The sequence below is a fragment of the Allobosea sp. GW822-FHT03F07 genome, from assembly GCF_058801345.1.
In genome coordinates, this window is record NZ_JBXAND010000002.1 from 508,937 (window position 1) to 566,305 (window position 57,369).

General features: G+C 67.3%; 49 protein-coding genes (2 of these 49 only partly in view). 33 read left to right on the forward strand and 16 right to left on the reverse strand.

Going from position 1 to position 57,369, the window contains the following annotated elements:
* From AC1RMY_RS11005 to AC1RMY_RS11055, 11 genes are all read left to right on the forward strand, one after another.
* On the forward strand, positions 1–694 hold the 3' portion of the coding sequence (locus AC1RMY_RS11005) for an amidase (protein ID WP_492864294.1). Its footprint begins 728 nt before the window's first position; only the last 694 of its 1,422 coding nucleotides appear in the window; its start codon lies beyond the left edge, outside the window; it ends in the stop codon at positions 692–694.
* Positions 695–766: 72 nt separating this feature from the next.
* Positions 767–1,798, forward strand: coding sequence for an LLM class flavin-dependent oxidoreductase (locus AC1RMY_RS11010; protein WP_492864296.1), 1,032 nt, complete (start codon positions 767–769; stop codon positions 1,796–1,798).
* Positions 1,799–1,944: 146 nt separating this feature from the next.
* Positions 1,945–2,745 carry an IclR family transcriptional regulator gene (locus AC1RMY_RS11015; RefSeq protein ID WP_492864298.1) on the forward strand — a complete coding sequence of 267 codons (801 nt, stop codon included), beginning with the start codon at positions 1,945–1,947 and terminating at the stop codon, positions 2,743–2,745.
* On the forward strand, positions 2,742–4,805 hold the full coding sequence (locus AC1RMY_RS11020) for a hydantoinase/oxoprolinase family protein (RefSeq protein WP_492864300.1): 2,064 nt from the start codon (positions 2,742–2,744) through the stop codon (positions 4,803–4,805). The genes AC1RMY_RS11015 and AC1RMY_RS11020 overlap by 4 nt, the downstream gene beginning before the upstream one ends.
* Positions 4,806–4,811: 6 nt before the next feature.
* Entirely contained in the window at positions 4,812–6,398 is a 1,587-nt protein-coding gene (locus tag AC1RMY_RS11025; protein ID WP_492864302.1) for a hydantoinase B/oxoprolinase family protein, read from the forward strand.
* Positions 6,399–6,488: 90 nt separating this feature from the next.
* Positions 6,489–7,628, forward strand: coding sequence for an ABC transporter substrate-binding protein (locus AC1RMY_RS11030; protein WP_492864304.1), 1,140 nt, complete (start codon positions 6,489–6,491; stop codon positions 7,626–7,628).
* Complete coding sequence (locus AC1RMY_RS11035) at positions 7,625–8,386, forward strand: ABC transporter ATP-binding protein (protein ID WP_492864306.1); 762 nt, start codon at positions 7,625–7,627, stop codon at positions 8,384–8,386. Before AC1RMY_RS11030 ends, AC1RMY_RS11035 begins: the two co-directional genes overlap by 4 nt.
* Positions 8,355–9,320: a branched-chain amino acid ABC transporter permease gene (locus AC1RMY_RS11040; RefSeq protein WP_492864308.1), complete on the forward strand. Its 966-nt coding sequence runs from the start codon at positions 8,355–8,357 to the stop codon at positions 9,318–9,320. Before AC1RMY_RS11035 ends, AC1RMY_RS11040 begins: the two co-directional genes overlap by 32 nt.
* The gene (locus AC1RMY_RS11045) at positions 9,317–10,120 is read left to right on the forward strand and encodes an ABC transporter ATP-binding protein (RefSeq protein WP_492864310.1); all 804 of its coding nucleotides are present in this window, start codon (positions 9,317–9,319) and stop codon (positions 10,118–10,120) included. Before AC1RMY_RS11040 ends, AC1RMY_RS11045 begins: the two co-directional genes overlap by 4 nt.
* Entirely contained in the window at positions 10,113–10,991 is an 879-nt protein-coding gene (locus AC1RMY_RS11050; protein WP_492864312.1) for a branched-chain amino acid ABC transporter permease, read from the forward strand. Before AC1RMY_RS11045 ends, AC1RMY_RS11050 begins: the two co-directional genes overlap by 8 nt.
* Before the next feature lie 37 nt (positions 10,992–11,028).
* The gene (locus tag AC1RMY_RS11055) at positions 11,029–11,361 is read left to right on the forward strand and encodes a cupin domain-containing protein (protein WP_492864314.1); all 333 of its coding nucleotides are present in this window, start codon (positions 11,029–11,031) and stop codon (positions 11,359–11,361) included.
* Between the two features lie 10 nt (positions 11,362–11,371).
* Here the strand turns inward: AC1RMY_RS11055 and AC1RMY_RS11060 are convergent, their stop codons facing one another.
* On the reverse strand, positions 11,372–12,358 hold the full coding sequence (locus AC1RMY_RS11060) for a GlxA family transcriptional regulator (RefSeq protein WP_492864316.1): 987 nt from the start codon (positions 12,356–12,358) through the stop codon (positions 11,372–11,374).
* Between the two features lie 122 nt (positions 12,359–12,480).
* Here AC1RMY_RS11060 and AC1RMY_RS11065 point away from each other — a divergent pair, with 122 nt between their 5' ends.
* From AC1RMY_RS11065 to AC1RMY_RS11125, 13 genes are all read left to right on the forward strand, one after another.
* The gene (locus tag AC1RMY_RS11065) at positions 12,481–13,311 is read left to right on the forward strand and encodes an alpha/beta fold hydrolase (protein ID WP_492864318.1); all 831 of its coding nucleotides are present in this window, start codon (positions 12,481–12,483) and stop codon (positions 13,309–13,311) included.
* 167 nt (positions 13,312–13,478) lie between these two features.
* Positions 13,479–14,354 carry a polysaccharide deacetylase family protein gene (locus AC1RMY_RS11070; protein ID WP_492864320.1) on the forward strand — a complete coding sequence of 292 codons (876 nt, stop codon included), beginning with the start codon at positions 13,479–13,481 and terminating at the stop codon, positions 14,352–14,354.
* Between the two features lie 40 nt (positions 14,355–14,394).
* Entirely contained in the window at positions 14,395–15,789 is a 1,395-nt protein-coding gene (locus tag AC1RMY_RS11075; protein WP_492864322.1) for an amidohydrolase family protein, read from the forward strand.
* Between the two features lie 110 nt (positions 15,790–15,899).
* Entirely contained in the window at positions 15,900–16,793 is an 894-nt protein-coding gene (locus AC1RMY_RS11080; protein WP_492864324.1) for a LysR family transcriptional regulator, read from the forward strand.
* A 139-nt stretch (positions 16,794–16,932) separates the two neighbouring features.
* Positions 16,933–18,510 carry an ABC transporter substrate-binding protein gene (locus AC1RMY_RS11085; protein WP_492864326.1) on the forward strand — a complete coding sequence of 526 codons (1,578 nt, stop codon included), beginning with the start codon at positions 16,933–16,935 and terminating at the stop codon, positions 18,508–18,510.
* Between the two features lie 49 nt (positions 18,511–18,559).
* Positions 18,560–19,519 (forward strand): agmatinase, encoded by a 960-nt coding sequence (locus tag AC1RMY_RS11090; protein WP_492864328.1) that lies wholly within the window; start codon positions 18,560–18,562, stop codon positions 19,517–19,519.
* A complete protein-coding gene (locus tag AC1RMY_RS11095) occupies positions 19,516–20,850 on the forward strand; it encodes a Zn-dependent hydrolase (RefSeq protein ID WP_492864329.1) in 1,335 nt (444 codons plus the stop codon). Before AC1RMY_RS11090 ends, AC1RMY_RS11095 begins: the two co-directional genes overlap by 4 nt.
* Positions 20,851–21,091: 241 nt before the next feature.
* Positions 21,092–22,327, forward strand: coding sequence for a RidA family protein (locus tag AC1RMY_RS11100; RefSeq protein ID WP_492864331.1), 1,236 nt, complete (start codon positions 21,092–21,094; stop codon positions 22,325–22,327).
* Complete coding sequence (locus tag AC1RMY_RS11105; protein WP_492864332.1) at positions 22,324–22,995, forward strand: DUF1028 domain-containing protein; 672 nt, start codon at positions 22,324–22,326, stop codon at positions 22,993–22,995. The genes AC1RMY_RS11100 and AC1RMY_RS11105 overlap by 4 nt, the downstream gene beginning before the upstream one ends.
* A 26-nt stretch (positions 22,996–23,021) precedes the next feature.
* A complete protein-coding gene (locus AC1RMY_RS11110) occupies positions 23,022–24,524 on the forward strand; it encodes an ABC transporter substrate-binding protein (RefSeq protein ID WP_492864333.1) in 1,503 nt (500 codons plus the stop codon).
* 147 nt (positions 24,525–24,671) lie between these two features.
* Positions 24,672–25,628 carry an ABC transporter permease gene (locus tag AC1RMY_RS11115; protein ID WP_492864335.1) on the forward strand — a complete coding sequence of 319 codons (957 nt, stop codon included), beginning with the start codon at positions 24,672–24,674 and terminating at the stop codon, positions 25,626–25,628.
* Complete coding sequence (locus AC1RMY_RS11120; RefSeq protein WP_492864337.1) at positions 25,618–26,496, forward strand: ABC transporter permease; 879 nt, start codon at positions 25,618–25,620, stop codon at positions 26,494–26,496. The genes AC1RMY_RS11115 and AC1RMY_RS11120 overlap by 11 nt, the downstream gene beginning before the upstream one ends.
* Positions 26,497–26,499: 3 nt before the next feature.
* Positions 26,500–28,377, forward strand: a complete 1,878-nt coding sequence (locus tag AC1RMY_RS11125) for a dipeptide ABC transporter ATP-binding protein (RefSeq protein WP_492864339.1) — start codon at positions 26,500–26,502, stop codon at positions 28,375–28,377.
* 243 nt (positions 28,378–28,620) lie between these two features.
* Here AC1RMY_RS11125 and AC1RMY_RS11130 read toward each other — a convergent pair whose 3' ends face one another.
* Entirely contained in the window at positions 28,621–29,397 is a 777-nt protein-coding gene (locus tag AC1RMY_RS11130; RefSeq protein WP_492864341.1) for an SDR family oxidoreductase, read from the reverse strand.
* Between the two features lie 26 nt (positions 29,398–29,423).
* Entirely contained in the window at positions 29,424–30,170 is a 747-nt protein-coding gene (locus AC1RMY_RS11135; protein WP_492864342.1) for a GntR family transcriptional regulator, read from the reverse strand.
* A gap of 107 nt (positions 30,171–30,277) precedes the next feature.
* Between AC1RMY_RS11135 and AC1RMY_RS11140 the strand changes: the two genes are divergently transcribed.
* The 5 genes from AC1RMY_RS11140 (at position 30,278) to kce (ending at position 37,248) form a co-directional block, all read left to right on the forward strand.
* Positions 30,278–31,540, forward strand: coding sequence for an ABC transporter substrate-binding protein (locus AC1RMY_RS11140; RefSeq protein WP_492864344.1), 1,263 nt, complete (start codon positions 30,278–30,280; stop codon positions 31,538–31,540).
* Between the two features lie 207 nt (positions 31,541–31,747).
* On the forward strand, positions 31,748–32,623 hold the full coding sequence (locus tag AC1RMY_RS11145) for a branched-chain amino acid ABC transporter permease (RefSeq protein WP_492864346.1): 876 nt from the start codon (positions 31,748–31,750) through the stop codon (positions 32,621–32,623).
* 7 nt (positions 32,624–32,630) lie between these two features.
* A complete protein-coding gene (locus AC1RMY_RS11150) occupies positions 32,631–35,159 on the forward strand; it encodes a branched-chain amino acid ABC transporter ATP-binding protein/permease (RefSeq protein ID WP_492864348.1) in 2,529 nt (842 codons plus the stop codon).
* 170 nt (positions 35,160–35,329) lie between these two features.
* Positions 35,330–36,268 (forward strand): 3-hydroxyacyl-CoA dehydrogenase, encoded by a 939-nt coding sequence (locus tag AC1RMY_RS11155; protein WP_492864350.1) that lies wholly within the window; start codon positions 35,330–35,332, stop codon positions 36,266–36,268.
* Between the two features lie 47 nt (positions 36,269–36,315).
* Positions 36,316–37,248, forward strand: a complete 933-nt coding sequence (gene kce / locus AC1RMY_RS11160) for a 3,5-dioxohexanoate:acetyl-CoA acetone transferase (protein ID WP_492864352.1) — start codon at positions 36,316–36,318, stop codon at positions 37,246–37,248.
* 16 nt (positions 37,249–37,264) lie between these two features.
* On the opposite strand, the gene AC1RMY_RS11165 is transcribed toward kce, so the two are convergent.
* The 8 genes from AC1RMY_RS11165 to AC1RMY_RS11200 form a co-directional block, all read right to left on the reverse strand.
* The gene (locus AC1RMY_RS11165; RefSeq protein WP_492864354.1) at positions 37,265–38,875 is read right to left on the reverse strand and encodes a GMC family oxidoreductase; all 1,611 of its coding nucleotides are present in this window, start codon (positions 38,873–38,875) and stop codon (positions 37,265–37,267) included.
* The gene (locus tag AC1RMY_RS11170) at positions 38,872–41,049 is read right to left on the reverse strand and encodes an alpha-ketoacid dehydrogenase subunit alpha/beta (RefSeq protein ID WP_492864356.1); all 2,178 of its coding nucleotides are present in this window, start codon (positions 41,047–41,049) and stop codon (positions 38,872–38,874) included. The genes AC1RMY_RS11165 and AC1RMY_RS11170 overlap by 4 nt, the downstream gene beginning before the upstream one ends.
* A 24-nt stretch (positions 41,050–41,073) precedes the next feature.
* Positions 41,074–41,850 (reverse strand): SDR family NAD(P)-dependent oxidoreductase, encoded by a 777-nt coding sequence (locus AC1RMY_RS11175; RefSeq protein WP_492864357.1) that lies wholly within the window; start codon positions 41,848–41,850, stop codon positions 41,074–41,076.
* Positions 41,847–42,644 (reverse strand): shikimate dehydrogenase family protein, encoded by a 798-nt coding sequence (locus AC1RMY_RS11180; protein ID WP_492864358.1) that lies wholly within the window; start codon positions 42,642–42,644, stop codon positions 41,847–41,849. The genes AC1RMY_RS11175 and AC1RMY_RS11180 overlap by 4 nt, the downstream gene beginning before the upstream one ends.
* Before the next feature lie 5 nt (positions 42,645–42,649).
* A complete protein-coding gene (locus tag AC1RMY_RS11185; RefSeq protein WP_492864359.1) occupies positions 42,650–43,354 on the reverse strand; it encodes an ABC transporter ATP-binding protein in 705 nt (234 codons plus the stop codon).
* Positions 43,338–45,167: a branched-chain amino acid ABC transporter ATP-binding protein/permease gene (locus AC1RMY_RS11190; RefSeq protein ID WP_492864360.1), complete on the reverse strand. Its 1,830-nt coding sequence runs from the start codon at positions 45,165–45,167 to the stop codon at positions 43,338–43,340. The genes AC1RMY_RS11185 and AC1RMY_RS11190 overlap by 17 nt, the downstream gene beginning before the upstream one ends.
* Positions 45,168–45,171: 4 nt before the next feature.
* Positions 45,172–46,044 (reverse strand): branched-chain amino acid ABC transporter permease, encoded by an 873-nt coding sequence (locus AC1RMY_RS11195; RefSeq protein ID WP_492864362.1) that lies wholly within the window; start codon positions 46,042–46,044, stop codon positions 45,172–45,174.
* 230 nt (positions 46,045–46,274) lie between these two features.
* Positions 46,275–47,483: an ABC transporter substrate-binding protein gene (locus tag AC1RMY_RS11200; RefSeq protein WP_492864364.1), complete on the reverse strand. Its 1,209-nt coding sequence runs from the start codon at positions 47,481–47,483 to the stop codon at positions 46,275–46,277.
* Positions 47,484–47,750: 267 nt separating this feature from the next.
* Between AC1RMY_RS11200 and AC1RMY_RS11205 the strand changes: the two genes are divergently transcribed.
* From AC1RMY_RS11205 to AC1RMY_RS11220, 4 genes are read left to right on the forward strand one after another with little or no spacing between them, the layout of a single operon-like run.
* Complete coding sequence (locus tag AC1RMY_RS11205; RefSeq protein WP_492864366.1) at positions 47,751–48,752, forward strand: NAD(P)H-quinone oxidoreductase; 1,002 nt, start codon at positions 47,751–47,753, stop codon at positions 48,750–48,752.
* The gene (locus AC1RMY_RS11210) at positions 48,749–49,519 is read left to right on the forward strand and encodes an SDR family oxidoreductase (protein WP_492864367.1); all 771 of its coding nucleotides are present in this window, start codon (positions 48,749–48,751) and stop codon (positions 49,517–49,519) included. The genes AC1RMY_RS11205 and AC1RMY_RS11210 overlap by 4 nt, the downstream gene beginning before the upstream one ends.
* A 9-nt stretch (positions 49,520–49,528) precedes the next feature.
* Positions 49,529–50,266: an SDR family NAD(P)-dependent oxidoreductase gene (locus tag AC1RMY_RS11215; RefSeq protein ID WP_492864369.1), complete on the forward strand. Its 738-nt coding sequence runs from the start codon at positions 49,529–49,531 to the stop codon at positions 50,264–50,266.
* A 17-nt stretch (positions 50,267–50,283) separates the two neighbouring features.
* Positions 50,284–51,021 carry a FadR/GntR family transcriptional regulator gene (locus AC1RMY_RS11220; protein ID WP_492864371.1) on the forward strand — a complete coding sequence of 246 codons (738 nt, stop codon included), beginning with the start codon at positions 50,284–50,286 and terminating at the stop codon, positions 51,019–51,021.
* Between the two features lie 13 nt (positions 51,022–51,034).
* On the opposite strand, the gene AC1RMY_RS11225 is transcribed toward AC1RMY_RS11220, so the two are convergent.
* The 5 genes in view from AC1RMY_RS11225 to AC1RMY_RS11245 are tightly spaced (at most 22 nt apart) and all read right to left on the reverse strand, a layout consistent with a single transcriptional unit that may run on beyond the window.
* Positions 51,035–52,117 carry a hypothetical protein gene (locus AC1RMY_RS11225; protein ID WP_492864373.1) on the reverse strand — a complete coding sequence of 361 codons (1,083 nt, stop codon included), beginning with the start codon at positions 52,115–52,117 and terminating at the stop codon, positions 51,035–51,037.
* Position 52,118: 1 nt separating this feature from the next.
* Positions 52,119–53,648: an AMP-binding protein gene (locus tag AC1RMY_RS11230; protein WP_492864374.1), complete on the reverse strand. Its 1,530-nt coding sequence runs from the start codon at positions 53,646–53,648 to the stop codon at positions 52,119–52,121.
* Between the two features lie 22 nt (positions 53,649–53,670).
* Complete coding sequence (locus AC1RMY_RS11235) at positions 53,671–55,434, reverse strand: ABC transporter permease subunit (RefSeq protein ID WP_492864376.1); 1,764 nt, start codon at positions 55,432–55,434, stop codon at positions 53,671–53,673.
* Positions 55,431–56,525 carry an ABC transporter ATP-binding protein gene (locus AC1RMY_RS11240; protein ID WP_492864378.1) on the reverse strand — a complete coding sequence of 365 codons (1,095 nt, stop codon included), beginning with the start codon at positions 56,523–56,525 and terminating at the stop codon, positions 55,431–55,433. Before AC1RMY_RS11240 ends, AC1RMY_RS11235 begins: the two co-directional genes overlap by 4 nt.
* Positions 56,526–56,530: 5 nt before the next feature.
* Positions 56,531–57,369, reverse strand: partial view of an ABC transporter substrate-binding protein gene (locus tag AC1RMY_RS11245; protein ID WP_492864380.1) — the 3' portion only. 217 nt of this gene lie beyond the right edge of the window; 839 of the gene's 1,056 nt are visible here — the last part of the coding sequence; its start codon lies off the right edge, out of view — the gene reads right to left on this strand; it ends in the stop codon at positions 56,531–56,533.

Here is a 57,369-nt window from a genome sequence, read left to right on the forward strand (position 1 = left end):
GATCCTGATCGAGGCAGAGGCCACTCGCAGGCAGCAGGCCATGCGGATAGCATTCAGTCCGAAATGGGGGCTGGATGCCCCCGTCGCCCCGGAGGTCTCCACCTGCATCGCGAGCGTTGTAGAGCGGCTGCGCAACACCGGCTTAGATGTCATCACGCGCGACCCCGTCTGGCCGGCCGGCGCCGCCGAGACGGGCCTCGCACCGCTTCAGCAGGCAGGCCTTGCGTCGCTTTATGGCGAGGCCTGGCAGGAGAAGCCAGTGCGGATCGACCCCGATCTAGGCGCCCAGATCTCGGCAGGGCTCGGTTATCGCGGCACGGATGTCACCGACGCCCTGCTGCTCTCGGAGCGCGTCGCCGTCGCGGCGTCCGGCTTCTTCGCCTCGGGCGATGTCGATGCGCTGATCGGCCCGACAACGCCCTGCACCGCCTGGCCGGTGGAGAAACTCGGGCCCGACAGCATCGACGGCGTCGCGGTCGGCCCGCGTGGCCACGCCGTATTCACGCCGCTGTTCAACCATTCGCGCCAGCCGGCGATCTCGATCCCCTGCGGCGTCGACAGCGCGGGCCTGCCCATCGGCCTGCAGATCGTGATGCCGCGACTGAAGGACCGCAGCCTGCTGGTGCTGGCCGCGCAGATCGAGGCGGTGCTCGGCACGCCCGCCGCGCTGCCTGCATCGTCATCAATCGCATAAGCATTCGGCAGAACCATTCACCGCCGGGGCGGCGATCGCCCCGGTGCAGCCCTTTCGTCATCAGGAATTGCCATGTCTGACGCTCTGGAACTCGGCCTCGACACTTTCGGCGACGTCACCTCGGGAGCCGACGGGGCGCTGCTGCCGCATGCGCAGGTGATCCGCAACCTGATCGAGGAGGCGATCCTCGCCGACAGCCTCGGCATCGACTTCATCGGCGTCGGAGAACATCACCGGGCCGATTTCGCGATCTCGACGCCGGAAACGGTGCTCGCAGCCATCGCCGCCAGGACGAGCCGCATTCGGCTGGGATCGGCCGTGACGGTGCTGAGCTCCGACGATCCGATCCGGGTGTTTCAACGCTTCTCGACGGTGGATGCCATCTCGAACGGGCGCGCCGAGGTCATTCTCGGACGCGGCTCCTTCACCGAATCCTTTCCGCTCTTCGGCTACGATCTCAGCCAGTACGAAACGCTGTTCGCCGAGAAACTCGACCTCTTCGCTGCGCTGATCGGCCAGAAGGCGGTGACCTGGCAGGGAACGATCCGTCCTGCCCTGAAGAATCAGGCCGTGTTTCCGCCGATCGAGCGAGGGGCCTTGCGGACATGGATCGGCGTCGGCGGTAGCCCGGAATCTGTCGTCCGCGCAGCGCGCTATGGTTTGCCCTTGATGCTCGCGATCATCGGTGGCGATCCGGCCCGCTTTGCTCCTTATGCCGATCTCTATCGCCGCGCCTTCGCTCAACTCGGCGAACCCGTCCTGCCGATCGGCGTGCATTCGCCGGGCTTCGTCGGCGAGACGGATGGGCAGGCGCGCGACGCCTTCTTCACGGACTACAAGCGCATGCGCGACCGCATCGGCTCGGAGCGCGGCTGGCCGCCGATGGGCCGCGACGAGTTCGAACGCGAGGTCGAGCAGGGCTCGCTCTATGTCGGCTCGCCGGAGACGGTCGCGCGCAAGATCGCGACGACCATCCGGACGCTCGGGCTTTCGCGCTTCCAGATGAAGTACAGCGCTGGCCCGCTGTCGCATGAGAAGATGCTCGCAAGCATCGCGCTCTACGGGGAAAAGGTCGTCCCGTTGGTGCGCGACATGCTCGCCTGACGGCGCGAAAACCACTTCCGACATTCGTCACCGCTTCCGCTCCCCGCCGCCCAATAAGGTGGTTGACGACGCATGTCTTTCTGCTAGCGTATCAAATAGCAAAATGATGTTTCATTATATGAAATGAAACACAGAGGAACGCCAGAGTGACGGAACCGGATTCAGCTTCGGGGAAATCTGCGCCTGCCGGCACCAGCACGCTCGACCTTGCGCTTCGCGCCGTCGAGTATCTCGTGCAGCAGAGCCGCCCGACCGCGCTCGCGCAGATCGCCGAAGCGCTGTCGTCGTCGAAAGCGACGATCTACCGGCATCTGGTGACGCTGCAGCGGCATGGCTTCGTCCGGCAGGAGCCGGAGACCGGCCGCTACGAGGCCGGTATCAAACTGATGGTGCTGGGCGAGGCGCTGCGGCAGCGCTTCGACATCGTCAGCGCAGCGCGCGAGGATCTGATGACGCTGCGCGATCGCACCGGCCAGGCCGTCACGGTCTGCGCCGCGATCGACGCCGAGCTGATCGTGCTCGAGCTGATCCAGGGCCGCACGCTCATCGAATTCGCGACGCGGCCCGGCACCCGGCTCGCGTTCCACGCCAGCGCGCATGGCAAGATCTGGCTCGCCTTCGGCTCGCAGGAGCGCACCGCGGCCATCGCCAATGGTCCGCTCCAGGCCTGGACACCGGCGACGATCGTCACGCGTGACGCCCTGCTCGCCGATCTCGACCTGGTGCGCGAACGCGGCTGGGCCACGGCGCCCGACGAGGTCATCACCGGCGTCAACACCCTCGCCGCCCCGGTCTTCGACCACCGCCAGACGCTCGTCGGCTCGATCGCCATCGTCGGCGCCACCCAATTCATTCCCCCCGTCCCCGATCCCGAACAGATCCGCGAGGTCGTCGGCACCGCCGCACGCATCTCGCGCGGCTTGACCTGGAAAGACGAAAGAGCATGACCTATTCGCTGGCCGTCGATATCGGCGGCACCTTCACTGACATCGTCCTGCGCGATTCCCGCGGGGGCCTGAGTGTCGACAAGACGCTCACCACCCATCACGACCTGCTCGAAGGCTTCTTCCGCGGCGTCGGTTCCGTCATGGGCAAGGCCGGCATCGCGGCGAGCGCAATCGACGGTGTCGTCGTCCACGCGACGACGGTCGTCACCAATGCGCTGATCGAGCGCAAGGGGCTGCCGACCGCGCTCGTCGTCACCGAAGGCTTCAGCGACGTGCTCTCGATCCGCAACGAGCACCGCTACGACATGTACGACCCGCAGATCGAATTTCCCGAGCCGCTGGTGACGCGCGATCTCACCTTCGGCCTGAAGGAGCGCGTTCTGGCGGACGGCACGGTCGCACTCGCGCCGACGCCTCAGGACATCGCCAAGCTCGCGGCCGACATCCGGGCGAGCGGCGCGCGCGCCGTGGCGATCTGCTTCCTCAACAGTTTCGCCAATCCCGAGAACGAGGCGGCGGTCGCAGCCGCGCTCTCCCGCGAGCTCAACGACGTCTTCATCTGCACCTCGGCCGAGGTCGCCCCACAGATCCGCGAGTATCAGCGCGCCTCGACGGCGACGGTGAACGCCTATGCGATGCCGATCTCGCAGCCCTATCTGAAGCGTCTGAGCGACCGGCTGCGCACGGAAGGCTTCGCCAACACCCCGCTGATCATGCTGTCTTCGGGCGGCGTCGTCGGCGCCGAGACGGCGGGCAAGAACCCGGTCCGCATGATCGAGAGCGGGCCCGCGGCCGGCGCGCTCGCTGCCTGCCACTATGCGGAACTGCTCGGCATCGACCGGCTGATGTCCTTCGACATGGGCGGCACCACCGCCAAGGCCTGCCTGATCGAGGACCGCACGCCGCTGATCACCGGCCTGTTCGAGGTCGACCGGCGCTATCGCTTCCGCGAGGGCAGCGGCCTGCCCGTCACCGTGCCCTCGATCGACCTGATCGAGATCGGCGCCGGCGGCGGCAGCATCGCCCATGTCGACGATCTCGGTCTGCTCAAGGTCGGCCCCGAAAGCGCCGGCTCCAATCCGGGACCGGCCTGCTACGGCCGCGGCGGCCAGAACGCGACCGTCACCGACGCCGACCTCGTGCTCGGCCTGATCGATGCCGAGAACTTCCTCGGTGGCGACATGTCGCTCGACAAGGCGGCCTGCGACGGCGCCATGGCGCGGCTCGGCGAAGCGCTGGGCCTGAGCCCAGTGCAGGCGGCGCGCGGCATCTATCGCATCGTCACGGAGGCGATGGCCTCGGCGGCACGCACCCACGCCACCGATCGCGGCGTCGATTATCGCGGCCTGCCGCTCTTCGCCTTCGGCGGCGCCGGTCCTTTGCATGCCTGCGGCGTCGCCGAGCTCTTGCAGAGCACCAGCGTGATCGTGCCGCCGCAGTCGAGCGTGCTCTCGGCGTTCGGCACGCTGGTCACCCCGGTCCGGCTCGACCTCGTCCGCAGCGACCTGACACGGGTCGACCAGCTCGACTGGGCGCGCGTTGACCGCGTGATCGGTGATCTCGAGAGCGAGGGCCTTACGGCGCTCGGCGAATCCGGCTGTGCGGCCGCCGACGTCACCATCCTCGTCGGCGCCGACATGCGCTATGTCGGCCAGCAGCACGAGGTCACGATCATCTTCGAGACCGACCCGCGCCAGAGCCGCGATGCCGCCGTGCTGACAGCGCAGTTCGAGGCGGCCTATCGTACCCTCTACGGCGTCAATCCCTCGCATGTGCCGATCGAACTCGTGACCTGGCGCGTCGTAGCGCGCGGACCGCTGCCGCATTTCGACGGCCAGGCCAGGAAGCAGATCGCAGCCGGCGCACCGAAGCGCCACCGCCCGGTTCATGCCTGGGAGGACAGCCAATCAGTGCCCGTCTACGAGCGCTCGTCGCTCGCCACCGGCCAGACCATCTCCGGCCCCGCCATCATCGAGGAGCGCGAGACCACGACCGCGCTGCCCCCCGGCTGGAGCGCGAGGATCGACGCGCTCGGCTGCATCGTCGCCACGAAAGGCTGAAACCCCATGGCAAAATCACTCGCGATGGCAAATCCGCAATCGATGGATGGCGTCGAACTCGAAATCCTCTGGTCGAACCTGATCGGCATCGTCAACGAGCGCGCCAAGGCGCTGCAGCGCATCGCCTTCAGCCCGATCGTCCGCGAGGCCGGCGATCTCGCCTGCGCGCTCTTCGACCAGCGCGGGCGCATGGTGGCGCAGGCCAATACCGGCACACCCGGCCACATCAATTCGCTCGCCATCGCCGGCAGCCATCTGGTGCGGATGTTCAAGGACCGCTGCGCACCGGGCGACGTGCTGATCACCAACGATCCCTGGCTCTCGGCCGGGCACTTCTTCGACATCACCGTGCTGACGCCGATCTTCGATGGCGAGAAGCTGATCGCCTATATCGGCTCGACTATCCACCACACCGATATCGGCGGCTACGGCATCGGCGCGGGCGCCCGCGACGTGCATGAGGAAGGCCTCTGGATCCCGCCGCTCAAACTCTACGAGCGCGGCACGCCGAGCGAGATGCTGCACGACATCATCCGCCACAATGTCCGCACGCCCGACGCCGTCTTCGGCGACCTCTCTGCGCAGGTTTCATCCGGGGAGGCTGCGGCCGAGCATCTGGTCGCGCTGTGCGAGCGCTACGGCATCGACGATATCGAGACCCTGTCTGACGAGATCATCGGCCGCTCCGAGGAGGCGACGCGAAACGCCATCCGCAAGCTGAAGCCCGGCACCTATCACGGCGAGGCCATCTTCGACGTGCCCGGCGGCGAGATCATCACGCTGAAGACGGCGGTGACCGTCGATGCCGAGAACGGCTCGATCATCGTCGATTTCGACGGCTCCTCGCCGCAGACGACGACCGGCATCAACGTGGTGCTGAACTACACCCACGCCTATTCCACCTTCGCGATCCGCTCCTGCCTCAACCCGGACCTGCCCAACAACACCGGCTCGCTGGCGCCGATCGAGGTGCGCGCGCCGAAGGGTTCGATCATCAACTGCGCCTATCCGGCGCCGGTGAACGCCCGCCATGTCGTCGGCATGTATGTGCCGATGCCGATCCTGAAGGCCCTGCACCAGGTCATGCCCGAGCGCGTGCTGGCCGAAGGGTCGGGTGCGGTTTGGACGATCCAGATCCAGGGCCGCAAGCCCAGCGGCGAGGCCTTCACCTCGTCGATGTTCAACTATTCCGGCGGCATGGGCGCACGCGCCGGCAAGCCCGGCCCGAGCGCGACCTGCTATCCGACCGGCGTCGCGGCGGTGCCGATCGAGATCCTGGAAGCGGCGATGCCGATCGTCTTCGACCGCAAGGAACTGCGCACCGGCTCCGGCGGCAAGGGCCGGATGCGGGGCGGCGACGGCCAGATCATCCAGTTCCATATGCGCACCGACCATGCCTGGCTTCTCAACGCCGTGCCGAGCCGGCTCGAGCGCGGCCCCGACGGCATCGATGGCGGCCTGTCGGGAGCGCCCGGCCGTTTCCTGGTCAACGGCAAGTCCGTCAGCGAGGCCAAGAAGCTGACCATGCAGGCCGGAGACGTCGTGCTGCTGGAGACACCTGGCGGCGGGGGCTACGGCAAGCCGGCAGCCTGACGCAAAACCAAAGCTTTCTCGCAAAACCAACAAGGCGGAGCCCCGAACCGGGGCGACCGACCGCACCAGAGGAAACCGGGAGGACGGAGAATGAAGCAGAGCCTTTTTGCGGCCGGGATGGCCGCGAGCGTCGCGCTGGCCAGCGCCGCGCCCCTGAGCGCGCAAGAGCCCTACAAGATCGGCGTCTCGGCCGGCCTGACCGGCTACGCCGCGACCGTCGACCGCGCCTGGCGTGACGGCGTCGAGCTGGCCGCGGCGGCCGTGAATGCCAAGGGCGGCGTGATGGGCCGCAAGATCCAGGTCATCGTCGAGGACAACCGCTCGGAGCCGCAGGAAGCGGTCACCGTCTACCGGAAGATGCTAAGTTCGGACAAGGTCGACGTCTTCGTCAGCGGCTGCGTCTCGGCCGGCAATTTCGCCGCGGCGGGCCTGCTGCTGCGCGCCAAGGTGCCGATGATGCTGTGCTCGATCCTGCCACAGCAGGCCGAGCATCTGCCCTGGGCCTTCACCACTTTGCCGCCCGCCGGATTCGAGGTCGACAAGCGGCTGGAATACCTCAAGGAAAAGACGCAGGTCCGCAAGATCGCGGTTCTGCATGACCCGACCCCTTACGCTAATCTCCAGAAGGGCGTGGCCGAGCGCAACGCCGCGAAATACGGCCTGGAGGTCGTCTCGGTCGACCAGTACAAGCAGGACGATGCCGATCTCAGCGTCCAGATCAGCAAGGCGCGCTCGGCCGGCGCCGGCGCGATCCTCAAGATCGGGCTCGGCGGCACGACGCTGACCGCCGCCAAGAACATCAAGCAGCTCGGCGCCGACATGCTGCTGCTGACCAGCCTCGAGGATCTCGCCGTCTTCGGCCCGGTCGCCGAGGTTCTGGGCGACAAGTTCTTCTTCGTCGCCTCGCCGTCGCAGGTCTATGAGGCGCTGCCGGAGGGCGAACTGAAGACCGGGATCAAGGTGTTCCTCGATCCATGGCGCGAGAAGTTTAGGGATCGCGATCCGAACTGGGCCTCGCGCGGCTGGGACGGCGTCATGCTCACCGTTGCGGCGATCGAGAAGGCCAAGTCCTTCGAGGGCGAAAAGGTTCGCGCCGCCTATGAGGAACTGACCGGTTTCCAGGGCACGACCGGCGTCTACAATTTCCGGCCGGACCTGCACCAGGGCATCACCCGCAACCCCTTCGTGCTTGCGACCATCGAAGGCGGCAAGGTCAAGGTGGTGCAATGAGCGTCGCCGTCGCGGCCAAGACCGAAGTGAGCCTCGCGCCGCCGGGTTCCGCTCCGCCCATCTTGGCCGCGACCGGCCTCTCGGCGCAATACGGCCACATCCATGCGCTTCATGGGGTCGATCTGCGCATCGGCGAGGGCGAACTCGTCGCGGTGCTGGGCCCCAACGGGGCCGGCAAGTCGACCCTGCTACGCGCTATCATGGGGCTGTCGGCGAATAGCGGCGAGGTCCGTTTCCGGGGCGAGGTGCTGCCCCGCCACGATACGGTCGCCGTCGCCTCGCGCGGTATCGTGCTGGTGCCGGAAGGGCGCGGCCTGTTCGCGCCGATGAGCGTCGCCGACAATCTCGAACTCGGCGCCTATCGCCTGCTCGACAAGGCCGAATTCAACCGCAGGCGCGAGCGTGTGCTGACACTTTTCCCGCGCCTGAAGGAGCGGCTCGGCCAGCTCGCCGGCTCGATGTCCGGCGGCGAGCAGCAGATGCTGGCGATCGGCCGCGCGCTGATGGCGGGACCGAAGCTGCTCCTGCTGGACGAGCCCTCGCTCGGCCTCGCGCCGCGCGTCACCGGAGAAATCCTGGAGACGCTCGGCCTCCTCAACCGCGAAGGCCTGGCGATCGTGCTGGTCGAGCAGAAGGCGCCGCTGGCGCTCGAACTCGCCAACCGCGTCTACCTGCTTTCACTCGGGCGCATCGTCGCCGAACTCGATCCGCGTGACATCACATCCCATGACGATCTCGCCCGCCATTACTTCGCCTGAACGGCGCCCGCTCCGGCTCGTCGGCCTGCTGCCCTGGCTCTTCGCCGTGGCGGTGGTCGGCTACGCCATGGTCGTCGGCGGCTATGCGGCCACTGTGGTCTCCTTCGCGCTGATCTATGCGGTCTTCGTGACGGGGCTGAACCTGTTCATGGGCTTCGCCGCGCAGGTCTCCTTCGGCCAGAACGCCTTCGCTGCGATCGGAGGCTATCTGTCCGCCGTGCTGACGGCCACTCATGGCTGGAGCCCCCTGCCCGCCATGGTCGTCGGCATCGCCGCCGCCGTGCTGGCAGCCGCCATCATCGGCTTTCCGGCGCTCCGCCTTAAGGGCCACTATCTCGCCATGGGCACGCTTGCGATCGGGCTGATCACCTATGAGATCACCGTCGAATGGCAGTCGGTGACGCAAGGCTATATGGGCATCTCCGGCATCCCGCCCTTCGGCATCGGGCCTTACGAAATCACATCGGACCGGGGGCAACTCATCCTGCTCTCGCTCGTCGTCGCGGCCAGCGCGCTTGCCGCCGCCCGCATTCGCCGCTCGCGCTTCGGCCGCGCGCTCTCGGCCGTCGCCGGCAGTGAGGAGGCTGCGACCGCGCTCGGCATCGACGTCTCCAGATACAAGCTCGCGGCCTTCCTGCTCTCGGCCGGATTTGCGGCGCTCGCCGGCTCGCTCTTCGTCCATGTCGTCGGCTTCGTCAGCCCGGAGGTCTTCGGGCTGCACATGGTCATCGTCACCTTCACCATGCTCTATGTCGGCGGCATCGGCACGGTCGCCGGCCCCGTCGTCGGTGCGCTGATCATCAGCCTGCTGCCGGAGACCTTCCGCGCCTTCAAGGACTATCAGGACCTCGCCTATGGCGCGGCGCTGATCCTGCTGCTGATCTATGCGCCGCGCGGCCTCGCCAGCCTGTTCTCGCCGCGAGGCCGCTCATGACCAGGCTCAAACTGGAAGGCGTGACGCGCCGCTTCGGCGGGCTGGTCGCGGTCGACGACGTCTCCTTCGAGGTGCCGGCCGAGGGCGTCACCGCTGTCATCGGCCCCAACGGCGCCGGCAAGACCACGCTGTTCAACCTGATCTCGGGCTCCCTGCCGCCGAGCGCAGGGCGGATCCTGTTCGAGGGCCAGGACATCACCGGTCGCCCGCCCGCCAGGATCGCGGCGGCGGGGCTGGTCCGGACTTTCCAACTCGTGAAGCTGTTCGAGGATCTGAGCGTGCTCGACAACGTCAAGGTCGGCTGCCACCTGCGGGGCAAGGCCGGGCTTTTCGCGGCGTTGCTGCGCCCGGCCTCCGCCCGGCGCGAGGAAGCCGCCGTCGATGCCCGTGCCCGCGAACTCCTTGCCTTTGCGGGGCTCGCGGCCTTCGCCGACGAACCGGCCTCGGGCCTGCCCTATGGCCGCCAGCGCATGCTGGAACTCGCCCGCGCGCTCGCGGCCGGGCCCAAGCTCATCCTGCTCGATGAGCCGGCGGCGGGTCTCAACACCGAGGAGTCGGCGGCGCTCGCGCGCATCGTCCGCCGCATAGCCGACGAGGGCACCAGCGTGCTCCTGATCGAGCACGACATGACGCTGGTGATGAACACGGCCGACCGCGTCGTCGTGGTCGATTTCGGCCGCAAGATCGCGCAGGGCACGCCGGACGAGGTGCGTTCTGACCCAGCCGTGATCGCTGCCTATCTCGGCACCGGCAAGCCATCGGCAGATGCTCCCGCCAATGAGGAGGCGGCCCATGGCTGACTGGTCCTATATTCCGCAGGTCCTGGTCAGCGGGCTCGGCATCGGCTGCGTCTACGGGCTGATCGGCATCGGCTTCTGCGTGATCTACAACGCCAGCGGCATCGTGAACTTCGCCCAGGGCGCGTTCGTGATGCTCGGCGGCATGATCACCCATGTCCTGTTCGCCCGTAACGGCGTGCCGCTGCCGGTCGCGGCGCTGATCGCCGTCGCGGCAGTCGCGGTCCTCGGCGTCGCGATCGAGCGGGTCGTCGTCCGGCCGCTGTGGAACCGCAAGGCGACGATGTTCGTCATGATCCTGGCGACGCTCGCCGCCCAGATCGTGATCGAGCGCCTGACGCTGATCGGCGTCGGCGACCAGCCCAAGACCCTGCCCGTCTTCACCGACCGGCCGCCATTGATGATCGGCTCCGTCGCGATCGGCTACCAGCTCATCTGGATCGTCGGCGGCTCGCTGGCGATCGTCGGGCTGCTGGCCGCCTTCTTCAGCCTGACCAAGACCGGCAAGGCGATGCGCGCCTGCTCGATCAACCGCGAGGCCGCCGCCCTCCAGGGCATCCCGGTCTCGCGCATGCTGGCGCTGGCCTTTGCTTTGAGTGCGGCGCTGGGTGCGATCGCCGGCATCCTGATCACGCCCACCCAGTACACCGCCTTCAATGTCGGCGTGCCCTTCGCGATCAGCGGCTTTATCGCGGCGATCGTCGGCGGCTTCGGCCGGCCCTTCGGCGCCTTTCTCGGCGGCCTGTTGCTGGGCCTGCTGCAAGCGCTCGCCATCGTCGGCTTCGGGGCGGGGCTGAAGAACGTCGCGGCACTGTCGGTGCTGCTGCTGTTCCTGTTCATCCGGCCGTCCGGAATCCTCGGCGCGGCCAAATGACTGCGGCCGGACGGCTGCGCCTCAATCGGAGACCCTCATGGATATTCACAAGATCGACTGGAGCCAGATCCCGTGGACGCCGGTGCGTCCGGGTGTCGACCGCAAGGGTTTCTCGGGCAATGGAGCGACGGTTGCGCTGCACCGGCTGATGCCCGGCCACGAGCCCCGGCCGCACAGCCACCCCCATGAACAGATCGCCTACATCATGAGTGGAACGATCCGCTTCTTCATCGGCGGCGAGGAGCATCTGATCGGACCCGGCGGGCTCGTCCTGATCCCATCGAATGTCGAACACTGGGGCGAGGTCGTCGGCGACGAGCCGGTGATGAATCTCGACGTCTTTACCCCCAGCCGGCCGGAATACTCCTGAGCATCTCTGCTCAGGCGGCGACGCCAAAGCGACTGCGATAATCCGCCGGCGACAGCCCGGTGATGCGCTGGAACAGCTTGCGGAAGGCTGCAGCATCGCCATAGCCGACCTCCCAGGCGATCTGCGCGACCGGGCGCTTGCTCAGTTCGAGCGCCTCGCGCGCCTTCGCGATACGGATCTGCTGGGCGTATTCGGTCGGGCGCAAGGTCGTCGCCTTGCGGAAGCGGCGCAGGAAGGTGCGTTCCTCCAGCCCGGCCCGCTTCGCCAGCGCCGGCACGGCATGATCCCTGGCGCCCGTCGCCTGGAGCCAGTGCTGCACCTTCAGGATCGCGGCATCGCCATGGTCGAGCCGCGGCACGAAACTGCTATAGGGCTGCTGCCGACGTCCAGGCGGATCGACCAGCAGGAAGCGCGCCGTCGCCAGCATGACGCTCGGCCCCAGCAACCGCTCGACCAGCGTCAACCCGAGATCCGCCCAAGCGAGGATCCCGCCTGCGGTGATGATGTCGCCGTCGTCGATCACCATGCGGTCCGTCTCGACGCGGATGTTCGGGAAGCGCGCGGCCAGCGCGTCGGCGAAGGCCCAGTGCGTTGTGGCGGGGCGACCTTCGAGCAGCCCGGTCTCGCCGAGCACGAAGGCCCCGGCGCAGACCGAGCAGAGCGTCGCCCCGGCCGCATGGCGCGTTGCCAGCCAGGATGCGAAACCGTCCATCGGCTGCATCTTGCCGGGCATGACGAGACTCGGCGGTGCGATCAGATGGCTCGGATCGTGCGGGTGGCCCGGATGGCTGTCATAGGAGCATTCGACGCCCGCGTCGTCGCCACTGCCCTCTCGCCAATGGCTGACCCGGATCACCGGCGCAGCGGGTCCGCCACGCACGACGCTCATCTCGCCGGCGATCCGGAACAGGTCGGTCAGGCCATGGACGGCGGCGAGCTGCACATCCGGATACAGGATGATGCCAATCTCGGCGACGATGTTCGACCTTGTCGTCATCTTGTCAGTTTTGCCGCTGCACATTGTCGGTTCCGCCAAGCGGCAGCATGCAGCCTCAAGCCTATAACGTCCATATCGAAGGGCGACACTCCTGCCGCCCGGGAAGCCGAAGGGAACCGACGATGAGCACGATCACCACCAGGGACGGCACCGAGATCTTCTACAAGGACTGGGGTTCCAAGACCGCGCAGCCGATCGTGTTCCATCATGGCTGGCCGCTGAGCGCCGACGACTGGGACAACCAGATGCTCTATTTCCTCGACAAGGGCTTCCGGGTGATCGCGCATGACCGGCGCGGCCATGGCCGCTCGTCCCAGACCGCGACCGGCAACGAGATGGACACCTACGCTGCCGATGTCGCCGAGCTGGCCGCCGCGCTCGATCTCAGGAACGCCATCCATATCGGCCACTCCACAGGCGGTGGCGAAGTCGCGCACTATGTCGCCCGCGCCGAGAAGGGCCGCGTCGCCAAGGCCGTGCTGATCGGCGCCGTGCCGCCGATCATGGTCAAGTCGGAGAAGAACCCCGGCGGGTTGCCGATCGAGGTATTCGACGGCTTCCGCAAGGCACTGCTCGACAACCGGGCCCAGTTCTATGTCGATGTTCCGGCCGGCCCCTTCTACGGCTATAACCGCGAAGGCGCGAAGGCAGACCAGGGCGTGATCTGGAACTGGTGGCGGCAGGGCATGATGGGCGGCGCCAAGGCGCATTACGATTGCATCAAGGCCTTCTCGGAGACCGACTTCACCGAGGATCTGAAGGCGATCGACGTGCCCGTGCTGGTGATGCACGGTACCGACGACCAGATCGTGCCGATCGCCGACTCGGCGCTGCTGGCGATCAAGCTTCTGAAGAACGGCACGCTGAAGACCTATGAGGGCCTGCCCCACGGCCTTTGCACCACGCATCCCGAGATCGTGAACCCGGACCTGCTCGCCTTCATCAAGGCGTGACGGCGAGCGCCCTGCGGTCTCGCCAGCCTCTATAAACGGGGCGAATAGACCGGCCGAATAAATGATAGCGCGGCAGCGGCCGGCCACCTCGTGGCCGGCCGCTTGTTTGCTATCGTCCGTGTCGCGGGCGGGCAGCCGCCTCCTCCGCTCCGAAACGAGATGAAGCCATGACGACTGTCTTTCCGCTGCGGACCGCCAACCTCGCCGATCCGGCGCCCGACTATTCCTGGCCGGCCGGCAAGCGCTGCGCGCTCTTCCCCGCCTTCGACGTCGACGGCGAAACCGCCTGGCTGCAGCATGACGCCGCCAATACCGACCGGCTGGTGACGCTCTCCTTCGGCGGCTACGAGGAGCGCGTCGGCGTGCCGAAGATCCTCGAATATCTGCGGTCGGTCGAGATCAAGGCAACCTTTTTCATCCCCGGCTGGATCGTCGACGTGCATCCGAAGATGTGCGAGGCGATCGTCCGCGACGGCCACGAGATCGGCCATCACGGCTACCTCCACAACCGTCCCGAGCCTGCGAACTTCGCCGGCGACAAGGAGGAGTTCGAGAAGGGCATGGACTCCCTGAAGCGCGTGCTCGGCGTCGTGCCCGTGGGCTATCGCGCCGCCGGCGGCGAGAACTATGACGAACTGCTGACCTATCTGCGCGAGCGCGGCATCCTGTACTCCTCGTCCTTCCGCGACGACATCCGGCCCTATCGCCACCGGCAGCGCGACGGCTCGGCCGGCGTGGTCGAACTGCCGGTCAACGCCTCCTTCGACGACTGGCTTTACGGGCTGTCGCAACGCTTCAGCCCACGCCCGATGTTCCCGAAGGAGCATGTCCTCTCGATCTGGAACGGCGAACTCGACCAGACCCGCGAATGGGGCGGGCTGGTCAGCATGGTGATGCACCCGCAGGTCTCGGGACGCCCCATGCGCTTCGGCATCATGCGCGACTTCTTCGCCCGGGCGCGCGGCTTCGGCGATGTCTGGATCGCGACCGGCCGCGAGATCGCCGAGCATTTCGTCGCCCAGGAGAAAGCCGCCGGTCTCTGAGACGGCGCGCTACCCTCGAGCATCACGGATTGAACGCCTCATGAACCTGCTGATCACCGGCGCCACCATCGTCACCTGCGATGACGAGCGCAGCATCCTCGAAGGCGAGGCCATCGCCATCACCGGCAACCGGATCGCCGCCATCGGCGACGCCGCGACGCTGGAGCGGGATCATCCCGGCCATGAGCGCATCGACGGGCGCGGACTCGCAGTCCTGCCCGGCTTCATCAACGCGCATACCCATACCGTGCTAACGGCGCTGCGCGGCACGGTCGAGGACTGGGACGGCGAGATCATCTATCGCTACATGTCGCCGATCTCTTACACGATGAGCGACCATGAGCGGGCGGTGATGGCCGCGCTCGGCTGCCTGGAGGGAATCCGCAGCGGCACCACGACGCTGGTCGATCCCTTCCGCCACGTTCCGTCCTATGCCGGCGCCATGGCCGATACCGGCGTGCGGCTCTGGCTGTCGGAGAGCTGCGCCGACATCGACACGCGCAAGATCCGCTTCGGCGAATACGGCATCGACGAAGCTTTCGGCGGCCTCTTCCTCGATCGGACGCAGGAGCTGATCGAGACCTGGCACGGCGCGCGCAACGGCCGGGTCAACTGCCAGGTCGCAGCGCATGCGCCGGACAACTGCTCGCCGGCGATGCTGGGCAAGATCATGGAGCTTGCCCGCAAGCACGATCTGACCCGTACCTGCCATCTCGCGCAGAGCACGGGCGAGATCGCCGCGGTGAAGGCCGCGCACGGGCTGACCCCTGCCGGCTATCTCGACCGCGAGGGTTTCCTTGGGCCGGACCTCACCTGCGCACACTGGACCTTCTGCACGCGCGACGACATCGCGCTCCTGGCCGAGCGCGGCGTCAACATGGCGCATAATCCGGCCCCCTCCTCGCGCAAGGGGCCGCATCGCGTCCTCATCGGCCCGATCCGTGATGCCGGCGTCAACATCGCGCTCGGCACCGACAACATGACCGAGGACATGTTCCAGGCGATGAAGATCGGCATGATCGTGCATCGCGCCGGCTTCGGCCGCGAGCAGGAAGGCGGGCTCGATCCGCAGCCGCAGACCGTGCTCGACATGGCGACGCGCAACGGTGCGCGGACGCTCGGCGCCCTCGGTGAGATCGGCTCGATCGAAGTCGGCAAGAAGGCCGACATCACCCTGCTCGACCTGAACCAGCCGGCGATGCGCCCAATCATCCGGCTGACCTCCAACATCGTAAACTACGCCCATCCGGGCCTCGTCCATTCCGTCATCGTCGACGGCGAATTCGTGATGCGCGACCGTAAGGTGCTGACCATCGACGAGCCGGCACTGCTCGCCGAGGCGCAGGCAGTGACCGAGCGGGTCTGGCGCCGAATGGTCGAGGCCAATGCCGACATCGCGCCGCCAAAGGGCGAGATCCCGTTCCTCGACGCCTGAGCGACGACGCAGCGCGGCAGCGCATGGCGACTGCGCTTGCAGGACGCCTCCGATTGGCACATGATTTGCTCGCGAAATAGGGTCGAGCCAACCCTATTCAGAGCAAGAATATGAACCTGCGCCAGATCGAGCTGCTGAGAGCGGTGGTCCGCTGCGAGACGACGGTGCGTGCGGCCCACGAGCTGGGCCTGTCGCAGCCCGCCGTCAGCAACGCGATCAAGCATCTGGAGAGCCAGATCGGCTTCCCCCTGTTCGAGCGGGTCAACAACCGGCTGTTCCCGACAGCGGAGGCGCGCGAGTTGTGCCTCGACTCCGATCCGATCTTCAACATGCACGCCGCCTTCGAGGCGAAAGTGCAGGATCTCAAGGAGAACCGCACCGGGCATGTCCGCATCATCGCGACACCGCCGCTCGGCTACAGCGTGATCCCGATCGCGCTGCGGAATTTCCTCGCCAAGCGCCCGAACACGCGGGTCTCCTTCGATATCCGCCGCTTCGAGAACGTCATCGAAAGCGTCGACAACGGCTTGGCCGAACTCGGCTTCGTGCTCGGCCTGAACGACTATCGAGGGCTGGAGGGCGAATCCTTCTTTTCCGAACGCATGGTCTGCGTGATGCGGCCGGATCATCCACTGGCAGCCAGGGAAACGATCACGCCCGACGATCTGCGATCGGCCTCCTTCATCGCACTGGAGCGCGGCACCAAGATGGGCACGATCGTGCGGCAGGCCTTCGCCGAGGTCGGCGTGCCGTTCCGCTCGGCGGTGGAGGTGCGCTACTGCAACACCGCTTGCATCCTCGCCGAGACCGGCGTCGGGGTGGCGGTGGTCGATCCGCTATCGCCGCTCTCGGGCAAGAATCTCGCAGTCAGGCAGTTCGAGCCGGCCTCGCCGGTCTCGGCATCCGTTGTGCGTTCGCGCAAGCGGCCGCTCTCGCGCGCGGCCGAGGCCTTCCTTCGCGAGGTACGGGTGGTGGCCGGCGAGACGGTGCCGCGCCTGTCCTGACGGCGCGAGTATTCGCGCGGCGAATGCCACCCCCGAATTCTTCATAAGCGGGTCCATTGCCTTGCGCCCCGAGCCCGGACCAGTGTCTCGGCCATCGAAAACTGACGACGCGGCCGGTTTGCGCCGCCGGGGCCCGTCCATGCTGAATCGCCGCCATCTGCTCGCCGGAACCGCTGCCACGCTGATGTCGCGTCCCGCGCTGGTGCGCGCCGCTCCAGCTTCGACGCTGCGGTTCGTGCCGGTGATCGACCTCGCCTTCCCCGACCCGATCTACGCTACCGCCCAGGTCTCGCGCACCCATGGCTTCATGGTGTTCGACACGCTCTACGGCATGAACACCAAGCTCGAGATCTCGCCGCAGATGGTCGAGGGCCATACGATCGAGAACGACGGCAAGCTCTGGAACCTGACGCTGCGCAACGGCCTGCTCTGGCATGACGGTGAGAAGGTCACGGCACGCGACTGCGTCGCCAGCATCCGGCGCTGGGCCAAGCGCGATGCCGCCGGCGACGCTCTGATGCAGGCGACCGACGAGCTCTCCGCGCCCGACGACAGGACGATTCGCTTCCGCCTGAAGGCGCCCTTCCCTTACCTGCCCTATGCGCTCGGCAAGGTCTCGGCGCCGGTCTGCTTCATGATGCCGGAGCGGCTCGCCAATACCGACCCGTTCAAGGTGATCCCCGAGGTGATCGGCTCGGGGCCGTTCCGCTTCAAGGCGGATGAGCGCGTACCGGGCGCCCGCAACGTCTATGAGCGCTTCGACCGCTACAAGCCGCGTGAGAGCGGCGTCACCGACTGGACCTCCGGCCCCAAGGTCGTGAATTTCGACCGCGTCGAATGGACGACGATGCCCGACGCCGCGACCGGCACCTCGGCCGTGCAGGCGGGCGAGCAGGACTGGCAGGAGGCGATGCCGCACGACCTGCTGCCGCTCGTCGCCCGCAACAAGTCGGTCAAGACGGCGGTGCTCGATCCGCTCGGCTTCACTTGCCAGATGCGCGTGAACCACCTGCTGCCGCCCTTCAACAATCCGGCGATCCGCCGCGCCATGCTCGGCGCGATCGACCAGGAAGCCTTCATGATCGCGGTGGCCGGCGACGATCCGGCCTATCGCCACAGCCCGCTCGGCTATTTCACGCCCGGCACCCCGATGGGCAGCGAGGTCGGCCTCGATGTCTTCCGCGGCCCGCGCGACTACGACAAAGTCAAGCGCGAGCTGAAGGCCGCGGGCTATGCCGGCGAGAAGGTCGTCCTGCTCGTGCCGGCGGATTCGCTCGCTCAGAAGCCGCTCGGCGACATCGCAGCCGATGTGATGAAGCAGGCCGGCATGAACGTCGAATACACCGCGCTGGATTTCGGCTCCGTGCTGAAGCGCCGGACCAACAGGGGCACGGCCGACCAGGGCGGCTGGAACGCCTTCGTCGGCAACTGGCAGGGCATCGACTGGCTCAACCCGCTGGTGCATTCGACGCTGCGCGGGGACGGCGCTTTCCCCGGCTGGGTGCAGAGCCCGAAGATCGAGGCGCTGCGGACGCAATGGCTGGCGACAGGCGACCTCGCCGCCCAGCAGCGCATATGCGCCGAAATCCAGGCGACCGCCTTCGAGGAGGTGCCCTACTACCCGATCGGCCAGTACAAGCAGCCGACGCTGTTCCGCAGCGACCTCTCGGGCATGATGAGCGGCACGCCCGTGTTCTGGAACCTGAAGCGCGGCTGAAGCCGCACCAGCGCAAACGACAACAAGAGAATAGCGAGGAACGCTCCTCATGATGCTGACGACCGCTCCGAAGACCGGCCACGCAACCTTCCTCTATTCGGAACTTGCGACCGATCTCGACACTTTGCAGGCCGACATCGCCTTTCTCGGCATTCCCTATGGCGATGCCTACAGCTTCACCGAGATCGTCAACGACCAGACCAACATGCCGGCAGCGATGCGCCGCGCCACGGACCGGATCGTGCGCTCGATCGAGCGCTATGATTTCGACCTCGGCGGGCCGCTCTACGACAACCGGCCGATCCGGACGGTGGATTGCGGCGACATCATCGGTGATTTCCGCGATCTATCGGGCCACTACGTCAAGGCGGAAGCCGCGATCCGCAAGATCAAGGCGGCCGGCGCGATGCCGATCGTGCTCGGCGGCGACCATGGGGTGCCGATCCCCGTGCTGCGTGCGCTCGATGGCGACGGGCCGATCACGCTGATCCAGGTCGACCAGCATCTCGACTGGCGCCAGGATGTGAACGGCGTGACGACCGGCTATTCGAGCCCGATCCGCCGTGCTTCCGAGATGGCCCATATCGGGGAGATCTTCCAGATCGGGCTGCATGCGACCGGCAGCGCCCGGACCGAGGAGGTGGAGGCGGCGCTGGCCTATGGCGCGCATCTGGTGCCGTCCTACGAGGTGCATGAGCGCGGCATGCAGGCGGTGCTCGATCGCATCCCGAACGGCGGGCGCTACTATCTGACGATCGATCTCGACGGCATCGATCCCGCGATCGCGCCCGGCGTCGCCGGCCCCTGCCCCGGCGGCCTGACCTTCCCGCAGGTCCGCACGCTGATCCACGGGCTCGTCGGCAAGGGCCGCGTCGTCGGCATGGACGTGGTCGAGATCACGCCGCGCAGCGACGTCAACCAGATCACCTGCATCACAGCCGGACGCTTCATCGTCAACATGATCGGCGCCGCAGTGCGGGCCGGCTATTTCGACAGGCGCGCGTCATGAGCGCGCCCGCCCTTCAGGCACGGGACGCCGGCCCGATCACTCCGGAAGCGATCCGTGCCGCCGTCGCAGCCCAGCGCGGCATGGTCGAACGGCTCTTCGCGACGCTCGCCGCCGGCAGCCAGGGCCATCCCGGCATCATGCGCGACACTTATGGCGCGGGCGAAAATTTCGGCCATGAGGTGATGGTTCGGGAGGCCAAAGCCGCGGGGCTCTCCGTCAGCACGGACGCCGCCGCCAACACCTATGCGACCTGGCGCGGCAGGGACGCGAAGGCACCCGCGATCCTGATGGGCTCGCATCTCGACAGCGTGCCCCATGGCGGCAATTTCGACGGGGCGGCCGGCGTCATCGCAGGGCTCGCGACGATCGCGGCCCTGCGCGAACTCGGCCTGCGGCCGGAACGGGACGTCACGGTCATGGGCGTACGGGCCGAGGAGAGCGTCTGGTTCCAGGTCTCCTATATCGGCAGCCGCTCCGCGCTCGGTACGCTCCCCGAGGGCGCGCTGGAGGCGAAGCGCATCGATACCGGGCGCAGCCTCGCCGACCACATGCGCGATTGCGGCGGCGCCCCCGACGCGATCCGCCGGGGCGAGCGCTCGCTCGATCCCAAACAGATCAGGGCCTTCCTGGAGGTTCATATCGAGCAGGCGCCGAGCCTGTTCGAGGCCGGCTACCCGATCGCGATCTGCACCGGCATTCCCGGCAATTTCCGCTATCCGAACGCCCGCATCATCGGGCGGCACGATCACGTCGGCACGCCGCGCCGCTTCCGCCGCGACGCCGCGATGGCGGGCATGGAACTCGCCCATGCGCTCGACGAGATCTGGGCCGCGCACGAGGCCGAAGGGACGCAGATCGCCGTGACCTTCGGCCGCTTCCACACCAATGCCGAGATGCACGGCATGACCACCGTGCCGGGCGATTTCCATTTCAGCCTCGACGTGCGCGCCTATGACGAAGCGGTGCTGGCCGGGATCGAAGCGCAGATGCACGAGGCGATCCGCCGGATCGAGGCGGAGCGACGGGTGACTTTCGAGCTCGGTCAGCGCGCCTCGGCGGCGGTCGGTCCGGTCGATACCGGAATCCGCAGCTCGCTGACCAAAGGAGCCGAGAGCCTTGGGATTGCCTCGATGCCGCTCGGCAGCCCGGCCTCGCATGATTCAGCCGCCTTCGCGGCGGCGGGCGTGCCCGTCGCGATGATCTTCGTGCGCAACGAACATGGCAGCCACAACCCGAAGGAGGCGATGGAGATCGACGACTTCATGGATTCGGCGACCGTGTTGGCACTTTGGGTCGCGGAAAACGCCGGCCGCGAGGCTCTAGCCGGCTGAATTCGGCCGACATGCCTTTCATCGCGAGACAGCGGCTCGCAGGCCTATAAGTCGACTGAATAATGGCGGCCGGATTTTAATTCGATCACCGGCCGGTTTCTGGCCTAGCCTTTCGATCGTGTCGTCGATGCCCCTGATCGCGCCCGGCCTTTGCGGTCGCGACAGGTGCCGTTCTTGCATCGCGGATACGGCCTGAAGCGCCTCCTCGCCCGACGTCCGAGGCGCGACCTGCGGAGACCCAATGAAACGCCTTGCCATCGCCTCTTCCGCCCTCCCAGGCATCGCCGACAAGCCGATCGCGGGCGCCGTGCGCGCCGGAGAGCGCGTCTTCCTCAGCGGCGCGAGCGCGTTGAAATCCGATGGCAGCATCGCCGGGATCGGCGACGCCGCCGCCCAGACCCATGCCGCGCTCGACCAGCTCGAAGCCGCGCTGAAGGCCGCCGGCGGTTCGCTCGCCAGCCTGACCAAGCTGACCACCTGCATCGTCGACCGCGGCTATCGCGCCGAGGTCTATGCGGTCATCGCGCAGCGGCTGCCAGAGGTTCGCGCCGTCAGCACCGGGCTCGTCGTGGCGGGGCTCGCTCTGCCTGAACTGATCGTCCAGATCGATGCCGAGGCCGCGATCCCCGGAAGCCCACCCCGCCATACCCGCCCCTACACCTTCGAAAGCTGGCATGGGCAAGGCTTTCCCTGGCAGGGCGCCATGGTGCTCGCCACCGACGACGAGTTCTTCCTGCGCGGGCAGACCGGCGCGGGGCTCGACCATAGCGGCATCAAGGCCAAGGGGCGCGGGGTGGCGGACGCTGCGGCGCAAGCCGATCTCGGCATGGCCAATCTGAAGACATTGCTCGAGGAAGCCGGCGCCTCAGTCGAGGATATCTGCAAGATCACGGTCTACATCTGCGACCGCGCCTATCGCCCGGCAGTCTATCCGATGATCGGCAAGCATCTCGCCGGGGTCCGCCCGGTCTCGACCGGCATCGTCACCACCGGCTTCGCGCGTCCCGACATCCTGTTCGAGATCGATGTGACGGTCGTGCGCAAGCAGGATGGCAAGTCGCATCAGCGCCTGCGCACCTATCACTCCAACGCCGCCCGCTACGGCACGGAACAGCAGCCGCTCGACTGCGAGTTCAGCATGATCGTGGTCTCGGGTGACCGGGTCACGCTGCGCGGCCAGACCGGCATGGGCCTCGACGAGGTGCTCTACGGCGCCGGCGACGCCAAAGCGCAAGCCGAGAAGGCGATGGAGAACGTGGCGACCCTCCTGTCGGAAGCCGGAGCGACGCTGGCCGACGTCGTTAAGGCGACGGTCTACGTCACCGACCGCGCCTTTCTCAGCGAAGTCAACGCCGTCGTCAGGGAGCGCCTCGGCGACAACGCCTGCGCCTACACAAGCGTCATTGTGAAGGGCCTCGCCAGCCCCGAGCTACTGATGGAAGTTGACATCGTCGCGATCCAAAAGGGCAACCGATGACGTTCTCGCTCGCCGGACGCTGCGCCCGCACCGGGATGCTGGGCGCGGTCGTGACGACCTCCTCCATCGCGGTCGGCTCGCGCTGCCAGCATGCGGCCGCCGGCGTCGGCGCCGCGCTGACACAGCACATGACCGATCCGCGGCTCGGCCCATTGATGCTCGACCTGCTCAAGCGTGGCTACTCGGCGCAGCAGGCGATCGAAGCCGCGGCCGGAGCGACGCCGCGCGAGGACTGGCGCCAGCTCGCCGTGATCGACAAGGCCGGACGCACCGCGAGCTTCAGCGGCGCCAACGTGCAGCCCGAACGGGCGGAGGCGCATGGACGCGACTGCGTGGCGCTCGGCAACATCGTGCGCTGCAAGGAGGTTCCGGCAGAGATGGTGCGGGCCTTCGAGGCCGATCCGGCAGCCCCGCTCGCCGCGCGCCTGATCGCGGCGCTGAAGGCCGGCGACGATGCCGGCGGCGAGTTCAAGCCGCTGGTCTCGACGGCGCTCGTCGTCGCTCACGAGCACGCCTTTCCCTATGTCGACCTGCGCGTCGACGGCGATCCCGACCCGATCGCCACGCTCGACCGCCTCTGGCGCGAATACGAGCCGGTGGCCGACCTCTATGTCACACGGGCGGTAGACCCGGACACGGCCATCGCGAACCGGCCGAAACAAAGCTGATCAACCAAAAACGAGGGGATAAATCCATGCGACGACTTCTATCGACACTGGCCGTCACCATCGGCCTCTCCACCGCGCTCACCGCCCTGCCCGCGGCGGCGCAGGGGACCGTTCGCGTCGCGCTCGGCACCACGCTGAGCCAACTCGATCCGGCCAAGACGACGATCGGCGACGAATACGTCTACGTCCATTTGCTGTTCAACGGGCTGTCGCGCATCGACCCGGACATGACCGTGAAACCCGACCTCGCCGAGAGCTGGGCGGCCTCGGAAGACCTCAAGACCTGGACCTTCAAGCTGCGCGAGGGTGTCAAGTTCCACCATGGCCGCGTGATGGACGCCGAGGACGTCGTCGCCACCATGAAGCGCATCCTCGATCCGGCGACGGGGTCGCGCGCGCGCACCAGCCTCTCGATGGTCGAGGGTGTCTCGGCGACCGGTCCGATGACGGTCGAGTTCAAGCTCAGCATCCCCTATGCCGGATTCGCCGACATTTTCGCCGACCGCCAGCTCCGTATCGTTCCCAAGGACAAGCTGACGGAGCTCTCGACGCAGCCGATCGGCACCGGCCCCTTCGTTTTCAAGTCCTGGTCGCCCGGCGACCGGCTCGAACTCAGCAAGAACCCCGACTATTTCGAGAAGGGCCTGCCCAAGCTCGACGGCGTGACGCTGCGCATCGTGCCGGAATCGGCGGCGCGCATGGCGGCGCTGGAATCGGGCGCGATCGATATCGTCTGGAGCATGCCCTATGAGGCGGTCGACAAGCTCAAGACCAGCGCGACGGCACGCGCCGACAGCGTCTCGACCCCGACCTGGGACGGCGTCATCCTGAACAATGACCGCCCGCCCTTCAACGATGTGCGTGTGCGCAAGGCGCTGGCGCTCACCATCGACAAATCGGCCATCGTCGAGCTCGCGCTATTCGGCCAGGGCGACCCGACCTTCAGCCCGATCCCACCCAGCCACCCCTATTTCAACAAGGCCCTGAAGGCCGGCGCCCCCGACATCGCCCAGGCCAAGAAGCTTCTCGCGGAAGCCGGCTTCCCGAACGGCTTCGATGTTCCGATGCAGGTTCCGCAGGAGCGCGAGCAGCGCGTGCGCGTCGGGGTCGCGGTGCGCGACATGGCCAAGGCCGCCGGCATCCGCATCAATGTCGAGCGCGTGCCCTTCGCTTCCTATTCGGCGAATGTCGCGGGCAAGGCGCAGATGTATGTCGACGGCTATTTTGCCCGGCCGACGATCGATACGGCGATCTATCCCTTCTATCATTCGTCCGGAAGCTGGAACAAGCAGCTCTGGATCTACAAGGACGCCCGCGTCGACCAGCTTCTCGACGATGCCCGCAAGACCAATGACGAGGCCGCACGCAAGAAGATCTTCGAGAAGTTCCAGGAGATCGCCGAGGAGACCGTGCCCGGCATCATCGCCTACTCGGCCGCGCATGTGAACGGCGTGAGCAAGAAGGTCGAGGGCTTCAAGTCGACCCCGATGCAGTGGCTCGAGTTGAAGAACGTCTCGATCAAACCCTGATCGTCTCCGGACAGACCTCGTCATCCGGACAAGCGGCAAAGCCGCGCAGCTCCGGGACCCATCGTAGGGCGCGTCGCCCTTCGATGGATCCCGGGGGCAAGCCCGGGATGACGCGATGGTTCCAGCGCATCATTCGAAAGGTGACCGATGGCCGCCTACATCACCCGGCGCCTCGTCTTCGTGGTGCTCGTCCTCGTGGCGGTGTCGATGCTCGTCTTCGGCGTCACCACGCTCCTGCCCGCCAATGTCGCCTATCTGATCCTCGGCGCCTTCGCGACGCCGGAGCAGGTGCGCGCGCTCGAACTCAAGCTCGGCCTGACCGACCCGGTCTGGCAGCAATATCTGCGCTGGGCGGGCGGTTTCCTGACCGGCAATCTCGGCGAATCCACGCTGATGAACCGGCCGGTCGGGCCGATGCTGTTGGAGGCGATCCAGCGCTCTCTGATGCTGACCGGCCTGTCCTTCGTGCTGATCGCGATCATCGGCGTGGGCCTGGGCATCGTGGCGGCGCTGCGCCATGGCCGCCCGCTGGACCATGGCGTCTCGGTCGCGACCTATCTCGGCATCGCCGTGCCCGAGTTCTTCTGGGCGATCGTCGTCATCATCGTCTTCGCCGCCTGGCTCGGCTGGCTCCCGGCCTCCGGCTACGAGCCGCTCTCGGCCGGTTTCTGGGAATGGGCCAAGCACCTGATCGCGCCAACGATCACGCTGGTCTTCGGCCATCTCGCCCATGTCTCGCGGCTGACGCGCTCCAGCATGATCGAGGTGATGCAGAGCCCCTACATCACCGCCGCCCGCGCCAAGGGCCTGCCCGAGCGCGTCATCGTCCTGCACCACGCGCTGCGCAATGCTCTGCTGCCGACGATCACTGTCCTGGCGCTCGATTTCGGCCGGCTGATGGGCGGCATCGTCGTGGTCGAGACGGTCTTCGCCTATCCGGGCCTCGGGCGGCTCGTCGTCTTCTCGATCCAGAACCGCGATCTGCCGACGCTGCAGGCGGCCATCCTCGTCGTCGCCGCGATCTATGCGCTCGCGAACCTCTTCGCGGACCTTCTCTATGCCCGTCTCAACCCCAAGATCAGGTTCGGCCGCAATGTCGCCTGAGCCCGCCACCGCAACCGTCTCCGCCCCGGCGAAGCCGCCGCGCAAGCCGATGCCGCTCCAACTCAAGCTGGGGCTCGCGATCACGGGCTCGATCCTGCTCCTCGGCCTGCTCGCGCCCTGGATCGCGCCGCATCCCTGGGACACGATCTCGATGCGCACGCGCTTCCTGGCCCCGAACGCGACCTATTGGTTCGGCACCGACGAATATGGCCGCGACGTGCTGAGCCGCCTGCTGATGGGCGCGCGGCTCTCGATCGGCATGGGCGTCGCGGCCACGCTGGTCAGCCTCGCCATCGGCGTGCCGATGGGGCTGGCTGCCGGCTATTTCCGCGGCTGGATCGACGAGGCGCTGATGCGCACGGCCGACGTGCTGATGGCGATCCCGCCGATCATGCTCGGCCTGCTGGTGCTGGCGGTGACGCCACCCGCGCTCTGGAAGACCGCCGTCGCGGTCGGCTTCGTCTATATCCCGCCGATCGCGCGGCTGGCGCGCAGCGTCACGCTGACGCTGGCCAATGAGGAGTTCATCCAGGCGGCGAAGGCGCGCGCCGAGAGCACCTCCTACATCCTCTTCCGGGAGATCCTGCCCAATGCCTGGCCGCCGCTGATCGTGGAGGCGAGCCTGCGCGTGACCTACGCCATCCTGCTCGGCTCGGCCCTCTCCTTCCTCGGGCTCGGCGCCCAGCCGCCGAGCTCCGACTGGGGGCTGATGATCTCCGAGGCGCGCTCCTTCCTCGACCGGGCGCCCTGGATCGCGCTCGCGCCCGGCCTTGCCATGTGCCTGCTGGTGATCGGCATCAACCTCCTGGGCGACGGTGCCCGCGAGCGGCTCGACCCGCGCCTCAAGGCGCGGCTGGGAAAGGCCTGAGCCATGCTCGACATCCAAGACCTGACCGTCCGCTACCGAACCGCCGGCGGCGAGATCGAGGCCCTCTCCTCGGTGACGCTGCAGGCCCGCAAGGGCACGACGCTGGCGCTCGTCGGCGAATCCGGCTCCGGCAAGAGCACGATCGCGCTCGCCGCGATGGGCCTGCTACCGGCCGAGGCCAAGATCCCGTCCGGCCGTATCCTGTTCTACGGCGCCGATATCTTCACCATGGATGCGCAGGCGCGACGCCAATTGCGCGGCTCGCGCATCGGCCTCGTCTTCCAGGACCCGTTCTCGGTGCTGAACCCCAGCTTGCGGATCGGCGACCAGGTCGGCGAAGGCCTCGTCCATCATCGCGGCTACACGCCGGAAGCCGCCTTCGCCCGTGCGATCGAGCTGCTGGACGAGGTCGGCATCGTCAAGCCGGAGGCTGTCGCCAAGGCCTATCCGCATGAGCTCTCGGGCGGCATGCGCCAGCGCGCTCTGATCGCGGGCGCGCTCGCCTCCGAGCCGGAACTCCTGATCCTCGACGAGCCGACGACGGCGCTCGACGTCACGATCGAGGCGCAGATTCTCGATCTGCTCGAGGACCTGCGGGTCAGGCGCGGCCTGACGATGGTGTTCATCAGCCACAATCTCGGCGTGGTCAGGCGCATCGCCGACGAGGTCGCGGTGCTCTATGCCGGACAGATCGTCGAGCAGGGCGCGACCGAGGACGTGCTGCAGCGTCCGGTGCATCCCTATACGAAAGGTCTGCTCGCCGCGATCCCGCGCATCGGCCAGAAGACCGGCCGGCTCGCCGCCATTCCGGGCCGCCTGCCCGATCTGCGCAATCCGCCGAGCGGCTGCCGCTTCGCATCGCGCTGCCCCTTCGCGACTGATGACAGCGACAAGCCGCAAAGCCTGCTTGTCATGGGCGAACGCAAGGTGCGCTGCGCCTCGGCCGGGGTGCTGCGCGACACACCATGGCCGGCGCAACAGGAAATTGCCTCCGCCTTCGCCCCGGCGGTCTCTGGCTCACCGGAGCCCGTCGTCGCCGTCGAGAAGCTGTCGAAGAGCTTCGTCCTCGGCCGAGGCCCGCTGCGCTGGGAGGGCTGGCGGCCCGTGCGCGACGCCATCAACATCAAGCCTGTGGACGACATCTCGCTGACGATCGCGCCGGGCGAGGTCGTCGGGCTCGTCGGCGAATCCGGCTCGGGCAAGACGACGCTCGGCCGCACCATCCTGCGCCTCGTCGAGGCGGACTCGGGCCTGATCCGGATCGGTGGCGAGACCGTCTCGGACAAGCCGCAGCGCGCGCTAGAGACGATGCGGCGGACCGCGCAGATCGTCTTCCAGAACCCGGATTCCTCCCTCAACCCGCGCAAGACCATCCGCGAATTGCTCGGACGGCCGATCGCACGCTTCGGCCTGGCGCCCAAGGCGGACATCCCAAAGCGCGTCGATGAACTGCTCGACCTTGTCCGCCTGCCGGCACATTACGCCGATCGCTACTCCCACCAGATGAGCGGCGGGGAAAAGCAGCGCGTCGGCATCGCGCGGGCGCTGGCGACGCAGCCGAAATTCATCGTCTGCGACGAGCCCGTCTCGGCGCTCGACGTCTCCGTGCAGGCGGCGATCGTCAATCTGCTGGCCGATCTGCGCGACCGGCTCGGCGTCGCCTATCTGTTCATTTCGCACGACATCTCGGTCGTCGCCCATCTCGCCGACCGGGTCGCGGTGATGCACCACGGCAAGATGGTCGAGATCGGCCCGGCGGACCGGATCATGCAGGCGCCCGCCCATCCCTATACGATCAAGCTGCTCTCGGCCGTGCCGCGGGTCGATGGCCCACCGATCGCGCGAAGAGAGGCTGTCCTGGCTGACAGCATCATTGCCTGACGGGTTCCGGACGCCCTTCTTCAAGAGTCGCTTGGCGCGGAACGCTGAGAGAGTCGCTGAGCCGGCCACCAAGGGTTCGGCTCGGAAACACGACGTCATCCCGGACAAGCCGCGCAGCGGCACAGCTCCGGGATCCATCGGAGGGCTCCAGAGCTCTACGATGGATCCCGGAGTTCCGCTTCGCTCCATCCGGGATGACGGCGTGGTTTCGAGGACGTTCGGCAGCGATCGGACTCGGTCTCCTCACGCCAGCATGCGCGTGTCGCCGCAGACCGAAATCTCCTGACCCGAGATCGTCTTGGCGAAGGGCGAGGCGAGGAAGACGATCTGCCTGGCGATATCGGCGGGATCGACGAACTGCTTGATCGAGACACCTGCGAAGAGCCGCTGCGTCATCTCCTCATGCGAGACGTTGAAGCTGCGCGCCTTGTTGGCGATGACGCTCTGGATGCGCGGCCCTTCGACCAGCCCAGGGCAGATCGCGTTCGCGCGGATGCCGAACTCGCCAAGCTCTGCCGAAAGCGCCTTGGTGAAGCCGATCACGCCCCATTTCGCGGCGGCATAGGGCGAACGCAGCGGAAAGCCATGCTTGCCGGCCTGGCTGGAGAGATTGACGATCGAAGCGTTCCTCGACTGTTTGAGATGCTGGACGGCGAGCCTGGTGCAGTTGAACTGTCCGGTCAGGTCGATGGCGACGCAGGAGTCCCAGTCCGCGGGATCGATCTCGTCCACGCGGCCGGTCGGGCCGGCGATGCCGGCATTGTTGACCAAGCAATCGAGGCCGCCCAGAGCGGCGATCGTCTCCTCGAACAGTCGCGCTACCGCGGCGCGGTCCGAGACGTCGCAGACCGACTGCGTCATGCCGGGGTCGCTCTGCGCCATGTCCGCCAGGGCGGCGCGATCGACGTCGCAGATATGGACCTTCGCCCCCTCCGCGGCGAAGGCGCGGGCCGTGGCGCGGCCGATGCCATTGGCGCCAGCCGTCACCAGCACGCGCAAGCCCTTGATCTGCAAATCCATCGTTGCGTCTCCCGTCCAGTTTGATCTCAGGCGCTGAGCTGGCCCGTATCCTCGATATGCGCGGCGGCGGCCGATATGTCGTCCTCGAGTGCGGCGCGCGCGGCGGCGGCATCCTGCCGCCGCAAGGCTTCCAGCAACCGGCCATGCGCCTGCATGGCGCTGCCACCCTTGAGGCGGCGCGGCTCGTCGCGCATGTCGATGTTGAGGATCGGCCCCGCCTTGAGCCAGAGCCGCTCGATCATCTCGATCAGGCCGGGCATGCCAGCGGCCTCGTAAAGCGCAAAATGCAGGTCGCGATTGGCGGCGACGGCGCCGGCGCTGTCCGGCGGATCGGCGCTTGCGGCCTTGCGGAAGGCGGCGTCATATCTGGCGATCCGCACGATATCCTCCGCCGTCGCCTTGCGCGCCGCCTCCTCGGCGGCAAAGCCCTCGACCACGAGGCGCAGACGCGTCAGTTCGCGGAACTGCGCCAGCGAGAGCACGGGAACGCGCACTGCCCTGCCCGGCAACACCTCGAGCGCACGGTCGGCAGCCAGCCGGCTGACCGCTTCCCGCACCGGCATCATCGAGACGCCCAGCGCTTCGGCCACGCGGCGCAGCGACAGCTTCTCGCCGGGTGCAAGCCTCCCTGCGACCAGCAGGGCCCGCAACTCGCCGGTCACGCGCTCGCCCAAGGTTTCGCGCTGCAGAGCACCGATCTCGTCGAGCGCCGAACCGTCATGGTCCGACAGCGTCTCGGTGGGCATGGACAGGGGCTGGACAGGGACGATCATGTCTGCCAACCTAACTGTGATCACAGATCACGACAAGCGGCATCAGACCGCTCGCCAAAATCAGCCGACGCCGAAAAGGCGCGGCACTCGTTCTGGGAGGAACGCCAATGTCAGACCTGTTGAAGACGTCCCGACTCTCGCGCCGGCAGGCGCTGGCCGGGCTCGGGGCCGGCGCGGCGACCGGGCTGATAGCGAGCCCGTCGCTGATCCTGGCGCAGACGCCGGACGCGATCCGCTTCGGCCATCTGACCCCGCGCACGGGCTTTCTCGGCCCGCTCGGCGAATATGGCGTGATGGCGGTCGATCTCGCCGTCGAGGAGATCAATGCGGCGGGCGGCGTCAACGGGCGCAAGCTCGAAGCTCTGAAGGAAGATTCGGTCAATCCGCAGACCGCCTCGACCAAGGCCGAGCGCATGATCGAGCGCGACAAGGTGGCCTGCATCATCGGCGAGATCTCGTCGGCCTCGGCGCTGACGATCGCGCAGGTCGCCGCGCGCACCAAGACCCTCTTCGTCAACACCGGCGGCAATTCGGATGCGCTGCGGGGCGAGAGCTGCAACCGCTACATGTTCCATGTCGAGAGCCAGAACTCGATGTATGTAAAGACCTGCGGCCGCTCGCTGCTGGCGCAGGGGCTGGTCAAGGGCAAGAAGTGGTTCTCGCTGACCGCCGACTACGCCTTCGGCCATGACCTGCTAAAAGTCGCCAAGCGCTTCATGGAGGCCAATGGCGGCCAGTTCGCCGCCGACAAGCTCGTGCCCACCGACGCCACGGATTTCTCGGCGCTGCTGCTGGAAATCCGCGCCGCCAAGCCGGACCTCGTGATCTCGAACCTCGCCGGCAATCAGATCACCAATTTCCTCAAGCAGTATTCGGAATTCGGCCTGACCTTCCCGGTCGCCGGCTTCGGCTTCGACACGGCTCTGGCCTGGGCCGCCGGCAAGGACAATTTCGGCGGGGTCTGGCCGGTGGTCTGGCACCATCTGATCGACACGCCCGCCAGCAAGGCCTTCGTCGCCGCCTTCACCAAGAAATACGGAAAGCCGCCGGAAAATCAGGCCTGGGGCGACTACATGGCGGTCAAGATCATGGCGCAGTCGATGAACGAGCTGAAGAGCAGCGACACCGCCAGGATCATGGAGCATTGGGAAAAAGGCGCGAAGTTCGACCTGTTGAAGACACGCCCCGGCTATTTCCGCGCCTCCGACCACCAGCTCATGCACGAGATGTACACCGTCACCGCCCTGCCGCCGGCGCAGGTGAAGAACCAGTGGGACCTCTTCACCTCCTCGGCCCCAGTGCCGGGCCCGGAGGAAAGTCTCGAGGTCATCGCGACCAGCGGCGACGAAGCCGTCTGCAAGATGAGCTGAGCTAATCCGGAACGGGCACCGCAAGGACCCCTCTCCCGGATGGGAGAGGGGCAGGGGTGAGGGACTGCCGCTGCAATCGAAGATGCAACCGTGCCGCAGCGACCTTTTCGGTGAGGGCAGGCCCTCATCCCTGCCCTTCTCCCACACGGGAGAAGGGTTCCCCGCGCCCTAAAGGCAGCTGAAAGCAACCCGGACAAAGGCCAATCCTTGCTCACCCTCTTCATCCAGCAGGTGCTGAACGGGCTGCTCGACGGGGTCTATTACCTCCTGATCGCGCTCGGCCTGTCGCTGATCTTCTCGCTGGGCGGCATCGTCAACCTGGCGCATGGCGCCTTCTATGCGATCGGCGCCTATCTCACGATCGTGCTTAGCCCCCATATCGGCTTCGGCGGCGCGATGGTCGCCTCGCCCGTACTGGTCGCGCTGATCGGCATCGTCGTCGAGCGCGGGTTGTTCCAGCGCTTCTATCGATCCGACCCGATACTTTCGCTGCTCCTGACCTTCGGCCTCGCCATGGTCGCCGAACAGAGCCTGCGCATGATCTTCGGCGCGCCGCCGCTCTCCTTCTCGATCCCGCCGAGCCTGCGCGGCCAGATCTTCATCGGCGACTTCATCTATTCGCGCTACCGGACGATGCTGCTGCTGATCGCGGCGGCCTGCGTGCTCGGGCTCTGGTTCCTGCTGCAACGCACAGCCTTCGGCCGCGTCGTGCGCGCCGGCGTGCAGAACCCCGACATGGTCGGTGCGCTCGGCATCTCGCTGCAGCCCTACATGGTCGCGGTCGCCGGCATCGGCATCGGGCTTGCCGGGCTAGCAGGCGTGCTGCTCGCGCCGATCTATTCGATCCATCCGGCCATGGGGCAGGAGATCATCACGCCGGCCTTCGTGGTCGTGGTCATCGGCGGGCTCGGCTCCTTCTGGGGCGTCGTCGTGGCCGCCCTGATGGTCGGCCTGGTCAAGGGCATCACCATCGGGCTCGGCTACACGCAATGGTCGACCGCGGTGATCTACCTGATGATGCTCCTCGTCCTGCTGTTCCGGCCGCGCGGCCTGTTCGGCGAACGCATCCAGCGCTTCGAGTGAGGCCGCGATGACGCAAAGCCAACGCGACCTCGCGCCTCTCCTCATCGCCGCCGCCGGGCTCGTCGCCCTGCCCTTCCTGATGCACGGGATCGGGCTCGGCACGACCTCCGCCACCGAGGTCGTCGTCTTTGCCATCGCTTGCATGGCGCTGAACATCCTCGTCGGCACAACGGGTCTGGTCTCCTTCGGCCACGGCGCCTGGTTCGGGCTCGCCGCCTATGCGGCCGGCCTGCTGCAGCGCAACCTGATGCCCGGCCAGTTCGCTCTGCCGATCCTGCTCGGCGTCGCCTTCGTTGGACTGATCGCGTTTGCCTTCGGCGCGTTGATCCTGCGCCGCCGCGGCGTCTACTTCTCGCTGCTGACGCTCGCGCTCGCCGCGATGACCTATTCCGTCGCCTTCCGCTGGACGGCGGTGACCGGCGGCGAGGACGGCCTTGGCGGCATCAAGCGGCCACTCTTCCTCGGCATCGATTTCGAGCAGGCCTCGCGCTTCTACGTCCTCGTCGCCGTGATCGGCATGGCGGTGGTCTACGGGCTCTGGCGCTTCCACCGCTCGCCGGTCGGCACCGTTCTGGTCGCGATCCGCGAGAACGAGCAGCGCGCGCGATTCCTCGGCTATGCGACGGACCGCTACAAGCTGATCGCCTTCACCTTGTCGGCAGCGTTGACGGGGCTCGCCGGCACGCTTCTGCTGTTCAACAACCGCATGACCTCGGCCGAGCCGATCTCGGTCGCCTTTTCCGGCGAATTGCTGGCGATGGTCGTGATCGGCGGCATGCGCTCCTTCCTCGGGCCGGCGCTCGGCGCGCTGTTCTTCGTGATCTTCCGCGACTACCTCTCCAGCGTGACGCCGAACTGGCTGTTCTGGTTCGGGCTGCTCTTCGTCGGCTTCATCGTGTTCTCGCCGGACGGGCTCGTCGGCGTCGGCGAAAGGCTGCTGCGCCCCTTCCGCAAGAAGGTTGTCGGCGATGCCGCCATGTCCGAGCGCAAGGCCGGCGCGGTGACCCTGCCCGATTTCATGAAGCCGGCCGACGCCGGCGACGGGACGATCCTGACCGCGACCGGGCTCGCCAAGAGCTTCGGCGGCATCAAGGCGGTCGAGAATGTCGATCTCACGATGGCCGATCGCCGCCTGCATGCGCTGATCGGCCCCAACGGTGCCGGCAAGACCACAGCCTTCAACCTGATCTCCGGCATGTTCGCGCCCGACCGCGGCGAGGTGCGCCTGCGCGAGCGCCAGATCGGCGGGTTGTCGCCGGAGGCGATCACCCAGGCCGGCATCGGCCGCGCTTTCCAGATCACCAACCTGTTTCCGACACTCTCGGTCGAGGAGAATGTCCGCCTCGCGGTGCAGGCGCGCGCGCCGGAACGCTTCGGCTTCTGGCGCCCGGCCGGCGCGCTCGACGAGGTCAATGCACAGACCACCACCGTGATCGACACGATGGGGCTGCGCGGCATCGAGACGGCGGAGGCCGGCTCGCTGAGCTATGGCGGCCAGCGCCTGCTCGACATGAGCCTCGCGCTCGCCACCAAGCCGCGCGTCCTGCTGCTGGATGAGCCGCTGGCCGGGCTCGCGGCGGCCGAGCGCGAGCGAGTCGGCAATCTTATCAAGTCGATTTCGACCGACCTGCCGGTCCTGCTGGTCGAGCACGATATCGACCGCGTCTTCGCCATCGCAGACCATGTCACGGTGATGAACGAGGGCTCGGTTCTCATCGACGGCACGGTCGAGGATGCACGCTCGTCGCCGCGCGTGCAGGAGGTTTATATCGGCTCCGGCGCCCATGCGCTGGCCGAGAAGCCGCGCCAGAGTGCGGCGCGCCATGGCGTGCTGCTCGGGCTCGACAAGGTCGACACCTTCTACGGCAAGAGCCATATCCTCCGGCAGGTCTCCTTCGACGTCCACGAGAACGAGATCGTCGCCCTGCTCGGACGCAACGGAGCCGGCAAGTCGACGCTGCTCAAGACGATCACCGGCATCGCGCCGCCGGCCTCGGGCAGCAGCATCACGCTCGCCGGCAGCGATATTGCCGGGCAGCCGCCGGCTCAGATCGCGCGTGCCGGCATCGCCTATGTGCCGCAGGGCCGCGGACTCTTCGCCGGGATGAGCGTGAAGGACAACATGGAGCTCGGCCGGCTCAAGCGCCTGACCGGCAACGGCACGCGCTGGCAGGACGAGAAGATCTTTTCCTTCTTCCCGCGCATCAAGCAGCGCTGGCATTCCCCGGCCGACTACCTCTCCGGCGGCGAACAGCAGATGGTGGCGGTGGCGCGCGCGCTGTCCGGCGACACCCGGGTGCTGCTGCTCGACGAGCCTTTCGAAGGATTGGCGCCGGCTGTCGTCGAAGAGTTGTTCGAGGCCTTCGACAAACTGCGGCAGGAGATCGCGATCGTGATCGTCGACCACCATCTCGACCTCGCACTGGCGCTCTCGGACCGGACGGTCGTGCTGGAGCGCGGCAGCGTCGTCCATACCGGCCCCTCGCGCGCGCTGAGCCAGGACCTCACGCTCAGGCGGCAGGTGCTGTGGCTGTGAGCCAAGCTGTTATTTTCCTCAGCGCTCATCCTGAGGAGCCGCGCAGCGGCGTCTCGAAGGATGGTTCAGGAGGTTCCGGAAGCATCTGGAGCATCCTTCGAGACGCGATCCTACGGATCGCTCCTCAGGATGAGGGCTGAGGACATGACTTGCCCGAAGGACCGCATCACATGACCAAGATCGCCATCGTCGGCTCGGGCCTGATCGGCCGGGCCTGGGCCACCGTCTTCGCCAGCCATGGCTTCGAGGTTGCGCTGCATGACGTCGCGCCCGGCGCGGCCGACGCCGCGCGCGCGCATATCGCCACCAATCTCGAGGAGCTCGCCGGTCACGGCCTCGTCTCCGATCCCAAGGGCTCGCTTGCCCGTATCCGGGTTGCCTCGAACCTCGCGGATGTCCTGATGGGCGCCGATCTCGTCCAGGAAAACGGGCCGGAGACCGTCGAGGCCAAGCAGAAGCTCTTCGCCGAGATGGATGCGCTCGCACCCTCCTCCACCATCCTGGCGTCCTCGACCTCCTTCATCATGGCGTCGGTCTTCAGCGAAGCGCTGGCGGGCCGGGCGCGCTGCCTCGTCGCGCATCCGGTCAACCCGCCGCATCTGGTGCCGATCGTCGAGCTCGCGCCCGCGCCCTGGACCGATCCGGCGATCGTCGAGCGGGCCAAGGCAATCTACGAGCAGGCCGGGCAGGTCCCGGTCACCCTGCGCAAGGAGAAGCCCGGCTTTGTGCTGAACCGGCTGCAGGCCGTGCTGCTGGCGGAGGCCTTCCGGCTCGTGGGCGAAGGGGTCGCCAGTGCGGAGGACGTCGACAAGACGATCCGCGACGGGCTCGGGCTGCGCTGGTCCTTCATGGGGCCGTTCGAGACGATCGAGCTCAATGCGCCGGGCGGCATTCCCGATTACTGCGCCCGCTACGGCGCCTCGCTGACCCGGATGGTCGCGGACAGCGCAGGCTGCGATCCGTTCGGGCCTGAGACGGTCGCGACCGTGATGAGCGAGTGGCCGGGCACGCAATCGGCCGAGCGCGTCAAGCATCTGAGCGAGTGGCGCGACACCCGGCTCGCCGCGCTGCAGGCCCATAAGCGCGGCTCCGTCCGCAAGCCGGGCTAAAGCCCGTCATCCCCTTTTTGAGAGCAGGCCCGAAAGGACGAGACGCCATGGCGAAGAACCGCAAAGTCATCATCACCTGCGCGGTCACCGGCGCGATCCACACGCCGTCCATGTCGCCGCATCTGCCGGTGACGCCGGACGAGATCATCGATGCGGCCGTCGGCGCGGCGGAAGCGGGCGCGGCGCTCGTCCATGTCCATGCCCGCAATCCGAAGACCGGCCAGCCCGACCAGTCGCCGGAGGCGTTCGAGCCGTTCCTGAAGGTGATCAAGCAGCGCTCCAACTGCGTCATCAACATCACCACAGGCGGCGCCCCGACCATGGGCGTCGAGGAGCGGCTCGGCCCTTGCGCCCATTTCAAGCCGGAGGTCGCCTCGCTCAACATGGGCTCGATGAATTTCGGGCTCTACCCGATGCTGGCCCGTTTCAAGGACTTCAAGCACGACTGGGAGCGCCCCTATCTCGAAGGCTCGAAGGACCGGATCTTCAAGAACACCTTCCAGGACATCGAGAACATCCTGACCACCTGCGCCGAAAACAACACGCGCTTCGAGATCGAGTGTTACGACATCGGCCATCTCTACACGCTCGCTCATTTCGTCGATCGCGGGCTGGTGAAGCCGCCCTTCTTCGTGCAGTCGGTCTTCGGCATCCTCGGCGGCATCGGCCCGCATCCCGAGGACGTCATCCACATGAAGCGTACGGCCGACCGGCTGTTCGGCGACGCCTATCAATGGTCTGTGCTCGGCGCCGGCCGGCACCAGCTCCCGATCGCCGCGATGGCTGTCTCGATGGGCGGCAATCTGCGCGTCGGGCTGGAGGATTCGCTCTGGCTCGGGCCGGGACAGTTCGCCAAGTCGAACGCAGATCAGGTCAGGGCGGCGCGGATGATCATCGAGGGGCTGGGGCTGGAGGTCGCGACGCCCGACGACGCCCGCGAGGTCCTGCAGCTCAAGGGCGCCGACAAGGTGAACTTCTAGGGCGCGGTTCCTTTCGCTAAAGGCTGTCCTGCCGGATCAGGTCGGCCGCTTTCTCGGCGATCATCAGCACCGCCGCCTGCGTGTTGCCGGAGACGATCGTCGGCATCACGGAGGCGTCGGCGACGCGCAGCCCCTCGATGCCGTGGACCCGTAGGGCGGAATCGACCACCGCACCCGGCCCCTGCCCCATGCGGGTGGTTCCGCAGGCGTGGTAGATCGTCTGGCCGTTGTCGCGGGCGAAATCGAGCCAATCCTCATCGCTCTCGCAATCCGGTCCCGGCGCCATCTCATAGGCGCGATAAGCGTCCATCGCCGATTGGCCGACGATCTCGCGCGCGATCTTCATGCCGTCGACCATGCATTGCCGGTCGGTGAGCGTCGCGAGGAAATTGGGGCGGATCGCGGGGGGCGCGGCGGCGTCGGGCGCGCGGGCATGGATCGTGCCGCGCGATTCTGGCCGCAGCTGCGTCACGCCGATCGTCATGCCGGGTTCGTGGTCGAGCTTGCGCTCGGCGGCATTGGCGTAGCTCGCATGCATGAAGAAGTACTGGATGTCCGGCCCCTCAATGTCGCGCCGCGTCCGCACGAAGCCATGCGCCAGCCCGGTGCCCAGCGTCAGGATGCCCCTGCGCGTCAGGAAATACTGCGCGACCGCTGCCGCCAGCCGCCAGCCACGCGTCGTCTCGTTCAGCGTCACCGGCAGCTTCACCCGCCAGTTCATGCGGGTGCAGAAATGGTCGCTGTAATTGGCGCCGACGCCCGGCAGCTCATGGCGCAGAGGCAGGCCGGCCGCCGCGAGCACGGCCGGATCGCCGATGCCGGAGAGCTCGAGCAGATGCGGCGTTTGGATCGCACCCGCCGTGAGGACGACGCTATGGCGCGCCGCGGCCCTGCGCTCGGTGCCGTCGATACGATAGGTGACGCCGGTGGCGCGCTTGCCGTCGAGATCGACGCGCAGGACATGCGCACCGGTGAGCACATGCAGGTTCGGGCGGCTTCTAGCCGGAGCGAGATAGGCATCGGCCGCGCTGACGCGACGGCCATGGCGCTGGTTGACCTGATAGTAGCCGAAACCGTCCTGTGATGGGCCGTTATAGTCGCGGTTGCATGGATAGCCCGCCTGCCCGGCCGCCGCGATGAAGGCCTCGGCGATTTCCGGGCGTTCCTTGACCTCTGTCACCGGAAACGGTCCGTCGCGGCCGCGCGTCGCGTCGCCCTCGCCGTCATAGGCCTCGAGCTTGCGGAAATAGGGCAGGACGTCGGCGAAGCTCCACCCCGTGCAGCCAGCCTGAGCCCAGCCGTCGAAATCCTCGGCCTGGCCGCGGACATAGATCATGCCGTTGATCAACGTCGAGCCGCCGAGCCCCTTGCCGCGCGGGATCGCGATCTCGCGGTTGCGCGTGGCCTCCTCGGGCTCGCTCCAGAAGCGCCAGTTGAAATCCGGATTGACCAGGAGCTTGCTGAAGCCGGCCGGGATCGGGATCCAGAAGCCCTTGCCCTCGCCGCCGGCCTCCAGCAGCAGCACGCTGCGGCGGCCGTCCTCGCTCAGGCGGTTGGCCAGCACGCAGCCGGCCGTGCCGCCACCGACGATGACGTAATCATAGCTTTCGGCAGCAGGCGTGGTCATGCGGCGGCCCCGGCAAGCGGCGTGCCGCGCTCGGCCATCACCCTGGCGATGCCGGCCATCACCTCTTCGCGCCCGGCGAAGGCGGCGCGTTCGAGCACCTTCGAGATGGTCGGCGAGGCCTCGCGGCCATGGACGCGCTGGACCGGCTGGTCGAGCCAGTCGAACAGGCGGCGGTGCAACTCGTCCGCCAGCATCGCGCCATAGGAGGTGCCGCGTGCGCCCTGCTCGACGATCAGGGCGTTGTGGGTCTTGCGCACGCTCTCTCCGATCGTCTCCCAGTCGAGCGAGGCGCGGTCGAGCGTGCGCAAATCGACGATCTCGGCGTCGACGCCGAGCGCCTCGACCGCCTCGACGCTGCGATGGACCATGGCGGAATAGGTCAGGATCGTGAGGTCAGAGCCCTCGCGCACGATCCGCGCTTTGCCGAGCGGGATGGTGTAGTCTAGGTCGCCGGCGGGGATCATGCCGTTCATCTGATAGAGATCGACATGCTCGATCACCAGAACGGGATCGCTGCCCTTCAGCGCGGCGTTCATCAGGCCGATATAGTCCTGCGCAGTTGAGGGCGCGACGATGCGCCAGCCCGGCGAGGTCGCGAAGACGCCGGCGGGATCGAGCGAATGCTGCGAGCCGTAGCCGGTGCCCATCGCGATCTTGCTGCGCAACACGAGCGGCACGTCGGTGGTGCCGCCGAACATGTGGCGGGCCTTGCCTATCTGGTTGAAGACCTGATCGGCCGCGACCCACATGAAGTCGGGATACATGAACTCGACGATCGGCCGGTAGCGGCCATCCATGGCGAGCCCGCCGGCAAGCCCGGTGAAGGCGTTCTCGCTGATAGGCGTGCCGAGCACACGGTCGGGGAAGGCGGCGGCGAGGCCGCGGGTCGCGCCATTGGTGCCGCCCTTCAGGCGGTGGATGTCCTCGCCCATGATGACCAGCGAAGGGTCGGTTTCCATCCGCCGGTGCAGCACGTCGGCGATGGCATCGACGAATTTGCGCTCGATCCTCTCGCCAGCCGGCGGCCCTTCCGAAGACAGTGCCGGCAGGGCGCCGCGCAAGCCGACATCGACGAAGGCAGTGTCGGGCCAGAGCTCGGGGCGGATGCGGCGGCGGTTGCCTTCAGGCTCCAGCAGGCGGCCGGCGATGCCCTTCGTCAGTGCGACCGCCCGATCGCGCAGATCGGCCACGGCGTCCTCGTCGAGAAGGCCCAATGAGGTCATCTCGGTTGCGACGCGCGCGAGCGGGTCGCGGGCGCGCCACGACGCCTCCTCCTCCTTGCGGCGATAGCCGAAGGCGGAGCCGGGCAGCGGACCGTTCTGGTGGAAATAGCGATAGACCTCGAGCTCGATCAGGGCGGGTCCTTTGCCGGCGCGTGCCAGGGCGCTCGCCTCCTCCATGGCCAGATGCACCGCGAGCGGATCCATCCCGTCGACCCGCCAGGCGGGAATGCCGAAGCCAGATCCGCGTCCGGACAGGCGCGTCTCGCGCGTCGCCTCGTCGACATGGGTCGCGACCGCATAGAGATTGTTCTCGACGACGAAGATCAGCGGCAGCGCCCAGGCGGCGGCGAGGTTCATCGTCTCCAGCGTCGAACCGATATTGATCGCGCCGTCGCCAAAATAGGTCACGGCGAGATCGCCGGTGCCGGCGAGCTTATGGGCCATGGCGGCGCCCGCCGCCAGCGGCACGCCGCCCCCCACGATCGCATTGGTGCCGAGCGCCCCGGCCTCGATCCAGCGCAGATGCATCGAGCCGCCGCGGCCATGGCCGAAACCGGGTTCGAGGCCCAGGATCTCGGCCAGGCTGCGATGCAACATGCCCTCGACCGGCGCCGCGAAATCAGCGGTCGGATCGAGCGTCGGCGCGAGATAAGACAGCGCCTTGGCGAGGAACTGGTGGTGGCCGCGATGCGAGCCGTTGACCTGATCCGAGGCGCGCAGGCCGATCACCGAGCCGACGGCGCCGCCCTCCTGCCCGATCGAGGAATGGGCCGGGCCGTGCACGAGGCCTTCCCCGGCCAATTCGAGCACGCTCTCCTCGAACGCCCGGATCAGATGGAGCTGCGTCAGCATGCTGCCGAGCAGCGCCGGATCGGCAGCCTTCCAGTCGGCGGGGGTAGAGCGCAGCGCCGTCCAAGGCGCCTCGGCCTGGAGTTTTTCGCGCTTAGGCATCAGCATTCTCCTCCGGCGGCAGTCTCAGAGATAGCCATTGGCGCTCCAGCCCCCATCGACACCGGCGACCTGGCCGGTAATCGCGCTCGCCTCGTCGCTGGCGAGGAAGGCGGCGAGATCGGCGACCTCCGCGGGATCGATGAAGCGGCCGATCGGCATGCGGGCAGTCAGCCTGTCGGCGTCGAGTCGGCCGCGCGCGATCAGATCGTCGAGGAAGGGTGTGCGGACATAGCCCGGCGCCAGCGCGTTGACGCGCAGGCCATGGCGCGCCCATTCGAGCGCCAGTGCCTTGGCCATCATCGCGACGCCGCTCTTGGAGACGCAGTAGCCGATGCGCTCCGGCGCCGCGACAACACCGTACATCGAGGCCATCAGCAGGATGACGCCACGCCCGCGCGGCACCATGCGGCGCCCGGCCGCCTGGGCCGTCAGGAAGACGCCGTCGAGATTGACGCCCATCACCATGCGCCAGTCGGCGAAGCTCAGTTCCAGCGTCGAGCTGTTCTGCGAGATGCCGGCATTGGCGACGACGATGTCGAGCGGGCCGGTCCCGGCCTCGGCCTTGTCAAACGCGGCATCCACCGGCTCCGGATCGCAGACATCGCAAGCGATGAAAGCCGCACCCTCGATTCCGGCAAGTGCCTCGGCCGCCATGGCGTCGCGATCAAGCACGACGACCCTCGCGCCGCGCGCGGAAAAGCGACGGGTCATGGCGAGGCCCAGTCCCGAGGCTCCGCCGGTGATGAGAGCGACCTTTCCGGCGAGATCGCGGTTGCGGTCGGGAACCGGGGTCGCCGTCATGCTGTCATGCCCATGAAGTCCGCCATCATCTCGAGCTGGCATTCGAGCATCGGCAGGCCGTAATGGATGCGGCAGCCTTTGGCCTGGGCCGCCGCCAGCAGCGCGGTGACGCGCGGCTGCATGATGACCTCGGCGACGATCTGGCCGGCTCGCAGGCGCGATGCGTCAAGCGGCAAGGGGTCGCCCTCGGCGAGGCCGAGCGAGGTGCCATTGACGACGATATCGTGGGCAGCCGTGCCGGGGTCGTCGAGATCGACGGGCAGCGCGGGAAACGCCTGCGACAACCGCCGCGCCAGATCCTGCGATTTCGCGCGGGTGCGGTTTGCGATGGAGAGGCTGGCGACGCCGGCCTCGGCCATGGCGAAAGCGATGGCGTTGGCAGCGCCGCCCGCGCCGAGCAGGAGGACGCGGCGGCCCTTTGGGTCAAAGCCCTCGCGCCGCAGGCCGGCGACGAAGCCTCCCCCATCGAGGATCTCGCCGATCAGTCGGCCGTCGGCGTCGCGACGGACGCAATTGACCGCACCGACAAGCTCGGCCTGGCGCGAGACCTCGTCGCAGAGCGCGACGATCGCCGTCTTGTGGGGCACGGTGACGACGAAGCCGCCGAAGGTCTTCATGCGCTTCAGGCCGGCGACGACCGTGGCGAGATCGTCGGCCGCCACGTGGACCGGCACCATCACGCCATCATGGCCTCGCGCGCGCATCAGCGCGTTCAGCCGTTGCGGCGTCTGCACGTGATGGACCGGGTCGGCGAGGATCGCATAGACGCGGGTGTGGCCGGAGATCTCCGTCATCGCGCTCAAATCCCGAGATAGGCGGTCTTGATGTGCGGGTCGGCGAGAAGGCCGGCGCCGGTGTCCTCCATGGCAATGCGGCCGTTCTCGATGACATAGGCGCGCTGCGCGATCTTGAGCGCATGGAAGGCCTTCTGCTCGACCAGCAGCACCGTGGTTCCCATGGCGCAGATGCGTTCGACGATGCCGAACATCTGCTGGACGATGATGGGCGCGAGGCCCAGCGACGGCTCGTCCAGCATGAGCAGGCGTGGCTTCGCCATCAGGCCGCGCGCGATCGCGACCATCTGCTGCTCGCCGCCCGAAAGCGAGCCGGCGAGCTGGTCGAGCCGTTCGCGGACACGCGGGAAGATCTCCAGCACCTCCTCGAAGCGCGCAGCCGAGCCCTCGCGGGCATTGGCGTGGTAGCAGCCCATCATGACGTTGTCCCGGACGGTCATGACCGGGAAGAGCTGGCGCGCTTCGGGCACCATGACGAGACCGCGCCCGACGATGTCGGCGGGTGTCGCGCCGCCGATCTCCTGCCCGTCGAATTCGATCCTGCCCGCGCCCGGCTTCACCAAGCCGGAGATTGCGCGCAGCAGCGTCGTCTTGCCGGCACCGTTGGCGCCGATGATGGTGACGACCTCGCCCTTGCCGATGCGGATCGAGACGTCCTGGAGGATCGTGGTGCGGCCGTAGCCGGCCGTCAGCTCAGAGACCTTGAGCATTGGCGAAATCCTCTCCGAGATAGGCCTCGATCACCCGGCGGTCGCGGACGACCTCCTGCGGATCGCCTTCCGCGATCACCTTGCCGGAATCGATCACGATGATGCGGTCGGACAGGCTCATGATCGCCTGCATGTTGTGCTCGATCGCGATCACCGTGACACCGGCATCGCGAATGGCGCGGATCAGCGCGACCATCGTCTGCGTATCGGTCTGGCTCTGGCCGGCCATGACCTCGTCGAGCAGCAGGATGTCGGGCTCGGTCGCCAGCGTGCGGGCGACTTCGAGGCGCTTGAGATCGCCGATCGGCAGGTTGCGCGCCTCCACCTCGCGCAGGTGATGCAGGCCGACCAGGGTCGAGACCCGCAGCGCCACGGCCCGCGCCGAGGCGACATCGGGATGGCGCATGAAGGCGCCGATCATGATGTTCTCGATCACGCTCAGCTTGCCGAAGGGCTGCACGATCTGGAAGGTGCGCCCGATACCGGCCCGGGCGAAGGCGTCGGCGCTCGCGGGCGTCGCCTCCAGCCCGCCCGAGACGATCGCGACGCTGCCAGAGCTTGGCTTGAGGAAGCCCGAGATCTGGTTGAACAGAGTGGTCTTGCCGGCGCCGTTGGGGCCGATGATGCCGAGGATCTCGCCACGCTTCAGCACCATCGAGACATTGTCCGTCGCGGTCAGCCCGCCGAAACGCATGACGAGGTTCTTGGTCTCCAGCATCGTCTCGCCGGCCGCGCCCGCGATCTGACGCAGCGCCGGGGCCTCCTGCTCCGGCCTGGGTTGGCCACCCGGCAGCCGGTCGATCCAGCGCCCGACGCGCGCTCCGAAGGTGCCGACGAGGCCGCCCGGCAGCGTCAGTGTGATCAGCACGAGCACCGTGCCGTAGACGAAGCCGTGCAGGCCGTTGGCGGAAGCGCCGAGCCAGCCGCGCGCCGCCTCCGCGATGGGCACGACCAGCACCGTGCCGAGCAGCGGCCCGAGCACCGTGCCGAGGCCGCCGATGAGGGAGAACATCGCGATCTCGATCGAGGTGGCGAGCGAGAACATCGTCGCCGGCTCGAGGAAGGTCGTGTACATCGCGTGGAATGAGCCGATCAGGCTCGTCAGCGCCGCCGATACCACGACGGCCTTCAGCTTGACCTGCGTCGGATTGATGCCGGCGGCCGAGGCCGCATCCTCGCGCTCGCGCACCGCCGTCAGGTAGTAGCCGAGCCGCGCATTGCGGATGGCGTATGACACGACCAGCGTCAGCAGCAGCAGGCCGAAGGCGATGATCAGGTAGTTGAACTTGTCCTGGAAGATCATCCAGGCCCAGCCGAGCTTGAGCGGGACGATCAGCCCTGCCGAGCCGCCGGTGACGCCATGGAAATGGATCGCGAGCAGGCGGATGACCTCGAGGAAGGCGATCGTCGCCAGCGAGAAGAACGGCCCGCGCAGGCGAAAGCAGGGGTAGCCGATGCCGACCGCGACCACGGCCGAGAGCGCCGCGCCCGCCCACATCCCGATCCAGGGCGAGAGGCCGAAATGCTGGATCAGCAGCGCCGTGGTGTAGCCGCCGATGCCGTAGAACATCATGTGTCCGAGCGAGAGCTGGCCGGCATAGCCGCCGACGATGTTCCAGGCGGTCGAGAGACCGGCGAAGACGCAGATCGTCACGAAGACATGGACGACGAAGGGCGAGTCGCTCAGCGCCGGGATGACCAGCAGCAGCGCGAGCAGGATCAGCGCGACGTAGACGCGCGGATGGGTCAGCACGGAAAGCCGGCTCGGTTTCGGCACGAAGACGGGCGCAGTGATTGCGGTCTGGGAGGTCATGGGCTCACTCCGTCCCACGGCCGAAGCCGAACAGGCCGGTCGGCTTGAAGATCAGGATCAGGATGAAGATCGCGAAATACACGACCTCCTTGAGGTCGGGCGCGATGTAGTAGCCCGACAAGGAATCGACGATTCCGATGATCATCGCACCGGCGAAGGCGCCGTACATGCTGCGCATGCCGCCGAGCACGACGACGACGAAGGCCGTCAGCACGAAATAGGAGCCGATCGTCGGCGTGACCGGAAAGAGCGGCATGACGAGCGAACTGGCGAGGCCGACGCAGGCGGCACCAAGCCCGAAGGAGATGATGTAGATTCGGTCGACGCGCACGCCCATCAGCAGGGCCGCGTTGCGGTTCTGCGCCGTGGCGCGAATGGCGCGGCCGAGCGGCGTCTTCTGCATGAAGAGGTGGAGACCTGCGACCAGCGCCAGTGCGCAGGCGAGGATGACGAGTTGGCCGGACAGCACCGTATAGCCGCCGAGCGAGACCGACTGGCGGGCGCTTGGGGTCGAGACGGAATAGAGATCGGCCCCGAAGACCATCAGCGCCAGATTCACCAGCGCGGTCGAGAGACCGACCGTGGCAAAGATCTGGATGTGCTCGTCGGCATTCAGCAGCGGCTGGATGATGAAGCGCTGCACCAGCGCGCCGACGCAGAACAACAGCACGACGACCGGCACGGCCGAGACATAAGGGTGCCAGCCGAGCTTGGTGGCGAGCAGATAGGTCGCGTACATGCCGATCATCAGGAACTCGCCATGGGCGAAGTTCACGACGCGGACGATGCCGAAGATCAGCGTCAATCCGACCGCGATGATGGCGTACATGCTGCCGAGCATGATGCCGTTGAGCAGCAACTGGACAAGCACGTCCATGAAGGGCGTCTCCGAAGTCGAATTGTCGGTGAATGCGGTCGAATGCCGGTCTTTGGGATGAGGGACCGTGATCTCGCTGGGAACCACGCCGTCATCCTGGGCGACCTGAGGTCGTCCCGGGATCCATCATAGGGCGATGGCCTGCCCTACGATGGATCCCGGAGCTGCGCGGCTTCGCCGCTTGTCCGGGATGACGGCGCTCATCCGGCGAAGGCCTTCACGCGCCGCAGTCAGTTGGTGCCGACGCCGACCTTCATCTTGGCGACGGCAGCGTCGGCCGGGAACACGGTGACGAGGTCCCCGCCCTGCCACTGCATCAGGAAGGGGACGGCGCGGCCGTTCTGCCCGCTTTCCGCGAATTTCGCGCCCCAGCCCGTCGCCGTGCCGCCGACGGGCACGTCGACAGCCATCACGGCGGTGCGGATCGAGGCGGCCTTCAGGTCCGGCGCCTTCTCCATGGCGTCGAGGAAGACCAGCGCGCCCATATAATTGGCGAGCGAGTGGCCCGAGCGCGGCGCGGTGCCGTACTTGGCCCGGTACTTCTTGACGAAGTCGTCGACGCCCGGCGCCGCCTTCGGATTGGTGCGGTACTGGGTGAAGTCGACGTTGAGCGCGCCTTCCATGTTCTCCGCGCCGATCGCCAGCATGGTGTCGCGCAGCGAATAGCCGCCCCCGGCGCCGATCATGGCCTTGGGCTTGAAGCCCTGCTCCTTCATCTGGCGGAAGAACAGCACGGTATCGTTCTGGTAGGAGGTCTGCAGGACGACATCGACGCCCGCGCTCTTCAGGCGCAGGATCACTGGCGTCAGATCGACCGACTTCGCCGAATAGGGCAGCGTCTCGACGATGGTGACGCCCTTCTCCTTGGCCCGGGCCGTCTGGTAGCCGGCGACGGTCTGGCCGTAGAGCGAATCCTCGTGGATGATCGCGACCTTGAGCGTCTTGGCATCGACGCCGAGAGCAGGCGCGATCGCCTCGCCCACGGCATCGACCATGCGGGCGGCGAAATCGCGGGCGGTCGGATTGGTGCGGTAGACGTTCTTGAAGCCGCGCTCGGTGATCGGGTCCGAGATCGCGCCGAGCTCGAAATAGGGCACACCGGCCAGTTCCGCCACCTGCGTCGCCGCGATCGACAGCGAGGACGAATAGGTCCCGAAGATCACCGGCACCTTGTCGACCGAGGTCAGGCGGCGCGCCTCGCCGACCGCCTGATTCGGCTCGACGGCGTCGCCCTTGACGATCTCGATCTTCTGCTTCTTCAGCCCGCCGGCGGCGTTGCGCTCCTCGATCGCGAGTTCCAGGCCGCGGAAGCTCTCGTCGCCGAGCAGTGCGAGACCGCCCGAGAAGGGATAGAGCGCGCCGATCTTGACCTGGGCGAAGGCCTGCGTGGCCGACAGAGACAGTACCGCGGCCAGCGCCGCGCGCGTTGCGAACCTCATCATGTCCTCCCTGGGACCGCTGTCACGAGTCTTTCTTGCGGTCCCCATCGCCTGACGGGCCCGGCCGGGCGTTTCGCCGGCGGCTGGATAATGCAGATAACCAAGTTGCCTGACAAGTATGATTTTGCTAACGCTTGAACCAAGGCAGGGCGAGCGTCACAAGGGCGTTCGAGCCCGCGCGGAAGCATGTTCCGGAAAAGTGGACGCCACTTTTCCGGAATATGCTTCAGCGACGAAACATGCCCAAGTCTAGGGAGAACGATCATCATGGCATTGCCGCAGACGATGAAGCAGGTGCGCTTTTCGGGTCCCGGGGGCCCGGAGGTGATCGAGATCGAGACCGCGCCGGTGCCACAGCCCGGCCCCGGCCAGGTCCTGATCGCGGTCGCGGCGGCCGGCATCAACCGGCCCGACTGCCTGCAGCGCGCCGGCGGCTATCCCCCTCCCCCCGGCGCGACACAGGTTCCGGGCCTGGAGGTTTCCGGCCATATCGTCGCGGTCGGTGATGGCGTCTCGCCCAGCCGCATCGGCGAAGCGGTCTGTGCGCTCGTGATCAGCGGCGGCTATGCCGAATATGCGGTGGCCGACGAGCCGCTCTGCCTGCCTGTGCCGAAGCCCCTCTCGCTGCTGGAGGCCGGCGGCCTGCCCGAGACCTACTACACCGTCTACGACAACGTCTTCACGCGCGGCCGCCTCAAAAAGGGCGAGACGATCCTGATCCATGGTGGCTCCAGTGGCATCGGCTCGACGGCGATCCAGCTCGCCAAGCATGCCGGCGCGACGGTTTATGCGACGGCCGGGTCGCCCGAGAAATGCGATTTCTGCCGTTCGCTCGGCGCCGACGAGGCGATCGACTACCGCGCGCAGGACTTCGTCGCGGAGGTCAAGCGCCTGACCGGTGGCAAGGGCGTCGATGTCGTGCTCGACATGGTCGGCGGCCCCTATATCCAGCGCAACCTGAACAGCCTGGCGCTGGAGGGGCGGCTGGTGCAGATCGCCTTCCTGCAGAGCAGCAAGGCCGATCTCGACCTGATGAATGTCATGCTCCGGCGCCTGACCCTGACCGGCTCGACACTGCGGGCGCGTTCGGTCGCGCTCAAGTCCGAGATCGCAGCGCATTTGCGCCGCGATGTCTGGCCGCTACTGGAAGCAGGCAGCGTCAAGCCCATCATCCATGCGACCTTCCCGCTGGACCAGGCGCGGCAGGCGCATGAGCTGATGGAATCGAGCGCCCATCTCGGCAAGATCATGCTGGAGGTCGGCAAGTGACCAGCCATCGCGGCAAGGTCGTGCTCGTCACTGGCGCGGGGCGCGGCATCGGCCAGGCGATCGCCGACGCCCATGCGGCTGCCGGCGCCAGCGTCGCCTATCTCGACCATGACCCGGCTCTCGCGGAAGCGGCGGCCGAGGCGGCGCGGGTTCGTGGCGCGAAGACGCTGGCCGTGTCGGCCGACGTTGCCGACGAAGCTTCGGTCAAGCTGACGATCACGCGCATCGCGGAAGCCCTCGGGCCGGTCGGCGTGCTCGTCAACAATGCCGGGATCTCGCCGAAATCCGGCGCCGACGGCAAGCGGGCCAAGCTCGGGGAGATGAGCGCGGATGAGTGGCGCCGCGTGCTCGACGTTAACCTGACCGGCGCTTTCCTCTGCGCGAGCGCGGTCGTGCCGGCCATGCGCGCCGCCGGTCGGGGCTCGATCGTCAGCGTCTCATCCGTCGCGGGCAAGACCTATTGCGACATCGTCGGCGTCCACTACGCCGCCACGAAGGCGGCGCTGATCGGCTTCACCAAGCATCTCGCCGGCGAGTTGGGGCCGGACGGCATCACCGTGAATGCGGTGGCGCCGGGCCGGATCGACACGCCGCTGATGCGCGGCACGGCACCCGAGGCCAATGAGGCGGCGCGGATGGCGACACCGCTGCGCCGCCTCGGCAGCCCCGAGGACGTGGCGAAGACCTGCCTGTTCCTGACCTCCGACGACGCCGCCTTCGTCACCGGCCAGGTCTGCGACGTGGCCGGTGGCTGGCTGATGACCTGAGGACGCGCCGTGATCGACTTCTCCGGCAAGGTGCTGCTGCTGACCGGCGCGAACGGGGCGATCGGCCGGGCGATCGCGCGGCTCTTCCATGGCCACGGGGTGACCTGCGTTCTGACCGATCTCGACATCGAGGGCATGACGGCGTTCGCCGCAGAGCTCGATCCCGGGGGCACGCGCACACTGGCGCTGCGGCAAGATGCGGCGCAGGCGGGCGATGCCGAGCAGGTGGTCGAGGCGGCTGTGGCCCGCTTCGGCCGCATCGACTTGCTGGTGACGGCGGCGGGTCTCTATCGCGACCGGCTGGTCAGCGAGATGAGCGAGGCCGAATGGCGGCAATCGATCGCGATCAATCTCGACGGCGTGTTCCATAGCTGCCGTGCCGCGATCCCGCATCTCGCGGAGGACTCGGCCATCGTGAACATCGCCTCGATGGCCGGCCATCGTGGCAGCCATGCCCATGCCCATTATGCCGCAGCCAAGGGCGGCGTGCTCAGCCTGTCGCGCTCGCTGGCGCTGGAGCTGGCTCCGCGCACCCGCGTCAACGCCGTCTCGCCCGGGCTGATCGAGGGGCCGATGGTGCAGCCGCTGATCGCCAGGAAGCCGGAGCTGATTCCGAACACGCCGATGAAACGGTTGGGAACGGCCGAGGAGGTCGCCGGCGTCGTTGCCTTCCTATGCTCCGATCTGGCAGGCTTCGTCACCGGCGAGACCATCCACGTCAATGGCGGCCTTCACATCGCCAGCTAGCGAGACTATCGAAACACATGGTCGCCAATAAGAGCCGCTCCGAGCCGCCGCGTGACATTCTGGGACGAGCCCCCTCGCTCGCCGACACGCTGGCGCTCAGACTGCGCGACGAGATCTCGTCGGGTCGGCTCCAGGCCGGCGAACGGCTGCCGACCGAGCAGCAGCTCGCCCTGACCTATGGCGTCAGCCGCCCGATCGTGCGCGAAGCGGTCGGCCGACTGAAGCATGACGGGCTCGTGCTGTCGCGGCAGGGCGCCGGCGCCTTCGTCGCCGATCCCGGCGCGAGCTCGGTCTTCCGGCTCGACGTCGCCGACTTCTCCGACAAGGAAGAGCTTCGTCACATCGTGGAGCTCTTGATGGCGGTCGAGGCGTCCGCGACGGAGCACACGGCGGAACGCCACAGCGAGGCCGACCTCGTCGCGATCCGGGTGAAGCTGGATGCGATGCAAGCCGCGATCGACCGTGGGGAATCCGGCGTCGACGAGGATGTCGCCTTCCACCGCGCCATCGTCGACGCGACCGGCAACCCCTATTTCCGCGACCTTTCGGAGTTTCTCGACAGGCGCGTGCGCACATTCATCCGCACCGCCCGCGCGAATTCGGCCCGCCTCGCCGGCATGGCGCAAATCGTCCAGGGCGAGCACCAGGCGATCTTCGACGCGATCGAGGCGCGCGATCCGCAGCGCGCCCGCAGCGCCGCCGAGACGCATCTCAAGAATGCCGCAGCGCGCCTCGCGATCTATCTCGGCCGATAGGCCCGGGGTGCAGTCAGGGCAGTGCGAGCAGCCGGTCGCGCAGGGAGAGGAGTTCCTCGCAGACGGCTTCGAGGTCGCTGATGGCAAAGCCCCTCGCCAGATCGGGCGCATGCCGCTCGAGTTCTGAACGCAGGACGCCATTGAAGGTCACGTGGCCGCCGCCGGAGACGGAGAGGCCGTTCTCCCGCTCGAAGCTCTCATTCCAGGCGATCGCCTGGTCCCGGCTCACCCCAGCGGGCAGGTCGAGTTCGAGCCGGCCACCCGCCAGTTTCACCGGATAGCCGCCCGGCAGCCCGTTGGGGCCGGGCACATGCCCGCTCCACGGCCGCCCACCCGCCATGGCGAGGATCATCGGCACGCCACTCGCACCGGATATCTCGATCACCGGCTCGGTGGTCAGCTGGATGTCGGCGAAGCGCGCGAACACATCGTCTACCTCCCGCCCATCGATCCAGACGCGCGGTGTGCGGCCGGCCCGCTCCGCAGGGGCACGCCGCCAGGCGGCGAGGTTCTGGTAATGCGCGAGGACCTCGACCTTGGCGCCGCGCGGCACGGAAGCCGAACCGGCGAAGACATTGGAGAGGATTGCGATATTGCCCATGCCGCAGGCGACATCGTGTCCGAGGGCCGTGATCATGCCGTTGACGACATCGGGAAAGCCGCAATTGATCAGCGTCACCGGCTTGCCGCTGTGCGTGATGGCCGCCGCAACGCGGGAACTGAGCAAAGCCTGAAAGACCGCCGTTGCGCTCAAGCCCCCTTCGGCCACGAGCCGCGTCCAGGCATTGCCGCTCTGGGCGATGACCTGCGAGGTCTGGATCGAGGCCGCCTGAACGACAATGCGGGGGGCGGTCGCCGCGAGCAGCGCATCGGAGGCATCGGGGGCGAGCAAGTCGACGATGTGGGAGGTGAACCGCGCCTTGCTGCCGAACAGGGCGGAACGGGCATTGGCGGCGGTGCGCAGCCAGTCGAGACGGGGACGGTTGCGGCCTGCGATCACGACCTCGACCGGCTCGGACGCCACGGCGGCAATATCAAACGCGATCCGGGCAGCAAAGGAGCCGGTGCCCGAGATCAGAATATCGCAGCCGGCCATCTCAGCGCACCATCGTCAGCGCTGCACGGTCCCAGCACTCGTCGAGATGGGCCGAGAGCTTGTGCTTCATGATGCGCTGGCTCGCAGTCCGCTCGAAATCCGGGACGAAGGCGATGTAGCGCGGGTTCTGGTAGGGGGCGAGACGCTGGCCCAGCCAATCGGACAGCGCAGCAGCGTCGATCGTCGCGCCCTCGCGCAGCTTGACGAAGAGCTTGATGTCCTGCTCCCCGACATCGGAGGCGACGCCGATCATCGCGCAATCCTCGACCGCCTCATGCTCGGCTGCGACATGCTCGACCTCCCAGGCCGAGACGTTCTCGCCCTTGCAGCGGACGCTGTCGGTCATGCGGCCGTGGAAATAGAGATTGCCGTCGCCGTCCCAGGAGCCGAGGTCGCCGGTGTGGAAGCCGTCGGCGCGCAAGGCCTTCGCCGTCGCCTCGGGATTGTCGAGATAGCCGGGAAAGATGGCCCCCGCGATGCTGGTCTCGATGACGATTTCGCCGCGCTCTCCGACAGGGACCGGCCGGCCCTCAGCATCCTGCAGCTTGACCGAGAACCACGGCATCGGCCGCCCGACCGAGCCGACGACGCCTGTGACGTTGCAGGTCGTCAGGCTCGAGGCCTCGGTCATGCCGTAGCATTCGCGGATCTCGATGCCGAAGCGGTCGCGGAATTGCGGCCAGATGTCGGCCGGGCAGCCGCCGCCCCAGGCGATGCGCACGCAGTGCTCGCGGTCTCGCGGGCTCGGGAGCTGCTTCAACAGGATCTGCAGGATGCCGCCGAGATAGTGGATGTGGCTCGCGCCCTCCTGCCTGACCTGATCCCAGAAGCGGCTGGCGCTGAAGCGCTCGACCATGGCGAGTGTGATGCCGCGGATCATCGGCAGAGGCAGAAGCTGTGCGCCGCCGATATGGTAGAGCGGCTCCCACACGAAGAAGACCTCGCCCGGCCGGGCGTCGGACAGCCTGACCACGCTTTCCGCCGCAAGCCGGAGCATGCGATGCGAGACGACAACCCCTTTCGGCCGCCCGGTCGTGCCGGAGGTGTACATGATTGCGAATACCGCATCGGCGGACGGCGCCGGCTCGTCGAAGCGGACGGAGCGGGCGAGGATTGCGTCGAGTTCGGGCCCCTGCCTCAGCATCGGTGGTACCCTTTCCTCCGACAGCGCCTCCTTCACCAGATCGGCGAGATCGGCATCGACCACGATCAGCTTCGGCTGCGGATGCGTCAGGAGGTAGCGCAGGCCCTCGCCGCGCTGCTGCGCATTGACCGGCACCCAGGCGACGCCGGCTCTGGCCAGGCCGAAGATGACCGCGATCGCCGCGATCGAGTTGCGCATCATCACCGCCACGCGGTCGCCGGCGTTCAGGCCGCGCACGCGCAGGTCGCTCGCGAAAGCGGCGGAACGGCGCTCGATCTCGGCATAGCTCACTGGCTCGCCGCAGTAGCGCGCATAGACGCGCTGCGGCTCGCGCGCGGCGTGTTCGGTCAGGAGGCCAACAAAGCCGGCATCGTCGTTGGGCGTCATGTCGGGTCGTTCGGTCCGGAATTCAGGAAGAGGAGGATGAGCGGAAGCGCTCCGCGACCAGCAGCATCACGGTGACGACGACGAAGACAACGACGGAGACCGCCGCCAGCGTCGGGTTGAGCTGCAGGATCATGTCGTCCCACATCTGTTTGGGCAAAGTGGTCTTCACCCCGCCACTGACGAAGATCGCGATGGAAAGCTCGTCGAAGGAGGTGATGAAGGAAAACAGGAACGCTGCGACGAGGCCGCCCTTCACCAGCGGGATCGTCACGCCGGTCAGCGTCCGCAGCCGATTGGCCCCGAGCGTGGCCGCCGCCTGGTCGAGGCGCTGGTCGTAGCTCTTCAGCACCGCCGCCATGGTCACCAGTGCAAACGGGATCGCCAGCACGGTGTGGCCGATGACGAGGCCGAGATCGGTCGCGACCAGCCCGATCCGCGCGAAGAGATAGAACAACCCGACTGCGATGATGATGCGCGGCACGATCATCGGCGCGAGGAAGAAGGCGAAGATCAGCCCTGCCCAGCGCGTGCGGCTATTGGCCAGCGCCAGCGCGGTGAAGCCGCCGATCGCGGTGGCGCAGATCGCCGTCGCGAATGCCACGAGGAAAGAGCGGATCGTCGCCTGGATCCAGAGCGGCGACTCGAAATAAGTCCGGAACCAGCTCAGCCCGTAACCCGGCGGCGGGAATTCGAGGAACTGCGAGGAGGTGAAGGCGAGCGGGATCACGAGCAGGGTCGGCAGGACAAGAAAACCGATCATCGCCCACGCGAACGCAGGGAGGATGAGCGCGCTGCCGCGCTGACCGAGCAGGGTCTGTGTCAGCGCCGAAATGGCCCCGGCCAGCCGAGCGACCCGCGCGAGAATGGCGAGGCCGAGATCGCGGATGCGTCCAGTCCCAACCTGAGCGGAGCCGCCGGCGATGGTCGAGAGACCGAAAACCCGGTCGTAGACCCAGCATGAAGCGAGCGCCGCCGCCAGCATCATCGCGGCGAGCGCGCCGGCGAAGGGCCAGTTCAGCAGTTCCTGCACCTGGGTGATGATGAGCTGCGCCAGCATCGTCTGCTGCCGTCCGCCGAGGAAGGCCGGTACGATGAAGAAGCCGAGCGAGGAGATGAAGACCAGCAGGCCCGCCGCCGCGACGCCCGGCAGCGACAGCTTGAAATAGATCAGCCAGAAGGCGTGCGCCGGCGAGGCGCCGAGCGTCTGCGCCGCCTGCACGAGCCTGCGGTCGATGCCAGCCATGACCGGCAGCATCGTCATCACCGCGAGCGGCACCATGGCGTGGACCATGCCGACCATGACGCCGAACTCGTTGTGCAGAAGCGGCAGCGGCTGATCGACGATCCCTGAGCCCGTCGCCAGCGAGTTGATGATGCCGCTGCGGCCGAGCACGATCATCCAGGCGAAGGTCTTGACGAGGTAGCTCGTCCAGAACGGCACCATCACGAAGAGCAGCATGCGGCCGCGATGCATGTCCGGCAGGCGCGATAGCCAATAGGCCAGCGGGTAGCCGATCAGCAGCGAATACAGCGCTGTGTAGCCGGCGATGCGGAAGGTGATGCCGAGAACGCGCAGATAGACGTCGGTGGCGGCGATCCGCTGATAGGTCGAGAACGAGAGCTTGCCGCTGTCGGGATCGACGAGGCTCAGCCCCAGGAGCTGCGCAACGGGCCAAGCGAAGAAGAACGCCAGGAAGAGCAAGCCCGGCACGGCGAGCCAGAGCGCACTGAGGCGGAACCCGCCAGCCCCGGCCGGCGCATGGCCCGATGTCGCGATCGCGCTCATGCGACGAGGACCGCCCTGTCGCGCGCCCAGCCGGCGACGATCTGGTCGTCGATGGCTGGAACCGCGTCATCCGGGCCGAGCCGCAGCACGAGGGGGGCGCCATCGCCCAACGCTGCGATCACGCGGGTCTCGGAGCCGGCATAGACGATCTCGCTGACGCGGCCGGTCACGGCGTTGCCGTCCGGCGCGCCCAGCCGCAGATGCTCCGGGCGGATGACCAGCGCGGGCTCGGCGCCGGGACTCTGCACGCCGTTCGGCAACGCGAAGCGGCCATGAGCCGTCTCGAGCGAGCCGTTGCCGTCCCAGCGACCGCGGAAGATGTTGGAGATGCCGATGAAATCGGCGGCGAAGGCGGTGCGCGGCCGCTCATAGATCTCGCGCGGCGTGCCGAGCTGTTCGATCTTCGCATGATTCATCAGGCAGATGCGGTCGGACATGGCGAGCGCTTCCTCCTGGTCATGCGTGACATAGACGATCGTGGATCCGCTCTCGCGATGCAGCCGCTTGATCTCGATCTGCATATGCTCGCGCAGCTTCTTGTCGAGCGCCCCTAGCGGTTCATCCATCAGGATGATCGAGGGCTGGTAGACGAAGCAGCGGGCGAGCGCGACGCGCTGCTGCTGGCCACCGGACAGTTCGCGCGGGAACCGCCCGGCGAGATGGCCGAGATGGACCATCGCCAGCGTATCGGCGACGCGCTTGGCGATCTCCGCCGCCGGGCGGCCGCGCATCTTCAGGGGAAAGGCGATGTTCTCGGCCACGGTGAGGTGCGGGAACAGCGCATAGTGCTGGAAGACGAGGCCGATATCGCGCTGGTGGACGGGCATCTGCGACTGGTCGCGCCCGTCGATCACCACCCTGCCCTCGCTCGCCTCGACGAGGCCGCAGATCAACTGCAGCAGTGTCGTCTTGCCGGAGCCCGAAGGCCCCAGCAAGGTCAGGAATTCGCCCTCGGCCACGCTCAGCGAACTCGGTTCGAGGGCCGTGGTCGCGCCGTAGCGCTTGCACAATCCTTCGATGACGAGCTTGCCCTCGACGACGAGCTTCGCCTTCGTCGTCATAGTCCCGGGGCTCTCGGCCTGCGTGCTCATGGCGCTCAGGTCAGCAGCCAGGCGTTGAAGCGCTCGGTGACCTTGGCGCGGTTGGCGCTCCACCAGGCTTCGTTCGCTATCGCCATCTGCTTGAGGTTCTCCGGCGAGGTCGGCAGCACCTTGGCACGTTCGGCGGGGATCGTCTGGTAGGCGTCGAGATTGGTCGGGCCATAGGCCAGGATCTCGGTGAAGGCGGCCTGTGCCTTTGGATCAGCGCAGAAGCGCACGAACTGGCGCGCGACGTCCGCCTTCGGGCCGCCCTTCGGCAAGCCCCAGCCTTCGATCGAGTAGAGGCCCTGGTTCCAGACGATCTTGGCCGGCGTGCCGCCATCGATCGCAGCCTGCAGGCGGGCGTTCCAGCCCGGCAGCATATCGACCTCGCCGCTCTGGAGAAGCTGCGTCGACTGGGCGCCGCCGGTCCACCAGACCGCGACATGCGGCTTGATCTTGTCGAGGACCTTGAAGGCGCGGTCGACATCGAGGGGATAGAGCTTGTCGAGCGGCACGCCGTCGGCGAGCAGGGCCTGCTCGATGGTGTCGATCGGGTTCTTGCGCAGCGCGCGGCGGCCCGGGAACTTCTCGATGTTGAAGAAGTCGGTCCAGCTCGCCGGCGCGTTCTTCACGCGATCGGTGCGATAGGCGAAGACGGTCGAGTAGACGTCCGTGCCCATGTAGAGCGGCGAGATCGCCTCGGGCATCAGCTTGGGCACGTCGGCATGGCTGAAGCCGATCGGGTCGAGCAAGCCCTGGCCGGCGAGGATGTCGCGCGCGGACAGCGTCAGCGTGCAGACGTCCCAGGTGTAGGACTTGGTCTCGACCATCGCCTTGAATTGCGCGGTCGGCT

Bases quoted from the DNA above. Each gene is read 5' to 3' on its own strand.
- AC1RMY_RS11220 (WP_492864371.1), top strand. From the start codon at position 50,284: ATGGTCGCCAATAAGAGCCGCTCCGAGCCGCCGCGTGACATTCTGGGA.
- AC1RMY_RS11240 (WP_492864378.1), bottom strand. From the start codon at position 56,525: ATGAGCACGCAGGCCGAGAGCCCCGGGACTATGACGACGAAGGCGAAG.
- AC1RMY_RS11055 (WP_492864314.1), top strand. From the start codon at position 11,029: ATGGATATTCACAAGATCGACTGGAGCCAGATCCCGTGGACGCCGGTG.
- AC1RMY_RS11010 (WP_492864296.1), top strand. From the start codon at position 767: ATGTCTGACGCTCTGGAACTCGGCCTCGACACTTTCGGCGACGTCACC.
- AC1RMY_RS11125 (WP_492864339.1), top strand. From the start codon at position 26,500: ATGCTCGACATCCAAGACCTGACCGTCCGCTACCGAACCGCCGGCGGC.
- AC1RMY_RS11035 (WP_492864306.1), top strand. From the start codon at position 7,625: ATGAGCGTCGCCGTCGCGGCCAAGACCGAAGTGAGCCTCGCGCCGCCG.
- AC1RMY_RS11175 (WP_492864357.1), bottom strand. From the start codon at position 41,850: ATGACGGCGACCCCGGTTCCCGACCGCAACCGCGATCTCGCCGGAAAG.
- AC1RMY_RS11105 (WP_492864332.1), top strand. From the start codon at position 22,324: ATGACGTTCTCGCTCGCCGGACGCTGCGCCCGCACCGGGATGCTGGGC.
- AC1RMY_RS11080 (WP_492864324.1), top strand. From the start codon at position 15,900: ATGAACCTGCGCCAGATCGAGCTGCTGAGAGCGGTGGTCCGCTGCGAG.
- AC1RMY_RS11150 (WP_492864348.1), top strand. From the start codon at position 32,631: ATGACGCAAAGCCAACGCGACCTCGCGCCTCTCCTCATCGCCGCCGCC.
- AC1RMY_RS11120 (WP_492864337.1), top strand. From the start codon at position 25,618: ATGTCGCCTGAGCCCGCCACCGCAACCGTCTCCGCCCCGGCGAAGCCG.
- AC1RMY_RS11185 (WP_492864359.1), bottom strand. From the start codon at position 43,354: ATGCTCAAGGTCTCTGAGCTGACGGCCGGCTACGGCCGCACCACGATC.
- AC1RMY_RS11070 (WP_492864320.1), top strand. From the start codon at position 13,479: ATGACGACTGTCTTTCCGCTGCGGACCGCCAACCTCGCCGATCCGGCG.
- AC1RMY_RS11180 (WP_492864358.1), bottom strand. From the start codon at position 42,644: ATGACGGAGATCTCCGGCCACACCCGCGTCTATGCGATCCTCGCCGAC.
- AC1RMY_RS11065 (WP_492864318.1), top strand. From the start codon at position 12,481: ATGAGCACGATCACCACCAGGGACGGCACCGAGATCTTCTACAAGGAC.
- AC1RMY_RS11230 (WP_492864374.1), bottom strand. From the start codon at position 53,648: ATGACGCCCAACGACGATGCCGGCTTTGTTGGCCTCCTGACCGAACAC.
- AC1RMY_RS11045 (WP_492864310.1), top strand. From the start codon at position 9,317: ATGACCAGGCTCAAACTGGAAGGCGTGACGCGCCGCTTCGGCGGGCTG.
- AC1RMY_RS11205 (WP_492864366.1), top strand. From the start codon at position 47,751: ATGGCATTGCCGCAGACGATGAAGCAGGTGCGCTTTTCGGGTCCCGGG.
- AC1RMY_RS11140 (WP_492864344.1), top strand. From the start codon at position 30,278: ATGTCAGACCTGTTGAAGACGTCCCGACTCTCGCGCCGGCAGGCGCTG.
- AC1RMY_RS11190 (WP_492864360.1), bottom strand. From the start codon at position 45,167: ATGACCTCCCAGACCGCAATCACTGCGCCCGTCTTCGTGCCGAAACCG.
- AC1RMY_RS11195 (WP_492864362.1), bottom strand. From the start codon at position 46,044: ATGGACGTGCTTGTCCAGTTGCTGCTCAACGGCATCATGCTCGGCAGC.
- AC1RMY_RS11155 (WP_492864350.1), top strand. From the start codon at position 35,330: ATGACCAAGATCGCCATCGTCGGCTCGGGCCTGATCGGCCGGGCCTGG.
- AC1RMY_RS11200 (WP_492864364.1), bottom strand. From the start codon at position 47,483: ATGAGGTTCGCAACGCGCGCGGCGCTGGCCGCGGTACTGTCTCTGTCG.
- AC1RMY_RS11090 (WP_492864328.1), top strand. From the start codon at position 18,560: ATGATGCTGACGACCGCTCCGAAGACCGGCCACGCAACCTTCCTCTAT.
- kce (WP_492864352.1), top strand. From the start codon at position 36,316: ATGGCGAAGAACCGCAAAGTCATCATCACCTGCGCGGTCACCGGCGCG.
- AC1RMY_RS11050 (WP_492864312.1), top strand. From the start codon at position 10,113: ATGGCTGACTGGTCCTATATTCCGCAGGTCCTGGTCAGCGGGCTCGGC.
- AC1RMY_RS11165 (WP_492864354.1), bottom strand. From the start codon at position 38,875: ATGACCACGCCTGCTGCCGAAAGCTATGATTACGTCATCGTCGGTGGC.
- AC1RMY_RS11020 (WP_492864300.1), top strand. From the start codon at position 2,742: ATGACCTATTCGCTGGCCGTCGATATCGGCGGCACCTTCACTGACATC.
- AC1RMY_RS11025 (WP_492864302.1), top strand. From the start codon at position 4,812: ATGGCAAAATCACTCGCGATGGCAAATCCGCAATCGATGGATGGCGTC.
- AC1RMY_RS11095 (WP_492864329.1), top strand. From the start codon at position 19,516: ATGAGCGCGCCCGCCCTTCAGGCACGGGACGCCGGCCCGATCACTCCG.
- AC1RMY_RS11235 (WP_492864376.1), bottom strand. From the start codon at position 55,434: ATGAGCGCGATCGCGACATCGGGCCATGCGCCGGCCGGGGCTGGCGGG.
- AC1RMY_RS11135 (WP_492864342.1), bottom strand. From the start codon at position 30,170: ATGATCGTCCCTGTCCAGCCCCTGTCCATGCCCACCGAGACGCTGTCG.
- AC1RMY_RS11115 (WP_492864335.1), top strand. From the start codon at position 24,672: ATGGCCGCCTACATCACCCGGCGCCTCGTCTTCGTGGTGCTCGTCCTC.
- AC1RMY_RS11085 (WP_492864326.1), top strand. From the start codon at position 16,933: ATGCTGAATCGCCGCCATCTGCTCGCCGGAACCGCTGCCACGCTGATG.
- AC1RMY_RS11075 (WP_492864322.1), top strand. From the start codon at position 14,395: ATGAACCTGCTGATCACCGGCGCCACCATCGTCACCTGCGATGACGAG.
- AC1RMY_RS11110 (WP_492864333.1), top strand. From the start codon at position 23,022: ATGCGACGACTTCTATCGACACTGGCCGTCACCATCGGCCTCTCCACC.
- AC1RMY_RS11225 (WP_492864373.1), bottom strand. From the start codon at position 52,117: ATGGCCGGCTGCGATATTCTGATCTCGGGCACCGGCTCCTTTGCTGCC.
- AC1RMY_RS11130 (WP_492864341.1), bottom strand. From the start codon at position 29,397: ATGGATTTGCAGATCAAGGGCTTGCGCGTGCTGGTGACGGCTGGCGCC.
- AC1RMY_RS11030 (WP_492864304.1), top strand. From the start codon at position 6,489: ATGAAGCAGAGCCTTTTTGCGGCCGGGATGGCCGCGAGCGTCGCGCTG.
- AC1RMY_RS11100 (WP_492864331.1), top strand. From the start codon at position 21,092: ATGAAACGCCTTGCCATCGCCTCTTCCGCCCTCCCAGGCATCGCCGAC.
- AC1RMY_RS11060 (WP_492864316.1), bottom strand. From the start codon at position 12,358: ATGACGACAAGGTCGAACATCGTCGCCGAGATTGGCATCATCCTGTAT.
- AC1RMY_RS11170 (WP_492864356.1), bottom strand. From the start codon at position 41,049: ATGCCTAAGCGCGAAAAACTCCAGGCCGAGGCGCCTTGGACGGCGCTG.
- AC1RMY_RS11040 (WP_492864308.1), top strand. From the start codon at position 8,355: ATGACGATCTCGCCCGCCATTACTTCGCCTGAACGGCGCCCGCTCCGG.